This is a genomic window from Acidobacteriota bacterium, assembly GCA_003225175.1.
Taxonomy (GTDB): Bacteria; Acidobacteriota; Terriglobia; order Terriglobales; family Acidobacteriaceae; genus Gp1-AA112.
Genome location: QIBA01000065.1, coordinates 1 through 53,291 on the forward strand (window position 1 = coordinate 1; position 53,291 = coordinate 53,291).

General features: G+C 55.3%; 49 protein-coding genes and 2 pseudogenes. 31 read left to right on the forward strand and 20 right to left on the reverse strand.

Annotated elements, in window-relative coordinates; all coding sequences use genetic code 11:
- The 6 genes from DMG62_18980 to DMG62_19005 form a co-directional block, all read left to right on the forward strand.
- Positions 1–1,134: short-chain dehydrogenase (locus DMG62_18980; protein ID PYY21313.1), on the forward strand; the 1,134-nt coding region annotated here is incomplete at its 5' end.
- A 4-nt stretch (positions 1,135–1,138) separates the two neighbouring features.
- Positions 1,139–1,861 carry a short-chain dehydrogenase gene (locus tag DMG62_18985; protein ID PYY21314.1) on the forward strand — a complete coding sequence of 241 codons (723 nt, stop codon included), beginning with the start codon at positions 1,139–1,141 and terminating at the stop codon, positions 1,859–1,861.
- Entirely contained in the window at positions 1,858–2,400 is a 543-nt protein-coding gene (locus tag DMG62_18990; GenBank protein ID PYY21315.1) for a hypothetical protein, read from the forward strand. The genes DMG62_18985 and DMG62_18990 overlap by 4 nt, the downstream gene beginning before the upstream one ends.
- Positions 2,394–3,119, forward strand: a complete 726-nt coding sequence (locus DMG62_18995) for a haloacid dehalogenase (GenBank protein PYY21316.1) — start codon at positions 2,394–2,396, stop codon at positions 3,117–3,119. Before DMG62_18990 ends, DMG62_18995 begins: the two co-directional genes overlap by 7 nt.
- A gap of 506 nt (positions 3,120–3,625) precedes the next feature.
- The gene (locus DMG62_19000) at positions 3,626–5,548 is read left to right on the forward strand and encodes a DUF1800 domain-containing protein (GenBank protein ID PYY21358.1); all 1,923 of its coding nucleotides are present in this window, start codon (positions 3,626–3,628) and stop codon (positions 5,546–5,548) included.
- Between the two features lie 84 nt (positions 5,549–5,632).
- Complete coding sequence (locus DMG62_19005) at positions 5,633–6,889, forward strand: hypothetical protein (protein ID PYY21317.1); 1,257 nt, start codon at positions 5,633–5,635, stop codon at positions 6,887–6,889.
- A gap of 85 nt (positions 6,890–6,974) precedes the next feature.
- On the opposite strand, the gene DMG62_19010 is transcribed toward DMG62_19005, so the two are convergent.
- The 3 genes and pseudogenes from DMG62_19010 to DMG62_19020 all read right to left on the reverse strand — a co-directional run bounded on the left by DMG62_19010 (position 6,975) and on the right by DMG62_19020 (position 9,708).
- On the reverse strand, positions 6,975–8,231 hold the full coding sequence (locus DMG62_19010) for a hypothetical protein (GenBank protein ID PYY21318.1): 1,257 nt from the start codon (positions 8,229–8,231) through the stop codon (positions 6,975–6,977).
- 103 nt (positions 8,232–8,334) lie between these two features.
- Positions 8,335–8,847 carry a methyltransferase gene (locus DMG62_19015; GenBank protein PYY21359.1) on the reverse strand — a complete coding sequence of 171 codons (513 nt, stop codon included), beginning with the start codon at positions 8,845–8,847 and terminating at the stop codon, positions 8,335–8,337.
- A gap of 132 nt (positions 8,848–8,979) precedes the next feature.
- Positions 8,980–9,708: pseudogene (locus tag DMG62_19020) on the reverse strand (diacylglyceryl transferase).
- An 80-nt stretch (positions 9,709–9,788) separates the two neighbouring features.
- Here DMG62_19020 and DMG62_19025 point away from each other — a divergent pair.
- The 7 genes from DMG62_19025 (at position 9,789) to DMG62_19055 (ending at position 16,664) form a co-directional block, all read left to right on the forward strand.
- On the forward strand, positions 9,789–11,072 hold the full coding sequence (locus DMG62_19025) for a hypothetical protein (protein ID PYY21319.1): 1,284 nt from the start codon (positions 9,789–9,791) through the stop codon (positions 11,070–11,072).
- Entirely contained in the window at positions 11,069–12,427 is a 1,359-nt protein-coding gene (locus DMG62_19030) for a cytochrome P450 (protein ID PYY21320.1), read from the forward strand. The genes DMG62_19025 and DMG62_19030 overlap by 4 nt, the downstream gene beginning before the upstream one ends.
- Before the next feature lie 128 nt (positions 12,428–12,555).
- Positions 12,556–13,563, forward strand: a complete 1,008-nt coding sequence (locus tag DMG62_19035) for a radical SAM protein (GenBank protein PYY21321.1) — start codon at positions 12,556–12,558, stop codon at positions 13,561–13,563.
- Positions 13,564–13,852: 289 nt separating this feature from the next.
- A complete protein-coding gene (locus DMG62_19040) occupies positions 13,853–14,059 on the forward strand; it encodes a hypothetical protein (GenBank protein PYY21322.1) in 207 nt (68 codons plus the stop codon).
- A gap of 30 nt (positions 14,060–14,089) precedes the next feature.
- Positions 14,090–14,818 (forward strand): hypothetical protein, encoded by a 729-nt coding sequence (locus DMG62_19045; protein PYY21323.1) that lies wholly within the window; start codon positions 14,090–14,092, stop codon positions 14,816–14,818.
- A 2-nt stretch (positions 14,819–14,820) separates the two neighbouring features.
- The gene (locus tag DMG62_19050; GenBank protein PYY21324.1) at positions 14,821–15,906 is read left to right on the forward strand and encodes a sensor histidine kinase; all 1,086 of its coding nucleotides are present in this window, start codon (positions 14,821–14,823) and stop codon (positions 15,904–15,906) included.
- On the forward strand, positions 15,903–16,664 hold the full coding sequence (locus tag DMG62_19055) for a DNA-binding response regulator (GenBank protein ID PYY21325.1): 762 nt from the start codon (positions 15,903–15,905) through the stop codon (positions 16,662–16,664). The genes DMG62_19050 and DMG62_19055 overlap by 4 nt, the downstream gene beginning before the upstream one ends.
- Here the strand turns inward: DMG62_19055 and DMG62_19060 are convergent.
- Together DMG62_19060 and DMG62_19065 are read right to left on the reverse strand one after the other, a co-directional pair.
- On the reverse strand, positions 16,661–17,101 hold the full coding sequence (locus DMG62_19060) for a hypothetical protein (protein ID PYY21326.1): 441 nt from the start codon (positions 17,099–17,101) through the stop codon (positions 16,661–16,663). The two genes, DMG62_19055 and DMG62_19060, sit on opposite strands and share 4 nt — an antisense overlap.
- A 224-nt stretch (positions 17,102–17,325) precedes the next feature.
- The gene (locus DMG62_19065) at positions 17,326–17,751 is read right to left on the reverse strand and encodes a BrxA/BrxB family bacilliredoxin (GenBank protein ID PYY21327.1); all 426 of its coding nucleotides are present in this window, start codon (positions 17,749–17,751) and stop codon (positions 17,326–17,328) included.
- Positions 17,752–18,003: 252 nt separating this feature from the next.
- Here DMG62_19065 and DMG62_19070 point away from each other — a divergent pair, with 252 nt between their 5' ends.
- Genes DMG62_19070 through DMG62_19080 form a run of 3 tightly spaced genes read left to right on the forward strand, consistent with a single transcriptional unit; the run spans position 18,004 to position 20,702 of the window.
- Complete coding sequence (locus DMG62_19070; GenBank protein ID PYY21328.1) at positions 18,004–19,065, forward strand: UDP-N-acetylenolpyruvoylglucosamine reductase; 1,062 nt, start codon at positions 18,004–18,006, stop codon at positions 19,063–19,065.
- Positions 19,066–19,124: 59 nt separating this feature from the next.
- On the forward strand, positions 19,125–20,075 hold the full coding sequence (locus DMG62_19075; GenBank protein PYY21329.1) for a protein-methionine-sulfoxide reductase catalytic subunit MsrP: 951 nt from the start codon (positions 19,125–19,127) through the stop codon (positions 20,073–20,075).
- Positions 20,076–20,702: a sulfoxide reductase heme-binding subunit YedZ gene (locus DMG62_19080; GenBank protein ID PYY21330.1), complete on the forward strand. Its 627-nt coding sequence runs from the start codon at positions 20,076–20,078 to the stop codon at positions 20,700–20,702.
- 754 nt (positions 20,703–21,456) lie between these two features.
- Here DMG62_19080 and DMG62_19085 read toward each other — a convergent pair.
- Complete coding sequence (locus DMG62_19085; protein ID PYY21331.1) at positions 21,457–22,245, reverse strand: hypothetical protein; 789 nt, start codon at positions 22,243–22,245, stop codon at positions 21,457–21,459.
- A gap of 122 nt (positions 22,246–22,367) precedes the next feature.
- Between DMG62_19085 and DMG62_19090 the strand changes: the two genes are divergently transcribed.
- Positions 22,368–23,552 (forward strand): acetyl-CoA C-acyltransferase, encoded by a 1,185-nt coding sequence (locus DMG62_19090; protein PYY21332.1) that lies wholly within the window; start codon positions 22,368–22,370, stop codon positions 23,550–23,552.
- Between the two features lie 170 nt (positions 23,553–23,722).
- Here the strand turns inward: DMG62_19090 and glmS are convergent, their stop codons facing one another.
- Positions 23,723–24,862, reverse strand: a complete 1,140-nt coding sequence (gene glmS, locus DMG62_19095; protein PYY21333.1) for a glutamine--fructose-6-phosphate transaminase (isomerizing) — start codon at positions 24,860–24,862, stop codon at positions 23,723–23,725.
- 194 nt (positions 24,863–25,056) lie between these two features.
- Positions 25,057–26,217, reverse strand: coding sequence for an N-acetylglucosamine-6-phosphate deacetylase (gene nagA / locus DMG62_19100; protein ID PYY21334.1), 1,161 nt, complete (start codon positions 26,215–26,217; stop codon positions 25,057–25,059).
- Positions 26,218–26,278: 61 nt separating this feature from the next.
- On the opposite strand from nagA, the gene DMG62_19105 reads away from it, so the two are divergent.
- Complete coding sequence (locus tag DMG62_19105; GenBank protein PYY21335.1) at positions 26,279–27,826, forward strand: magnesium chelatase; 1,548 nt, start codon at positions 26,279–26,281, stop codon at positions 27,824–27,826.
- A complete protein-coding gene (locus DMG62_19110) occupies positions 27,823–29,139 on the forward strand; it encodes a hypothetical protein (GenBank protein PYY21336.1) in 1,317 nt (438 codons plus the stop codon). Before DMG62_19105 ends, DMG62_19110 begins: the two co-directional genes overlap by 4 nt.
- Before the next feature lie 173 nt (positions 29,140–29,312).
- Here DMG62_19110 and DMG62_19115 read toward each other — a convergent pair whose 3' ends face one another.
- The 4 genes from DMG62_19115 to DMG62_19130 all read right to left on the reverse strand — a co-directional run bounded on the left by DMG62_19115 (position 29,313) and on the right by DMG62_19130 (position 35,278).
- Entirely contained in the window at positions 29,313–31,265 is a 1,953-nt protein-coding gene (locus DMG62_19115) for a glutaryl-7-ACA acylase (protein ID PYY21337.1), read from the reverse strand.
- A gap of 250 nt (positions 31,266–31,515) precedes the next feature.
- Complete coding sequence (locus DMG62_19120) at positions 31,516–32,040, reverse strand: superoxide dismutase (GenBank protein ID PYY21338.1); 525 nt, start codon at positions 32,038–32,040, stop codon at positions 31,516–31,518.
- Positions 32,041–32,099: 59 nt separating this feature from the next.
- Positions 32,100–33,800, reverse strand: a complete 1,701-nt coding sequence (locus DMG62_19125) for an insulinase family protein (GenBank protein PYY21339.1) — start codon at positions 33,798–33,800, stop codon at positions 32,100–32,102.
- Entirely contained in the window at positions 33,797–35,278 is a 1,482-nt protein-coding gene (locus tag DMG62_19130) for a peptidase M16 (protein PYY21360.1), read from the reverse strand. Before DMG62_19130 ends, DMG62_19125 begins: the two co-directional genes overlap by 4 nt.
- Positions 35,279–35,592: 314 nt before the next feature.
- Here DMG62_19130 and DMG62_19135 point away from each other — a divergent pair, with 314 nt between their 5' ends.
- From DMG62_19135 to DMG62_19145, 3 genes are all read left to right on the forward strand, one after another.
- A complete protein-coding gene (locus DMG62_19135; protein ID PYY21340.1) occupies positions 35,593–36,951 on the forward strand; it encodes a hypothetical protein in 1,359 nt (452 codons plus the stop codon).
- A 274-nt stretch (positions 36,952–37,225) separates the two neighbouring features.
- Entirely contained in the window at positions 37,226–37,852 is a 627-nt protein-coding gene (locus tag DMG62_19140; GenBank protein PYY21341.1) for a hypothetical protein, read from the forward strand.
- A 34-nt stretch (positions 37,853–37,886) separates the two neighbouring features.
- The gene (locus DMG62_19145) at positions 37,887–38,507 is read left to right on the forward strand and encodes a hypothetical protein (GenBank protein PYY21342.1); all 621 of its coding nucleotides are present in this window, start codon (positions 37,887–37,889) and stop codon (positions 38,505–38,507) included.
- 41 nt (positions 38,508–38,548) lie between these two features.
- On the opposite strand, the gene DMG62_19150 is transcribed toward DMG62_19145, so the two are convergent.
- Entirely contained in the window at positions 38,549–39,256 is a 708-nt protein-coding gene (locus tag DMG62_19150; protein ID PYY21343.1) for a metallophosphoesterase, read from the reverse strand.
- Between the two features lie 48 nt (positions 39,257–39,304).
- Positions 39,305–40,132: a hypothetical protein gene (locus DMG62_19155; protein PYY21344.1), complete on the reverse strand. Its 828-nt coding sequence runs from the start codon at positions 40,130–40,132 to the stop codon at positions 39,305–39,307.
- Positions 40,133–40,329: 197 nt separating this feature from the next.
- Here DMG62_19155 and DMG62_19160 point away from each other — a divergent pair, with 197 nt between their 5' ends.
- Positions 40,330–41,457, forward strand: a complete 1,128-nt coding sequence (locus tag DMG62_19160; GenBank protein ID PYY21345.1) for an ATP-dependent DNA ligase — start codon at positions 40,330–40,332, stop codon at positions 41,455–41,457.
- Positions 41,458–41,461: 4 nt separating this feature from the next.
- Entirely contained in the window at positions 41,462–41,854 is a 393-nt protein-coding gene (locus tag DMG62_19165) for a hypothetical protein (GenBank protein PYY21346.1), read from the forward strand.
- A 30-nt stretch (positions 41,855–41,884) separates the two neighbouring features.
- On the opposite strand, the gene DMG62_19170 is transcribed toward DMG62_19165, so the two are convergent.
- From DMG62_19170 to DMG62_19180, 3 genes are all read right to left on the reverse strand, one after another.
- Positions 41,885–42,154: a DUF2277 domain-containing protein gene (locus DMG62_19170; GenBank protein PYY21361.1), complete on the reverse strand. Its 270-nt coding sequence runs from the start codon at positions 42,152–42,154 to the stop codon at positions 41,885–41,887.
- Between the two features lie 149 nt (positions 42,155–42,303).
- A complete protein-coding gene (locus tag DMG62_19175) occupies positions 42,304–42,822 on the reverse strand; it encodes a hypothetical protein (GenBank protein PYY21347.1) in 519 nt (172 codons plus the stop codon).
- 231 nt (positions 42,823–43,053) lie between these two features.
- The gene (locus tag DMG62_19180; protein ID PYY21348.1) at positions 43,054–43,398 is read right to left on the reverse strand and encodes a hypothetical protein; all 345 of its coding nucleotides are present in this window, start codon (positions 43,396–43,398) and stop codon (positions 43,054–43,056) included.
- Between the two features lie 218 nt (positions 43,399–43,616).
- On the opposite strand from DMG62_19180, the gene DMG62_19185 reads away from it, so the two are divergent.
- The 7 genes from DMG62_19185 (at position 43,617) to DMG62_19215 (ending at position 50,365) form a co-directional block, all read left to right on the forward strand.
- Positions 43,617–44,474 carry a hypothetical protein gene (locus DMG62_19185; GenBank protein ID PYY21349.1) on the forward strand — a complete coding sequence of 286 codons (858 nt, stop codon included), beginning with the start codon at positions 43,617–43,619 and terminating at the stop codon, positions 44,472–44,474.
- Between the two features lie 320 nt (positions 44,475–44,794).
- Positions 44,795–45,331: a hypothetical protein gene (locus DMG62_19190; protein ID PYY21350.1), complete on the forward strand. Its 537-nt coding sequence runs from the start codon at positions 44,795–44,797 to the stop codon at positions 45,329–45,331.
- A 56-nt stretch (positions 45,332–45,387) separates the two neighbouring features.
- On the forward strand, positions 45,388–46,347 hold the full coding sequence (locus DMG62_19195) for a hypothetical protein (GenBank protein ID PYY21351.1): 960 nt from the start codon (positions 45,388–45,390) through the stop codon (positions 46,345–46,347).
- Positions 46,348–46,441: 94 nt separating this feature from the next.
- Positions 46,442–46,975, forward strand: coding sequence for a hypothetical protein (locus tag DMG62_19200; protein ID PYY21352.1), 534 nt, complete (start codon positions 46,442–46,444; stop codon positions 46,973–46,975).
- Between the two features lie 236 nt (positions 46,976–47,211).
- Complete coding sequence (locus DMG62_19205; protein ID PYY21353.1) at positions 47,212–48,867, forward strand: hypothetical protein; 1,656 nt, start codon at positions 47,212–47,214, stop codon at positions 48,865–48,867.
- Between the two features lie 443 nt (positions 48,868–49,310).
- Entirely contained in the window at positions 49,311–49,856 is a 546-nt protein-coding gene (locus tag DMG62_19210; GenBank protein ID PYY21354.1) for a hypothetical protein, read from the forward strand.
- 86 nt (positions 49,857–49,942) lie between these two features.
- Positions 49,943–50,365, forward strand: a complete 423-nt coding sequence (locus DMG62_19215) for a hypothetical protein (protein PYY21355.1) — start codon at positions 49,943–49,945, stop codon at positions 50,363–50,365.
- 392 nt (positions 50,366–50,757) lie between these two features.
- Here DMG62_19215 and DMG62_19220 read toward each other — a convergent pair.
- The 3 genes and pseudogenes from DMG62_19220 to DMG62_19230 all read right to left on the reverse strand — a co-directional run.
- Positions 50,758–51,096, reverse strand: a pseudogene (locus tag DMG62_19220) (hypothetical protein).
- 299 nt (positions 51,097–51,395) lie between these two features.
- Positions 51,396–52,304, reverse strand: coding sequence for a hypothetical protein (locus tag DMG62_19225; protein PYY21356.1), 909 nt, complete (start codon positions 52,302–52,304; stop codon positions 51,396–51,398).
- 71 nt (positions 52,305–52,375) lie between these two features.
- Positions 52,376–53,291 (reverse strand): hypothetical protein (locus DMG62_19230; protein PYY21357.1); only part of this gene is annotated, 916 nt, incomplete at its 5' end.

Here is a 53,291-nt window from a genome sequence, read left to right on the forward strand (position 1 = left end):
GCCCAGCCTGCCCTTTGCCGGAGCGATCTTGTCTCCGGCAGCCCTCTTGTCTTTCGCCATTCTTGGCTGATCACCTCTGATGAATTTTTCTGGATTGCGCAAAACGAGTATGTTCTCGTATCGAACTCTGAATTGCAAACGGGAACAGCGAACACGAAGGGCACGGAGGCGAAAGCGACGGTCCCGAAGACGAATCACGATTGCAAGCTTCGTGACCTCTTCCTTTCCTTTGTGACCTTCGTGTTCGCTGTTGGCTTTATCGCTACAATCTCGCGCATGCCTCAAAACAAAGTTGCAGTTGTTACCGGCAGCTCCAGCGGATTCGGTTTGCTCACTGTTGTCGAACTCGCCAAAGCAGGGTTCCTCGTGGTCGCAACCATGCGCGATCCTCAACGCCGGACGCGGCTGGACGCAGCCCTGGCGGCCGCCGGAAACAATCTGGTCTCGCAAATCGACGTCCGCCAACTTGACATAACAAATTTCGAAAAGATTCCTTCTGCGATTTCCGAGATCGTGCGCGAACACGGCCGCATCGACGTTCTGGTGAACAACGCCGGCTTCGCCGTTGGCGGATTCGCCGAAGATGTTTTGTTGGAGGAACTGCGACTCCAGCTTGAGACTAACTTCTTTGGTCAAGTAGCGGTCACAAAAGCCGTCCTGCCGACGATGCGTGCACAGCGCTCTGGTCACGTCATCATGCTTTCATCGATCCTCGGCTTGATGGGGCAGCCCGTGATCTCGAGCTATTGCGCTTCAAAGCACGCGCTCGAAGGATGGTCCGAGGCTCTACGAATCGAATTGCGCTCGCTCGGAATCAAAGTGGTGCTGGTCGAGCCTGGCGCTTACAAGACCGATATTTGGACGCGTAACGTGCTGGTAAGCCGAGGCTCGACTGACGACAGTTCGCCAAACAAGGAACGGAGCCGTAGTTACGTTGCAGGAGTGAAAGAGTCGAAGCAGGAGATGGCGGACCCTGTGGAGGTCGCACATCTCATCACCCGGCTCGCGCAAGATCCTAACCCGCGGCTGCGCTATCGTGCGGGACGAGACGCCAAGATCGGCTACTTCATGCGCGCGCTGCTTCCCTGGAATATCTGGGAAGGTATGGTAGAGAAACGAACCAAAATCCGCTGAGGAGATGTTTGTGAGCAGTCCATTGGAAGGCAAGCTTGCTGTAGTGACCGGCGGAAGCCGCGGCATTGGGTTGGCGATAGCAGCGAAACTAGCGGAACTCGGATGCGAAGTGGTGATCACTGCGCGCAAACGTGATGAACTCGAAAAAGCTGCGCAAAGCATTCGTAAGGGCGGCGCGAAATGTGAGGGCATTCCCTGTGATGTGAGTTCACTCGCGGACGTTCAGCGACTCGCCGATAAGCTCAGCGATCGTAGGAAAAGGCTCAAGATCGTAATCAACAATGCCGGAGTCGGTGGATTCTCCGCCCCACTCCACGAAACTGATCCTGAAACATGGGACAAGATCATGAATACCAATCTGCGCGGCGTGTACCACATGATCCGTGCTTTTGCTCCGGCTCTGATCGCAAACGGCGGCGGCGACATCGTCAACATCTCTTCACTCGCAGGAAAGAATGCGCTCCCGAACGGTGCAACTTATTCGGCGTCGAAATGGGGATTGAATGGCCTGTCTTATTCCGTTGCGGAGGAGTTGCGTGGACATAACATTCGCGTAACCGTCGTCTGTCCAGGGTCCGTGAATACCGATCTCAGCCCGCACACCGGTAAGAACACGAGCAAGATGTTGCAGCCCGGAGATATTGCGCACGTGGTTGGAATGGTTGTGACACAGGCGTCGCAGTCGTTCGCTAGCGAGATACTCCTCCGACCTACACAAAAACCATGAAGTTCTCCGTACTCTTGCTTTCGGCAGGCATGCTGCTGGCCGGTCACTTGAAAAATACAAGCTTCTCATTCACTGGAACAGTCAGCCACGGTGAGTCGTTTTCACACAAATTGCCGAATGGCCTGTTGTTCGAACTACAGCCCACGGACTGTGGATGGATGGTCAGCATTCATCCGCCAGGCGTTTCGAATCAAGATTACTTGTGGCCGGAAAATCCTCCGGTGCGGCAGAAGAACGAACTCTTCCTGGACGATGAATACGATGGGGATTGGGAAGCGCCGCTGAAACACGTTCATACGATCTATTTCGCTCGGACGCGGCAGCAAGCCCAACGGAAGCTCGACTGGATTGATGCCTTCGAACATGGCGATTATCAAAGAGCCGATAAGTTAGATTTGCGGCAGTCGGCTTTGGGAGAAGCCAAGCTTTTCGTTGTTGGTTACAAGAAGACGGTCATGGAACAAAAGATCGTAGCCAACCCGAAAGACCACTGGTGCGCCGACGACTTGCGGTTCCGCGTTGTAGTATCACGATGGTGAAGCTCGCATCCGACCACAACTCAACTCCGCAGACGCTGCTGATCGATGCCGATGACACGCTCTGGGAGAACAACGTCTACTTCGAGCGGGCGATCGCCGATTTCATCTCGTTCCTGAATCATCACGAGTTCACTCCGCAGCAAGTACGCGAAAGGCTGAACGAAGTCGAGCGGGACTCAATCAAGACACACGGATACGGCGTTCACAGCTTCGCCAATGCACTGTGCAATACCTTCGAGTGCCTGAGTGTGGAGCGCCTGACGGAGGAGTTACGCGAGCGGATTCGCGCATTCGCTCTGCGCATTGCCGAGCATCCGGTGGAGATCATCGCCGGAGTTCCGGAGACGCTTCAGCACCTAGCCGGTCGTAGGCATCACTTGATCCTGATGACGAAAGGCAATCCAGCGGAGCAAACGTCGAAAGTCGAACGATCCGGACTGAACAACTATTTCGCGGCAATCGAAGTCGTTGCGGAGAAGAACGCGAATGCGTACCAGAGCGTCGCCGAAAAATATGCGCTGGACACGGACGTCACCTGGATGGTCGGCAACAGCCCGCGCTCAGACGTGAACCCCGCGCTGGAGGCCGGACTCCATGCCGTCTTCGTGCCGCATGACATGACTTGGGTGCTCGAGCACGAGGAACTCGCGGCGCCCATGAAGGCAGGACAACGCCTGCTAAAGCTGGACCGATTTGCAGACCTCACAGCCCATTTTTGAAGCACCGTCCATTGGGAAACGCTGCCGCAGTCTAGTCCTCCGCTTACGAAAAGGAACATCTCCTGGTATAGGCCCTGAATTCACTGCTAATTCACTGTTATTCACTGATAAATTCGGCGAACTTTTGTGCTACCCCAGTGTTTATGCGGTCTGCGCCGGTTTTTGCTCCCCGAGCTTTTCAAAATTCACTGTTTTTTTCGCTGTTAGCAGTGAATTGGCTACTTCAGCGACTCAAACGCGGATAGCTTGATAAACTGGGATTTCCACAGGTCCCGTAGGGACCCTGGGTTCCTTTCAAGGGTTGACTGAAGGCAACTTTCGTCCCCGCCTGGGTTTATTTCTCCTTGAGAACTGGTGTATTTTTCAGCCGGAGACAGTTTATGCGCTTGAATCAGAGACTCTGGATTTGGCTGCTGCTGGCTATGGTTCTGCTATCCGCCCTTGGCCTCGTCGCTGAAAAGAAGAAGAGAAAATCCAAAGATCAGGCGAACCCTTCGGCCATGCAGATGGACGAGCAGAAGCGTGCCGTCCATGTGCTGAACCGATTTACATTTGGTCCCCGCCCTGGCGATGTCCAACGAGTCGACGCGATCGGCATTGATAAATGGTTCGAACAGCAACTGTATCCAGAAAAAATCAATGACTCCGCACTGGAAGCCAGGCTGGCTCCTTTCCGCACACTCAGGATGAAGACCGATGAGCTGGTGAGGGACTTCCCGCCGCCGCAAGTAATCAAGGCAGTTGAGAATGGTCGGGCTTCAATCCCTCGCGATCCGCAGGAGAAGGCGATCTACCAGGCTGCGATGGATCGCCAGCGACAGAAACAAGAGGCCAAGCAGGAAGCCGCCGAGTCTCAGAACAATCCGGATGCGAATGCGAACGATCCCGGCAAGCCGCGACGCAACGGACGTGAGCTCGAAGACGGTATGTATGCCTCTCTGAGTGCCGACTCGCTCCTGAGCGAACCTCCTGATCAGCGCTTCAAAGACTTAATGAAGATGCCTCCCGATGACATGCGGGCAGTAGCCAGATCGCTGAATCAGCAGGAACGGGATCGCATGATGGATGGACTCACACCGCAGCAGAAAGAAACGCTACAGGCGCTGGTAAACCCGCAATCAGTTGTGCAGGGAGAGCTCACGCAGGCGAAGCTCCTGCGCGCTATCTACAGCGAACGCCAGCTCGACGAAGTGATGACCGACTTTTGGATGAATCACTTCAACGTCTTCATCAACAAAGGTCCTGATCGCTACATGCTCACGTCGTATGAACGCGACGTGATTCGCCCGCATGTCCTGGGCAAATTCAAGGATCTCCTGGTCGCGACGGCGAAAAGTCCGGCCATGCTCTTTTATCTCGATAATTGGCAAAGCATCGGTCCAAATTCTGACCAGGCGCGCTTTGGTGGCCAACGGCCCGGAAAAGGCCGCTTACGGCGCGGACCGTTTGGCATGATCGTGTACCAGCCGCCGAGACCAAGACGAGAACAGACGCCGCAACAAAAAACCAAACGTCCCAGCGGACTGAATGAAAACTACGCGCGCGAGATCATGGAGCTCCACACACTCGGCGTTGATGGCGGTTACACGCAAAAAGACGTCACAGAATTAGCCAAAATTCTCACCGGCTGGACAATCGAAAAGCCGCAGCAGGGCGGCGAGTTCAAGTTCGACGAACGCAGGCACGAGCCTGGCAAGAAGAAAGTACTAGGCAAAGAGTTTAAAGAGGGCGCTGAAGGCGAGGCCATGAAGGCGTTGGATATGCTCGCGCATCACCCTGCCACGGCGAAGTTCATTTCGAAGAAGCTGGCGATGCGTTTCGTTTCAGACGACCCGCCGGAATCCCTTGTCCAGCGCATGGCCAAGACATTCCACGACAAAGATGGAGACATTCGCGAAGTCCTGCGCACGATGTACAACTCGCCTGAGTTCTGGGCTCCGGAATCATATCGAGCCAAGGTGAAGACGCCGCTCGAATTCGTGGTTTCTGCAGTGCGCGCTTCGGGAGCGGATGTAGCTAACCCGCAACCGCTCGTGAACCAATTGCAGAAGCTGGGTATGCCGCTTTATGGCATGCAGCCGCCAACGGGGTATCCCATGAAGGCAGAAGCCTGGGTGAACTCGGCTGCGCTGCTGAACCGTATGAATTTTAGCCTGGCGCTCGCAAGCGGCAAGCTGCCGGGAATTCAGTGGAATCCGGCAGCGAGTGTCGATCAAAATCAGCTTCCCAGTGATCCTGCAGGAGCGCTGGCGAATTTTGAAACTGCATTCCTCGAGGGAGATGTCTCGAAGCAGACGCACGCGACGATACTTAACCAGCTGAACGATCCGCAGGCAGCGATGCGCAACAACATTCCGGGAGCACAAGGTACAAACTTCCGGTTGATCGGCGGGTTGTTGCTCGGGTCCCCGGAGTTCCAGCGTCGCTAGAGGTCCATACAGCGTTGTAGAGATGCAGTCGCCACGGCGGACGTCTCCACGATGCGTTAAATGAGTTCGAATGTAGGAGCAGTTATGGCGATCACAAGAAGAGCATTCATGAAGGGCGGCGCCGTTGCGTTAGTTGGCACCGCTGCTGTGCCGAGCTTCCTCACCCGGGCGGTGTATGGCTCAACAGCCCCCCTAGGCGGGAAGAAGCGTCTTGTTGTGCTCTTTCAACGCGGGGCTGCCGACGGTTTAAACATCGTCGTCCCACACGGAGCGCAGGCTTATTACGCCATGCGTCCGACGATCAACATTCCGCCTCCGTCGCGGTCACAGCTTTCGGCTATCGATCTGGATGGCTTTTTCGGACTGCATCCATCGATGGAAGCGTTCAAGCCATTATGGGACCAGGGACATCTTGCGATTATCCATGCCGCTGGCTCTCCCGATGAAACTCGTTCTCATTTCGACGCGCAGGACTTCATGGAATCTGGAACGCCGGGATTGAAGTCCACAGAAGACGGATGGCTGAATCGCGCCATGCACACCGGGGACCCGAAGCAGCATTCCCCTTTCGGGGCCGTCGCTCTGAGCACAGCGCTGCCGCGCACGCTTGCTGGCAAGTTCCCTGCCGTAGCCATCAGCAACATCAACGACTTCGGCGTGGGCGGACGAAATCCCAACGCAGCTCCGATCAGTAACACATTTGAAGCGATGTATGCGCAGTCCGTTGACAGCGTGCTTCACGGTACCGGCCAGGAAACATTCGAGGCTGTAAAGATGCTCAAGGCAGCAGACCCAGCGCGCTACACCCCCGCTCCGGGAGCAAATTATCCCCGCGGCCGCTTTGGCGACAGTCTGCGCCAGGTCGCGCAGTTGCTCAAAGCCGATCTTGGAGTAGAAGTAGCCTTCGCCGATATCGGCGGCTGGGATCACCACGTCAACGAAGGCAACACTCAAGGGCAACTTGCGAATCTTCTCCGCGAGTTTTCCCAGTCGATCGCGGCCTTTTGGAATGACGTTGGAGATCTTGGCGAGAGCACCGTGCTAGTCTCGATGTCGGAGTTCGGGCGCACGGCACGCCAAAATGGAACCGGCGGCACCGATCATGGACACGCCAACGTGATGTTCGTTGTTGGCGGGCCAGTACGCGGTGGCAGGGTGTATGGCCGCTGGCCAGGCCTCGAGCAATCCCAGCTTTACCAGGGAAGGGATCTGGCGCTCACTACTGACTTTCGACAGGTTCTCGGCGAGATGGTGTATCACCATCTTGGGAATCGCGATCTAACAGAAGTTTTTCCTGGGTTCCAGAACAGTCCAAACCGTTTCTTAAAGATCCTTGGATAAGCACTAAGCGGCCTTCATTTGAATCTCAAAGAACGGAGCGTCCGGGCGCTCCGGTGTGTTGCGTGAATTGTCTTCGAGTTTCCGATCACGCCACGCGTAAACGCTCGCAGCGCGCCACTCGCTCGATCGCAATCGCATACGCAGCAGTACGTAAACTGATCTGGTTTCGGCGGCTGCGCTCGCCCACTTGTTCGTAGGCTCGGAGCAGGCCTGTTTCAATCTCCTGTTGAATCTTTTCTGCTTTAGGCGACGATCGCTGAACCATGCTCGACCATTCTGCATTGGCGGCCAGAACTTCGGCGACGCTGCCAACCAGATCGGGAACAACCAATATCCCCTGCTTTGCCAAGTGATGATCGGCGTCGGGGGTGATCACCAACTCCGAGGTCTCGACTACAAGCTTCGCCTGTAACTGAGCGGCAACTGCACAATTCAGAGTTCCCTCAGGTGCGCCAAGCGCAAGCACGTCACAATCCAACGCGTGCACGTCGATGGTTTCGGCAGCGCCCTCGAAGCCAGTCAGCGAACCGGTGCGAGACAGGTGAGCGCCAAGCGAATGCAAATGGATGCCAGTCGAACAGCGCAAGCCGCCACCCGCCTCGGAAATTGCGACGATTACACAGCCGAGTCGGTCCAAGGCAGACGCGATATGGAACGCACTTCGATCCAGCGAAGCTACAGCGACTCGAAGGCCATTGAGAGACATGCCGCTATCCCGCGCAGCTCGGGCTATCAATGCCGCCGTGGCCGCTGCAAAGAGCTTTTCCCGCTCTGGTAAACCTCCATTTCGGAGAGGCTTTCCGAGAACGGGAACTAGAGAGTCCTTTTGCAGCGCAGAGTACTCATCTGCGATCCACGACATCGTTTCCGAGCCGGCGTTCACTCCGGGCGCACATACGTCGTGATAGATGCCAAGCATTTCCCGAAGTCGCGCTCCGTAGCGGCGTGCCAGGCGCTCGAATTCGCCATGGTTGAGTTGTGCCGGATCGCAGGCCACTCCGCCAGCAGCCCCGCCGAAGGGAATATTGGCAACGGCGCAGCGCCAGGTCATTGATTCCGCCGCTGCGCGAAGTGTCTCTAGTTCGAGACCACTTTGGAAGCGGAGTGCGCCGATTAAGGGTCCGCGTACGCCACTATGCTGTACGCGGTATCCACGGAAAAGTTGAAGTCGAGCGTCGTCGCGGCGCAAGGGCACTTCAATGGTCAATTCCCGCGATGGAACTGAAAGGAGCCAGCGCATTTCAGCGTGCAATCCGAGCCGGTCGGCAGCCATGTCGAAGTATCGGCGTATGTGCGAGGATCCGGATTCGCGCCTTCCAACTGCTGCCGTCCCCTGAGCCATCGATCACTCCTGAGAACCCTGAGACAGCTGCACTAATCGTGCAGCACCTCTTGACCAACCTTAGATGCAATCCAGAGTTGCTGGAGAGAGTTGCTGAAGCGGATTATTTTCGGCCGGAGCGTTTCTGAGCGATAACCATGCCCCGCGGCGTAGGCACCAGAACCACAGAGATCAGGCCCTCGTGCTCCATTTTCAACGCAGCTTCCCGCACTGTTTTAAGATGGGAGCTGGCATCGTGCATCAGGATGAGCCCGTTAGGATTCATTTGTGGCAGAAAGCGTCGCACTTCTTGTTCGCGTAGCGGAGGGTCGCTGTCGCTGAAAAGTAGGTCGATACTACCCTGAATCCTCGTTTCCAGGCTGGATTCATTGCGATAGTCGATCCACTTTGCAAATCCTGACTTGTCGATGCGCTCTTTGGCTTTGGCGAAAACCGACGAGTCGTATTCGCAGGTGATGACCTTGCCAAAACCATTAGCTTGAAGGCCCTCAGCGATCCAGAGAGTGCTAATGCCCATGAAAGTACCGGTTTCCACTACGGTTTGGGGCTTTAGAGTTCGCACCATGCAACGGAGGAACTCGAGTACCTCAACCTCCGCCGTCATCGAGTCATACATGCTCCAGCACTCGGGATTGGGACACTCCGGCGTGGCGCGGTGATATTCCGGTTGGAGAACATCGCCATGCTCTTCAAAATGATGAAGAATACGGTGCTCGCCTTTGTCATTGCGAAACTTCTTGTTCACGGTCACAAGTATCGCCAGTCCCGCCACGATCGAGGCGAGGCTCGCGGCTTGCGCATTGCTGAGTCCGAAGAATGAACGCGGATTAATGCGGATGAACTCCACCAGGAAGCGCTCAACTCCCATCCAGATCAGATAGAGCGCCGCGACCTCGCCCACAGGGCGCGGCCCTCGCAGGGCCTTCGCGCCTTGCCGCCACAAGTACCAGAAGATGACCGTGGCAGCGACAGCCTCGTAGATCGGCGTAGGATGAACTCGCTGCGTCGTCGGTACCAAACCATTGGGAAAGCTCATGCCCCATGGCAACGAGGTTGGGGTGCCGTAATCTCCGTCGCCAGAAGTGAGACATCCGATGCGTCCGACCGCATAACCCAACGCCGCAGCCGGCCCGCAAGCGTCGAGCATTTCCGGGTATGTGAGCTTGTAACGTCGCGAGAGCAGATACAGAGCCAGCAACACGCCGATCAGTCCACCGAACCACGCAAAACCTGAGCGGCTGAATATCTCCCCTAAGGGATTCGCCAACAGATCGCTCGGCGACTCGAAAACGTGATAAAGCTTCGCGCCAGCAATTCCCAGCAGAGCGCAGATAGTAACAATGTTCTGAGCGTCGTCTTTTAGCCCGCGTCGCCGAATATCGGCCCGCAAGACGAAGTAGGCGGCGACGAATGCGAGAAGCATCAGCAAGCCGAAACTGCCGATCGTCACTGGCCCAAGGTGGATGTAGGGAATCAATGTTCTCTAACCAACGAGTATAGCTGCGCAGCTTCGAAGCTTCGCGCTTACACAGCATAGGAATCATTTAATCTGAGTTCATGCGGGCAATCTTCCGGCAGCGCGGCCTGCGCCTCATCTTCATCGCCAATCTGATCTCGATGCTGGGCAGTGGGATGAACACTGCCGCTGTGGTCTGGTACATCCTGCAGGTGACGCATTCCGAGATGGCGCTGGGCGCTGTAGTGATCCTGCAGACGTTACCGGCCTTGCTGATGCTGCCTTTTACCGGCGTGATCATCGACCGCGAAGACCGCCGCCACGTGGTGATGTTCCTCGATGCCTCGCGCGGAATCGTGATTCTCGTCGTTGCCGCGCTTGCTCTCGCCGGCAGAGTGCGCCTGTGGGAGTTGTACTTGATGAACACCTTGGTGGCTGCTGGGTTCTGGATGTTTTGGCCATCGGTGACGGCACTCATTCAGGAGCTCACGCCGGAGTCCCAGTATGCGGAGTCGAGCAATTTCCTGATGGCAGGCGTGCAAGGCGGATGGCTGATCGCGGGCGGCATCGTGGGATTCGTCTACAACCACCTTCACCTCAGTGGAGTGCTATTGCTTGACTTCAGCACCTACGTGATCTCGATCGCCTGCTACTTATTCGTCCGTAAGGGACGCATAGTGGTCGCCAAACCGGAGTCTCTCGGTACAAACTTGGAGAATGCGCATCCCATCGATCGCTACTGGCAGGAACTGCGCGAGGGATTTGAATACCTGCGACATCGTCCTGCAGTGACGCTGGTCGGAATCAGCATGGCGCTCTTTATGGGCGCAATGCTCACCTCGGGAATCGTCGTCGCACCATTGGCCGATCGCATCCTCCACGCAGGTGCCGTTGGTTATGGATGGCTCAATAGCTCCTGGGGAACAGGTGCGTTTCTCAGTACTCTTTACACGCCGTGGGTAATCAGACGTCTGCACACGCGCGCGAGTATCCGGCTCAGCATGCTGGTACTCGGTAGTTGTGTCTTTCTGGCACCACACTCGCGCGTTCTCGCGGTGGCCGCCGCTCTGTTTTTTCTGATGGGATCGGCGCGTGGCTTGGGTGGCACTTCACTTAATACAAGTCTGATGGAATTGGTGCCGCATCACTTGATGGGGCGTACGCAAAACACTTTTTACTTCATGGGCACGCTGCTTCAGCTCGTTCTAGCATATGCCGTGGCGGCCTCGGCGCACCGCATCGGACTGTCGACTGCCTACGGCATCATAGCTGTCACGTATCTGTGCGCGTGTGCGTCCACGTTGCTGTCAGAAGATCAAATCACCTTCGCAAAGGCGGAAGCCGCGGCCAAGGAGTCCGCAGTTCAGGAGACACACGCATCATGAGCTCTGCTGCCCAGCTGACAAGAAAAAGCGCACCCGGACCGCGCGAGTTTTTGTCCTTGTCTCCACTCTTTGCCATGCGGCGCAATCCGCTTCTTTACATGGAGGAGCTGCATCGGCGTTATGGAGACTTGGTCAGCTATCGTCCGGCAGGACGTCAAGTCTTCATACTCTTCCATCCTGAAATGACGCAGGACATGCTGGTCACCCATGCGCGCAATCATCATCAAGGGCGCGTGATGCAGCGCTCCCGCTCCGTCCTCGGAAATGGCTTATTGACGAGCGAAGACAGCTTGCATTTGCGGCAGCGCCGACTGATGCAGCCGGCATTCCATCGGCAGCGAATCGCAGGCTACGGACGCGCCATGGTGGAATATGCCGAGCGTCACCAACAGAGATGGAAGAGTGGCGAGCTGATGGACGTTCATCAACACATGATGCGACTCACGCTGGCTATCGTTGGCAAAACTCTTTTCGATACCGACGTTGAGCGCGACTCCCAGGAGATCGGAAGCGCTCTCAACACGTTCATGGGCTTGTTCAAGTTCGCGGTTCTGCCATTCTCCGAAATCCTTGAGAAGCTGCCAATCCCACCGGTGCTGCGCATGAAAAAAGCACGTGCACAGATGGATCGAATTATTTATCCCTTCATCGAGGAGAGGAGGCGAAGCGGGGAAGACCGCGGAGATCTTCTGTCAATGCTGCTCGCTGCAGAAGACAAGGAATACGGCGGCGAACGCATGGATAACGATCAGGTTCGCGATGAATGCCTAACATTGATTCTTGCCGGACACGAGACCACGGCTAACGCGCTCAGCTGGACGTTTTATTTATTGGCGCAACATCCCCAGATTGCACAGCGACTCAAGCGCGAACTCGATCACGTCCTCGGCGACCGTCCACCGACTCCGGAGGACTATCCCAATCTGAAATATGCCGAGATGGTCCTGAGCGAGTCGATGCGGCTGTATCCGCCGGCCTGGGGCATAGCCCGCACCGTAGTCGAGCCTTACGACGCATTTGGGGTTACGTTTCCCAAAAACGCCCTGGTTCTCACCTCGCAGTGGATCACTCATCGCGACGAGCGCTGGTATCCGAATCCGCTGCATTTCGATCCTGAACGCTGGACGCCGCAAGCACGCACCAATCGCCCGAAGTTCTCCTATTTCCCATTTGGCGCCGGGCCACGCCAGTGCATCGGCGAATCATTCGCTTGGATGGAAGGCGTGCTCCTCCTGGCCAGCGTCGCCCGAAACTGGAAGTTCTCGGTGGTGAAAGAAACCCGCGTGGAACTACTCCCGGTAATCACGCTGAGGCCCAAATTTGGGATGAAGCTGCGAATCGAGAAAAGCAATTGAACACGGAGGACAGAGGGAAACAACTCGCTTTTTTTCCTCCGTGACCTCCCTGTCCTCCGTGGTCAAAGCGTCAAGCTTGTTCTGATATACTGGCCTAGGCGAATATAAAGCGAATAAACCAGAGCTGTATGGTTTCCCTACCTCTATATCCATCGCAGCCAGAGACCCATCTGATCGGCATCGCCAAGCTGGCTAGTGAGGCCGAGCACGTCGATGGCGGGCATGAGGTTGAATTCTTCTCGCTGCCGGTGCGCTCGATCCTCAACCGCTGCGACTCGCGTCGCAATCTTCCTTTCACGTGGACTATCAATCCCTATCGCGGTTGCGAGTTCGCCTGCAAGTACTGCTATGCGCGCTACACGCACGAGTTCATGGAGATCCGCGATCCCAATGAGTTCGAGCACAAAATATTCATCAAGGATGAGGCCGCGTGGCTCCTGCGCCGCGATCTGAAAAAAGTTCGGAAGGGCGAAGAGATTGCCATCGGGACTGCGACCGATCCATATCAGCCTGCCGAGCGGCGGCACTGCGTAACGCGCTCCATTTTGGAGGAACTGGCCCGCCATGCCACGCTGGAGATTGGCATTGTTACCAAGTCGAATCTGGTCCTGCGCGACGTCGATGTGCTGAAGCAAGTGGCGGAGCGAAATACGATCGGGGTCCACATAACGGTTACAACTGTAAACACCGAGCTTGCTCGGATCACCGAACCTCGGGCACCGCGGCCTGATCTGCGGCTCGAGGCGGTTCGCAAGCTGAATGAGGCTGGAATCCCAGCGGGTGTTATTTGTGCTCCAGTTCTGCCGGGTATTACTGACAAGCCTAAAGACTTGGAAGGTCTAGTGAAAGCCGCGGCGGAGGCAAACGCCACAAACATCTTCGCCAATCCACTGTTCTTGAAGCCATGCTCAAGAGCGATATTCCTTCCATTCATCAAAGAACGGTTTCCCGACCTTGTGCCGCAATATGAGCAAATGTATGGCGAGCGCGATTTCGGATCACAGGCTTACCGCAAGCATCTGACCGCGCTCATGAATAGATTCAAGAAGAAGTATGGAATTGGCGCTTCCGGGCCACGCGGAGCTATTCGTGAGTACCTTCCGCCAAGGGCGGTTGAGCAGCTGGCCTTGTTTTGAATCTCTGAGGACCAAGAAAGGAACGTTGAAGGACCGTCGCGCGTCCCGGCGCGGGTGTTTGCTTGCGACACCCAAATCTCTCGGGCCGGGTTTACTACAACCTCTTGTTTTGTTCTGCGTACCGAAAATCAGCGCGAGGACCCCCGCGGTCCGCTTCGATCAACTCTCCGATGTACCCCGTCATTCGCCGGTAAACGCCCGCCGTTCACCGAAAAGCTCGCGACTATCGCATTGGTCTCGACCTAAATTGAACCTCGTGAACAACAGTATCAATTGTGAGGAGATGTTTATGAACGACAACCGTCTACCCTCCTACCCCAGCGACACCCTCATCGGGATTGTCATTGCCACAATCGGCACCCTGGTGCTGCTCGCACGCCTGAATGTCTTCACAGTAAGCTTTAATCTTCCCGGAGACCTCGTAACATGGTGGCCGCTTCTGCTGATCTCCGCGGGCGTCGTCCTGCTATTCGTGCCCGAAAAGGCGAGGCGGTGACCCGTGAATACCCGACCGTGGGAGAACGAAATGACGGCTAATCGAAGAGCAGCAACCGGAACACTGGTTTCCGGACTCGTGGTTGCTGGCATCGGCGTTGTGCTGCTCCTCGATCGTTTCGGGATTGTTGAATCCGGCATTGTGTGGAGGTTCTGGCCGGCAATCTTCTGTGTCATCGGCCTCGTTCGCCTGATTGAAGCGAATAATACAGGTGAACAAATATGGGGTGGATTTTTCATTTCGTTGGGCACCCTGCTCATCCTGCACGAGTTCGGATATATCCGTTACGGCATCGGCCAGCTCTGGCCTCTAATCATGATCGTCGCCGGCTTGCTTCTCGCTTGGCAGGCCAAAGAGCTACGCGAAGGACGGCGAGGCTTTTGTATGTCTCGCCCGTTCGGACCACGTCCAGATGGTGGAGGACCGCTTAGCTCGGTGGCCATCTTTGGGGGTATAGAGCGTCGGCTTGAAGGAATGATCGGTGATGGTGGGAATTTGCTCGCGTTCTTCGGGGGATTCAAGATCGATCTCTCGCGTGCTGATATGGAAGGCGAACGCACGGTGATCGACGCGACTGCGATTTTCGGTGGCGGCGAGATCATCATCCCCGAATGGTGGAAGGTATCGGTGGAAGGACTTGGAATTTTCGGAGGTTATGTCGATAAAACGCGGCATGTTCCTCGGCCTGATCGTCCTGTAAAGACGGTTGTCGTCCGTGGCGCTGCTATCTTCGGTGGCATCGAGGTCAAGAGTTATTAGGCATGCATCCGATCCTCGGATATCCGCGCCGGCTTGGGCTGTACCTGTTCACTTGGCTGATAGTAAGCGAGCTTCTGTTCTATGTGGCCACTTACCACCACGGCGGCATTGATAAATTCCAGTCTGTACTGTTCTTCTTTCCGCTTTCTGTTGTATACGCATTCATGTGCCTCTCCGCTTGGTATTCCTGTCGCGGCATTCCCCTGGAGGACACGAGCTTTACTGGAATGCTTGTACCTCATCTGCTGGCGGCGCTTATCTGTGCATTCTTCTGGGCTTTAATGGCAAAAGCGCTTGCAAGTGGCCTCTCGCGCCTGCCTCAGTTGCAAGGATTCGACGAAAAAGTCGTCAGGAGCATCCCAATTTTTCTCGCAATGGGAATGCTCCTTTACCTGCTCGCCGTGGCGTTGTTCTATGTTTTGCTGGCCCAGGAGGCGTCACGTGAAGCCGAACAGCGCGAATCCCAAGCGCGTGTGCTGGCTCGCGATGCCGAGTTGCGTGCACTCAAAGCGCAGGTAAATCCACATTTCCTGTTCAACAGCCTGCACTCGATCAGCGCATTGACAAGCAGCGATCCTAAGCGTGCGCGCGAGATGTGTATTGCCCTTGCCGATTTTCTTCGCGCCACTTTGGGATTGGGTGAAAAAGCGCTGATCTCCCTTGAAGAAGAGTTATCGCTTATCCATTCATTCCTTGCTGTCGAGAAGATCCGTTTCGGCACGCGCTTGCGGATGGAGGAGCAAATCGATCCGGGGACGCTCGATTGCATGGTCCCACCCTTAATTCTTCAGCCATTGGTGGAGAACGCAGTGGTGCACGGGATCGCGAATCTCATAGAAGGTGGATGGATTCAGCTTCGGGTGGACGCCGTACGTGACGAGAACAACACCACTGTAAGCATCGAGGTGGAGAATCGTTTCGATCCCGAAGCGCCTGCTCGACGGAAGAGTGGCGTGGGGCTTGCGAACGTGCGTCAACGTCTCAACACCCGGTATGGAAACAATGCGACTTTTTCTGTGAACAAAAACGGCGAACGCTTTCACGTGGGTCTCACCCTTCCTGCTGAGAGAAAGGCAGTGCCCGCATGACGCAAACAGCCGAAAGAACTCGCGCCGTGATTGTCGATGACGAGGATCTCGCTCGCCAGGTAGTTCGGGAGCTGCTGCAGGCTCATCCCGAAATAGAAATTGTCGCTGAATGTGGTAACGGGTTTGAAGCCGTAAAGGCGGTCACCGAACTCAAGCCAGATTTACTCTTTCTCGATATCCAGATGCCGAAGCTGGATGGCTTTGAAGTGCTGGAGCTAATCGGAACCGAATTGGCGGTCATCTTTGCGACGGCCTATGATCAGCACGCGCTGCGTGCCTTCGAAGTGCATGCTGTCGATTACTTGCTCAAGCCCTTCGGAGCGGAGCGTTTTGAGCAAGCGCTCGCGCGCGCACGGAAGAGAGTGAGAGAAAAGCTGCCAGCAGCAAGCGATTTGAAGGCTTCAACACGAACTCCTGGAGAATTTGCAGAGCGCATCGTTGTCCGCGACGGCACACGCGTGCATATCATTCCCATTGCAAAGCTGGATTATGCCGAGGCGCAGGATGACTACATTGCTCTCGCTAGCGAAGGCAAAAAGCACCTCAAGCAACAAACCATTTCAAGCTTGGAAAGCTCGCTGGATCCAGCGCGATTTCTGCGAATCCATCGCTCTTACATCGTGAACCTAGAGCGAGTCACGAAGATCGAGCCGTACGGGAAAGACACACACCTGAGTACTCTCAGCGACGGGACGCGGCTTCCAGTGAGCCGATCGGGTTATGGTCGTCTCCGGGCAGTGCTTGACCAGAAGGCTTAAAGGCCAGCAGCTTTCAACTTCCTCCGGCGCTCCTGCCACTCCTCCGTAGAAAAGATTCGCGGACCCACTTCGATGAGCCGTGGCAGCATCTGGAAGACGGAGACCGGATTCCACTTGAGCCCGTGGCGGGTACGAAAACCCCGACGGTTGAGTTCATCCGCAATTCTTGAATAAGGGCCTTCCTGAACTGTCAGCTCCATCATAAGAAAAAGAGCTTCTCTTTCCGTCGGATTTACTTCAAGCTGGTCCGAATCCTTCGAGACCTGAAGGCCAAATGGAGGCTCTTCACCCGTCGGGGGCCGCTGCGCTGCCGCTTCGGCGACCTCGCGCTCCCACTCAATAGCAACGATCTTCCAGCCCTGCTCAGTTTGATTCCTCAATTCTTCCGCCCCAAATGGGGATGAAAGAATCTGTCGAACACGCTCAACCTTGGCCACAGTGCCTCCTCGTTCGAGGGAGTCTGAGATCGCGATGCAGAGTATCAGCGCAAGTTCGATGCCACAAGCCCGGAACTCACAGTGTTCGATATTACAGCGGGTTAGGGACGGCGCTGGGAGAAGGCCTTGGGGACCGAATGTCCGCTTGAAGTACAGCATGTGCGAAATCGGTCAGCGAATAGAGACGCAGCATGGGCTGCGACTGCGTCTCCACGACTGCGGCACTAGACAGCAGACTTAGAGCAATACTGATTGAAGGCCTGTGCCAGCTTGAGCGCGATCGTTTGTGGATCGCTGGTCTCAATATCGGAACGTTGCATCATGTACACGAGTTCCCCTTCGCGCAAGATTCCAATAGACGGCGATGAGGGCGGGTATCCGCTGAAGTAGGTGCGGGCGCGCTCGGTAGCTTCGCGATCCTGACCAGCAAAAACGGTGATCGCCTGATCCGGCCGCGTTGAATTTTGCAATGCCGCTCGTATAGCGGGGCGCATCTTGCCAGCTGCGCATCCGCAGATCGAGTTGACTATAACCATTGTTGTGCCCGCTTGCTTCAAGGCCTGATCTACTTCATCAGCCGTGCGCGTTTCTTTAATGCCGAGGCGGGTAAGCTCCTCGCGCATCGGCATGACCATAATCTCTGGATACATTCGTTAACCTCCAACAATCATTTTACATAGCGACTGGTTTTTGATTACCTGATTCGGCCGCCCTCGGCTGGTCCACTGTTGAAGCAACAAGAACCGCATGTACCCTGCAACGTTCTGCCGAAGATTGGCCAGCTTCTCGAGATAGGTTCTTACCTCAGACCACAGGAGCCTTCATCAGTGTATCGGCCGAGGGCAGCCGGACCATGTAATCAAAAACCAGCTCAGCTGGCCTGATGCGGTAATCTCGCTTCAGTGCAAATCCTTCGAGACATTCCTATTGCCCCTTACACAACCCTCAAAGTTGGCGGCCCTGCTCGTTATTTCGTAGAAGCTCACAGTGAGACTGAAATATTTGACGCCATCGCTTACGCCCGCGAGCACTCACTGGAATTGTTCGTGCTCGGTGGAGGAAGCAATCTTGTGGTCTCCGACGCTGGCTGGCCTGGCTTAATCCTGAAGGTTTCCATTTTAGGAATTGAAACTGCTCCTGCGGATGGAAACATCTTGTTCACTGCTGGAGCTGGAGAGGACTGGGACGGCTTGGTCGCCCAGTCCGTCGAGCAGAATTGCGCAGGTATTGAATGCATGAGCGGCATTCCTGGAACTGTGGGAGGCACGCCTGTACAAAATGTGGGTGCATACGGCCAGGAAGTAGCTGAGACGATCACAACAGTTCACACGATCGACACCAGCTCCGGTGAAATCCGGGAGCTGTCAAACGCCGAATGCGGCTTCCATTACCGCACAAGCATCTTCAATAGGTCGCAGAAAAGACGCTACATCGTTACGCGCGTCTCCTATGCCCTCTGGCCCGACAGTGCGCCTCGCGTTGAGTATGCCGACCTCAAACGGTACTTTGCTTCGTCTTCGTCGAGCCTGACGCTCTTGCAGGTACGGAATGCAGTGCGCGAAATCCGCGCAAGCAAGGCCATGCTAATTACTCCCAATGAAGAAAATAGCCGTAGCGCCGGATCCTTTTTCAAGAATCCAATCATTTCGCCGGCGGAATACGATCGCATCGTCTCCCTTACTCAGTGTGCGGATCAAAAACCACCTAGGTACTCTGCTCCCGAAGGACAAGTGAAGATTTCAGCAGCTTGGTTAGTGGAAAAGGCCGGCTTTCACAAAGGCTTTGCCAATGGCCGAGTGGGAATCTCTACTAAACACAGCTTGGCAATCGTGAACCGTGGAGGTGCCACCGCGGCCGAGATTGTCGAATTGAAGAACAGGGTTCAGGAAGGCGTATTCAAGACATTTGGAGTGAAACTTCATCCCGAGCCAGTATTTGTGGGCTTCGATTGGGCAGGCTCATAATCTATGCAGCTGTCACAAGCGTACTTCTAGAGAATCTTAGTTATTGGGACACAACAGCCATGCTGATTAAGAAGTCATCAGACATACCCTCGTCGGAAATCACTCCAAAGTCGCTCTACATGGATCGCCGCAAGTTCGTGACAGAAGCCACGCTTTTCGGAGCGGCGTTGGCAACCGCAGGATGTGAGATGGTTCGACCATCCACTGTGAGCGCAAACACGAAGCTCCCAACGCAGAAAAGCCCGCTGAGCACCACTGAAACTCCGACCCCATTCAAAGACATCACCAACTACAACAACTTCTACGAGTTCAGCACCGATAAGTACGGACCGGCGAAACTCTCTCAGAACTTCCGTACCCATCCCTGGATGGTGAAAGTTAGCGGCGCAATCAAAGAGAAGAAAACCTACGACGTGGATTCACTCACGAAGCTGGCGACACTCCAAGATCGAATTTATCGACTTCGTTGCGTCGAAGGCTGGTCCATGGTGATCCCCTGGGTCGGCTACTCGCTCAGCAATCTGATCAATGAGCTACAGCCGACATCGAAAGCAAAATACATAATGTTCACGACGCTAATGGACTTAAGTCAATTCCCGGGGCAGCGCTCCGGAGTTCTGGATTGGCCGTACACCGAAGGTCTACGCATGGACGAAGCCATGCATCCGCTGACGCTGCTGACGTTCGGCCTATATGGAGAGACTCTCCCGAATCAGGATGGAGCCCCGGTCCGCATTATCGTGCCCTGGAAGTACGGATTCAAAAGCATCAAATCCATCGTCAAAATCGACTTTGTTGACTATGAGCCGCCTACCGCATGGAACAAGGCGGCGCCGAACGAGTACGGCTTTTTCTCGAACGTAAATCCGAATGTCGATCATCCGAGATGGAGCCAGGCAACGGAGCGCCGTATTGGCGAGTTCCGCAAACGTCCAACGCTGATGTTCAACGGATACGGCGATCAGGTCGCGAGCCTCTACAACGGCATGGACCTGAAGAAGCACTACTGAATGCCGCGGCGCTGGATTGTCCTGCTCAAACTGGTCGTATGGGGGCTCTGCCTATCACCAGTGGGCCTCCTTGCCTGGAAGGCGACTCATGACGGGCTTGGAGCGAATCCGCTGAGTGAAATCACGCTCTCTACGGGCCACTGGACGCTTTACCTTCTGCTTACCACCCTCTCGATATCACCGCTGCGAAAGCTCACAGGCATTAATTGGTTAATTCGATTTCGGCGCCTGGTCGGTCTGTTCGCGTTTTTCTACGGCTGCCTTCATCTCATGACATACCTATGGTTCGACAAGTTTTTCGATGTGCAGGAGATTGTGAAGGACATTTACAAGCGTCCGTTCATTACGGCGGGAATGACAGCGTGGACGCTCATGCTTCCTTTAGCTCTGACCTCCACCGCGGCATCGATTCGCTGGCTCGGAGGAAGGCGCTGGCAGACGCTGCACCAGCTGATATATGCAAGCGGGATCGCCGGTGTGGTGCACTTCTGGTGGCTTGTCAAACGCGATCTCACTCGCCCCGAGATCATGGCTGTGATCCTCTCGCTGCTACTCGGTTTTCGAGTTCTCGACCGTCTGCTGTCAAATCGGACAGTAGCATCGGAAACTGTTTCTCAAGAGCGCTAAGTGCCGGCACGATTCATCCGGCACACGTTGGCGCTTCCACGCATTCGTGAATGAGATTATCTTCGGAACCTCAGCACGACCGAGAAAAGGAAGTTGCATCGAATCAGAAATCCTGGGAGTGCGTCAATGGTTGCGAAGTGCGCCAACCCTGCGTGCAATGGAAGATTCACCTACTTCGGCACTGGAGAATTGCTGGTAAGAACCAGTCCGATAAGCGGGCACCAGGAGCTGTTCTGGCTCTGTGAACGATGTGCCGGGGAATGGCAAGCCCCCGAAGACATGACTCCACTGAGACCTGCAATGGTATCCGCGAACAAACGAAAGAGAGCGGCGGCCTAGCTAAGGATCCTCGCCTTTAGGGATTTCTCGCTTTGCTTCGGAATGACAAAGAGTAGAGAGTCCGGGGTAAGAAGAACTATGCGTTCCTAAAAACTTTAGGGGACGCTCTGCGCGTCCCCTGTTTTGTACTTTGCCGTGTCAGCTCTTATTTTTTCTTCTTTGCTGACTTCTTCGCGGCTTTCTTCTTGGTTGCCATTTTTCTATTCTCCCTTTCGATTGTTCAATCGAGTTCGCAACGATCTTTTGTTGCAATTGTTGAATGTATAGAGTCATTGAAAAACTATGTCAAGCAAAAAATGGTTGACGGAAGTTGCTCTTTGAGTTCTACGTCGCGAAAAAAAGTGCGAGATGAAGGTCGTCATGAACGATTCGCGATGCATTTGAGCGAGCACACGCAAGCCAAACAATTTTTCCATCACTTGATTACCCCGCTTTTTATCAGCTTTTGCGCGATCATCAGGAAAATTCCTTGAAGGCTGTCGTGCCATGCATGAGCCATCATTCCGGCACGGAGACTCTTGCGCAGGATGGCCAACGTTCCGAACATTGCGCCATAAATAAAAATTAGCAACATGCGTCGTCTGCCCTCATATCCGTGCGAAAGCCCGAAGACTGCGGCCGATAGCAACATGCCTAGCCAAACGTTGCGTAACAAACTAGAGAACTGTCGTTGGAAGTACCCGCGGAACACGATCTCTTCAACGAAGCCGGCGGTTGTGCTCATACAGATCCAGAGAATCAGTTCGAGCGCGTTGCGCGGAGCCAGCAATTCGATCGTCTTCTTCCCTTCATCAATCGCACCAGGACTCGCCATATGGAGGGCATAACCCAATCCGATAAGGACAGCATAGGCGAGAATCCAAAAACCAAATGCGACGGCAACATCGAGGAAAAAATCTTCTGCTGTCTGCCAACTTCCGCCGATCACTTCGCGCAGCTTCATTCGCGCAAAACGCATTCCCAAATACGTCAACCCAAGAAGCACCAGCTCTGTAGCAATGGTTATACCGTAGAAGACAATGTGGCCGTATCGCTTTGCGAACTCACCCTGTTTGTCAGCGCCGCTGTACGACATGAACAACATCAGTCCAGCCAGCGCAATCGTGTAGCCGTATTGCCACAGCGGAGGTCGCTGAGACTCAGTTTCCAATGGCTGGCCGAGCGTTCCAGTCAGAGCTGAAGGGGAAGTCGTGAACTCGCTCAATGAAGCTCCTCGTGATCAACTTGCGTGTGCAGGCCATCTTATAATGGCAGGTTTGGCTTCCCACCAATCCAGTTCCATACTCACTAATCTGTTGTGAACTGCACATCGCTTTCGAGGCCATTATGGACGAAATAGTCATCGTTTCTGCGCTAAGAACTCCCATTGGAAAGTTCCAAGGCTCTCTTTCGGACTTGACCGCGCCACAGCTTGGTGCATTGGTTGTGAGAGAAACTGTGAGCCGCGCGCATCTCGAGCCCAAACAAGTAGACGAATGCATCATGGGCAACGTGATTTCGGCAGGGTTGGGGCAAAACCCCGCGCGACAGGCCGCGCTGAACGGCGGACTACCTCCCGAAGTCGCCGCACTGACCATCAACAAGGTCTGTGGATCAGGACTGAAGGCGATCGGCCTCGCAGCCCAAGGTATTCAAACTGGGAATTCGGAAATCGTAGTAGCGGGCGGAATGGAGTCGATGACGAACGCTCCTTATCTGCTCCCACAAGCGCGCAAAGGATATCGTCTGGGCAATTCGCAAATCGTCGATTCCATGGTGAACGATGGTCTATGGGACTTTTACAACAACTACCACATGGGAATAACCGGCGAGAACGTCGCGGAAAAGTACGGCATCACGCGCGAACAGCAGGATGAGTTTGCAATGAACTCGCATCGCAAGGCGGTTCAGGCATGGAAAGAGTGTCGCTTCAAGTCGCAAGTAATGGCCGTGGACCTCCCAGCTCGCAAGAAAGGCGATCCGCCGGTCACTTTCGACAAGGATGAAGGTCCGCGCGAGGACGCAACTTCCGAAACGCTCAGATCGTTGAAGCCCGCTTTCAAGAAGGACGGCACGGTAACAGCAGGCAATGCCTCAACCATCAACGACGGAGCAGCCGCAGTTGTGGTGATGTCAGCGCGAAAGGCGAAAGAACTCGGATTGCAGCCAATGGCGCGTATTATTGCGCAATCAACCAGCGGAGTCGATCCGAAGTGGGTGATGATGGCGCCTGTCGACGGAGTTCGCAAGCTGTGGCAAAAAACAGGATGGAAACCGGACGACGTGGATCTCTATGAATTAAATGAGGCATTTTCGGTACAGTCAATCGCACTCGTGCGCGAGCTTGGCATCGACATGAATAAAGTGAATGTCAATGGCGGAGCGGTTGCCCTCGGACACCCCATCGGTGCAAGCGGTGCGCGTGTGCTGGTGACGTTGCTTTACGAACTCATTCGCCGCAACGCGCACAAAGGGATCGCAGCGCTGTGCCTTGGCGGCGGGAATTCGGTTGCAATGGCGATTGAGCGGTAGCTTTATCTCTTTTTGTCAGTCCGACTTCCGGCGCAGTCTGCCGGAGGAGGAATCCCTATAGTGGTCATTCTGCATGGTGTACTGATCTCGCTTTCACGAAAACTCATGAGCGCAGTAGGGATTTCTCAATGCCAAACCACGGGGGTTCGGAATGACAACACTCGAAACCTTCACTCCACAACTACCGACTTCGACAAATGCCGCGGCTCATCCACGTCTCTGCCCTTCAGCACCGCGACGTGATACGCAAAGAGCTGCAAAGGCACAACTTCCACAATCGGCTGCAGCAACACCGGGACATCGGGCACTTCGATCACATGGGGCGTCGCCTTCGGAGTCTCGCGATCGCCTTCGCTGATCACTGCCAGTACCGGCGTACCACGCTCAACGATTTCACGGATATTTGAGATCGTCTTCTCATACCGCACACGTGAAGCCGGATCGGACTTGTCGCGCGTCGCGAGCACAACGAGAGGCAGGCTCTCGTCGATCATTGCGCTCGGGCCGTGCTTCATCTCACCTGTCGGATATCCCTCAGCATGAATGTATGAGACCTCTTTCAGCTTGAGGGCACCTTCGAGGGCAATGGGATAATCGATATCTCGTCCCAAAAAGAGAAACGATTCGTACTGCGCAAAGACGCGGGCAAGCGCTAGGCACTGTTGATCCTGTTTCAACACACTCTGAATTTCATCAGGTAGTTTCCGCGCCTTGCGCAATGCCGCATCAACTGCGGCATCGGAGCTCCCGCGTACTCGCGCAATGTGGGCTGCCAGTAAAAATAGCGCGGTCAGCTGTGTCGTGAAACTCTTGGTGGCGGCGATTGAAGTCTCAATGCCGGCATACGTGAGCAGCATCGCATCGGCATCGCGGGTGAGTGGCGTGTCGGCAACGTTGCAGATGGCCAGCGTCTTCGCGCTTTTTTTCTTCGCGACCTGCAAAGCGGCAACCGTATCAACCGTGGTGCCCGATTGTGAAATAAACACTGCCAGCTCATGAGGTTCAACGATGGGATCTCGATAGCAATATTGGCTGGCAAAATCCACTTCCACAGGAATGCCCGTCATGCGCTCGATCATGAACTCGCCGGCGAGCCCTGCATGTCGACTGGTTCCACTGGCAGCAATGTCAATCTTACGCAGCTTCTTCACTTCCGCGTTGGTAATATGCGATCCGGGCACCGCGATGTGGCCGGCACTGTTGACGCACGCCTCGATGGTTTCGCGCACCGCCTCGGGCTGCTCGTAGATCTCCTTGAGCATGTAATGCGGAAAACCATTCTTGTCCGGCTTGGATTTCTGATTGTTCATGAATTCTCGATTCTACCGAACGCGCATGCGACCCAAGCGGCGACTTGGCCGTCCTCGGCCGGTAAAATGCAAGAAATGGATTGGAAAACGATAGCCTTGTGACCAAAGAATCGCTCGGATAGCGACTTTCTCTTCCATAGAACAACATTTAGATCTTCAGCAGTTACCGGCCGAGTACGGCCACGTTAGAACCGCTAATCCTTTACCAACTGCCCGCCTACCATCGTATGCACGACTTCACCTTTCGCCGAGAGCAAAACGAGATCGGCGTCACTTCCAACCGCAAGCTCACCCTTCGTATCAGCTCCAATCAACTGCGCCGGGTTCCGCGTACCCAGAATCACGCTCTGTTGCAAACTCCATTTTGCGAAGCTCATCACATTTCGCACGGCACGATCTAATGTAAGAACGCTGCCCGCTAACTTTCCCTCGAATTCAGCCCGATCTCCACGAACCTGCACTGGGAAGGGACCGAGCTGGTATGTCCCATCCGGCATACCAGTCGCGCTGATTGCGTCTGTGACCAGCACGGCCCTATCGATTCCCTTTGCTTTGAGAAATACCTGCACAACAGCAGGAGCGACATGCACGCCATCAGCGATGATGTCGGCCATGATTCGCTCATCGCTCAGGACTGCACCCAGAATCCCGGGCTCGCGATGATCCAGCGCGCGCATTGCATTAAATGTATGTGTGGCGCTTACTGCGCCAGCGGCGATGCCCTTCGCTGCCTCCTCAAATGTCGCATTGGAATGACCGATGCTTGTGAAGACGCCTCGTTCCCGGGCATGACGAATCACCTCGTTAGCTCCGGGAACTTCAGGAGCGATGGTCATCATCCTTAACGTGCCGCCGCTCGCGTCGAGGATCCGTTCGAAGAGATCGACAGTCGGCGAGACCAGGTACTCCGCGGGATGTACTCCACATTTCGCCGCGCTGATGAATGGACCTTCGAGGTGAATGCCGAGCGGGCGAGCACCGGCTTGGCTGACATCTTCGGCGCAGATGATATTGCCCAATCGGTCCACTGCTCCCAGAATGCGTTCCATCGACGCGGTAACAGTGGTGGGCAAATAGCTGGTGACTCCATGCTTCGCCAATGCCTTCTCAAAGGCAATTCGGCCGGACGGGTCGTCCCGCATGACATCGTGCCCCGCTCCGCCATGCACGTGAATATCGATGAATCCCGGTGCGACAACCAAATCGGGAAAATCAAGGTGTTGAGCGTATGCCGGGACCTCCAGGTCACTACGCGTGCCGAGATCCTGGATCGTCCCGCTGTCGATCAGAACTACCGGGTTAGCGATGACGTCGGTTGGCGTAAACAGCCGCGCGGCAGTAACGCAAGTCTTCATGTAAGTTTGTCATTGTAAAGAATCGCGTCGAATTGGACTCTGGTTTATACTCCCTGCGCCGATGCTCTTTCGCACTCTCAGCGCCGCTGTCTATGGAATCGATGCCAACCTGATCGACGTCGAGGTCGATGTTGGCGAACACCGTAGCGAGAAAGAGAATTTCATGACGGTTGGACTGCCCGATGCGGCAGTGCGCGAAAGCAAACAACGGATCCAGGCAGCCCTGAAAAATTGCGGTCGTGAAATGCCGCAGACGAAGGTGACCATCAATCTCGCTCCCGCCGATCTCAAGAAAGAAGGCTCTGGATTCGACCTGCCGATGGCTTTGGGGATCCTCGGCGCCTACAACGGACTACTCAAGCCCGACCTGCCGGACTACGTCTTTGTCGGCGAATTAATGCTTGACGGTAGCGTACGCGGCATCCGCGGAGCTCTGCCGATTGCCATCGCTGCCCGAGCCCGCAAGATTCCCAATCTAGTAGTGCCCGAAACTAATGCTCGCGAAGCCGCCGTCGTGAGCGGGATTAATGTCTATCCTGTGCGCTCACTCCTTCAGGTCATTCAACTCATCAATAACGGTAACGGCGTTACTCCCATGCAAGTGAATACCGCTGAGCTGCTCGACCGTGCACAGCAGTTTACAGTGGATTTTAAAGATGTTCGCGGGCAGCAGTCAGCGAAGCGCGCTCTCGAGGTTGCCAGCGCGGGCGGACACAATATCCTGATGATCGGACCTCCCGGATCGGGAAAGACAATGCTGGCCAAACGTCTGCCAACTATCCTTCCGCCGCTTACTTTCGAGGAGGCGCTCGACACAACCAAAATCCACAGCGTCGCGGGAGTGCTCGATCCCGGAGCAGGACTCGTCGGTGTACGTCCCTTCCGAGCGCCCCATCACACCATTTCTGACGCTGGTCTCATCGGCGGCGGCATGATCCCCCGCCCCGGCGAAGTTTCTCTCGCCCACAATGGTGTTCTGTTCCTCGATGAACTTCCAGAGTTCCCGCGCAATGTTCTCGAAGTGATGCGGCAACCTTTAGAGGATGGACAAGTCTCGATCGCACGCGCGGCGATGTCATTAACTTTCCCAGCCCGCTTCATGCTTGTGGCCGCTATGAACCCTTGTCCTTGTGGCTATTTCAACGATGCGAGTCGGGATTGCAAATGCAGCATTGAGATGATTCAGCGCTATGTCTCAAAGATCTCTGGCCCTCTCATGGATCGCATTGATATCCATATTGACGTCCCCGCGGTGAACTACCGAGAGCTGCGCGGCAACAGCACCCCTGAAGATTCCGCGTCAATTCGCGAGCGCGTACTGCGTGCCCGTGAAACACAACTGAACCGCTTTGCCGCCGCCGGAGAACGCATCTACTCGAACGCGCAAATGGGGCCACGCCAGATTCGCACGTATGGCGAACTTTCCAGCGACTGCGAACGCCTGCTCGAGCGCGCCATGCAGCAACAAGGGCTGAGCGCACGCGGGCACGATCGAATATTGAAAGTAGCCCGAACCATAGCTGATCTGGATGGGACTGCCGAGATTCAGTCGAAACACATCGCCGAGGCGATTCAATACCGTACTTTGGACCGTAGTTATTGGACATGATAGCGTCGCATGCTGATGGACCAAGACGTAGCCGATTACTCACGAAAATGAGTCAGTTCACATCGATTCCGTTCCAAGACAAATTCGGCGGAGAAGTTCCCAAAATTGGAATTCCCGCTGCAAGTCATTTGGAGCTAAGTCGGCTTGCAGAACAATTGATGTGTGCAGTTCCCGCCGACGGAGTAGCCATTGCCCTTCAATCTGCTAGAGATCACTCCATGATGGTATGCATTGCCCGCTGTGGCGATGCGGCACCGCCTCTCAGAGCTGTGCTGGATGTCAATTCAGGAATCTCAGGCCTAGCAGTACGAGAAAACCACATTCTATACAGCTCTGATACGGGAACGGATCCGCGGGTCGACACAGAAGTATGCGAGCGGCTGAGGATACGCTCTGTTGTGGCGGTCCCTATCTCCCGCGACTCACGGTGCATCGGTGTCCTTGAGGTGTTGTCGAGCGATCCTGGAGCATTTGATAGAGCTGCGCTGAGACGGATCAAGGCTGAGGCTGTTCGCGCGTTAGGTTTGGTCGATCAACGGCGAGCAGAACTGAATTTGCCAGATCCCGAAGATTGGGAAGGAAACAACACCGCTTTTAAGCTCAATAGCGATGGCCGCCTATCGCCCCTTACAATGCCGTCCTTCCAGCAATATGACGGAAGCCATGCAGTTCTCTCGCAGCTTAGGAATTTTGGGATCCAATCTCTGAAGCAGTGGTGGCGATGGATTGCGCTCGCATCGGTGGCTGCGTCCCTGGCGTTCTCTGCTCCTCGATTGATTCGCCGCGCGAATGCCCCATCTCAGATCTCGGCAACGCGGTCGACTGCTGCAAACCACGTCAACATGCCATTTGTCACCGTCAGTCCTGAATCCACGTCTGAACTGATAAGCGATGCCACTCCGGCCGTGCGAGCCTTAATGGCCATGGCTATCGGCGGAAACCATGCGGCGCAAGCCTCGCTCGCAGACCACTACGCATCAGGTACCGGCGTAATGCGAGATCCCGTCAAGGCGGCGGTATGGGCCGTGATAGCAAGCACGAAGAGCAAGGGAAGATCGGCTGCCAACGTTACCAGTAATCTGCAGCCCTATGAATTAGGGCAGGTTGAGTTCAACTTGGGAATCATGTTCAGGGACGGTATTGGTACATCCCCAGAGTTCGTGGCTGCATACTCATGGTTCTCCCTTTCCGAAGCGACCGGCGATGTGCGCGCAAGCGCAGCCTTGCTCAACCTGCAACAACTGATGTCGCCTGACCAGATCTTCGAGGCGCAACACCGCGCACCAGAATTGCTCCATCAGATCAAAAAGTAAATTCCAAAAATCCAACGGATCGCCGCTCGCTCTGGCGTGGGCGTCTCTCTTCGGATTGCCCAGACGTAAGTTACCCAGGTATTCGGGAATTTGATCTATTCAGGTTGTCGATTCAGCGACCCAACAACCTTCTCTCGAGGGCGCGCGGCGGCCCCTCTATCCTCTCGTTGCTTTTATCTTCCTGTCACGACCGGCAACTCCACAAAGCTCGCTTGTCCCGCAGCGTGATATATGCGCTGGGTCGCTTTGCGATACTCTCCCGGCTTGGCCCAAAAAATATTGGACACAAACGTTTGCGGGTTGCGATCATACAGCGGGAACCAGCTTGACTGCACCTGCACCATGATCCGGTGTCCAGGCCTGAAAACATGATTTGCTGTAGGCAATGAAAATTTGTACAGCAGAGGCTTGTCAGGCGTGATGGCTTTCGGATTCTCCGGACTCTCACGATATCTGCCCCGGAAGATGTCTGCCGAAACCATCAACTGATAGCCGCCCATCGCTGGTTGCTCGGCGACTTCATCGGGATAGACATCAATCACCTTCACCACCCAATCCGAGTCGGTGCCGCTGGTAGAAGCGACTAGATTCACCATCGGCTGACCGCTGATTTTCACCGGCTCGATCAATACATCGGTCACAAACGACACAACGTCAAGCCGTCCCGAGGGTTCGCGCTGATCGTCGACTAACCACTGCGACCATGTCGATCCGGGAAAATATACCGGGACATTCGGACGAGAGCGATACGGCACAGGCTTCGCGGGATCGGAGACATATTCCTCAAACTGAGCGTCGCCAGGTTTCGGAGCGTTGAAGCTCAGCTTACGATCAGCATTGAAGTAGAGAGGCTTGGCTTGAACTTTGCAACCATTCTCACAGCCGGCAGGCCACGCCGGCAGACGTCTCCACGCGTTTGTTCCAGTTTCGAAGGCCGAGACTGTAGGAACGTCCGCCTTCGGCGCATCGTCTTTCAAATATTGCGCAAGGAACGGACCAAGTATGTGCTGCCGAAAAAATAGCGCCGTGTCACTGCCAAACTTAATATCCCCCAGCGCGCTGCCTTCGTGTATCTCTTGGCCGTGGCTCCACGGTCCCATCACGAGAAAGACCTTGTCATTATTCGTGTCTTTGGGCTTGAGCGCTCTGTAGACCGCGGGTGCGCCGTAGATGTCTTCCTGGTCCCACAGGCTATCGACCAGCATCATGGGAATCTTGAGCGGCTGCGCGGCGAGAATCTTATCCATCGCCTGCTCACGCCAGAAGCTGTCGTAGCTGGGATGCTCGAGGATCTTGCGCCAGAATCCCACCTGCTCGAGCCCATGCTGACGTCCGAGTTCGCCTGCCGATCCTGCCTGCATGAATTCGTCGTAGTCGTCGTAGTGGCTTCTCCACCACTTGAAGTCGTTCTTCCGCGATGCTTCCTGCTCGTAGATATAAGGCATGTTCTGTTCGCGGAAAGCCCCATTATGGAACCAGTCGTCGCCCATCCAGCCGTCGACCATCGGATTCATCGGCACGCTTACTTTTAGGGCTGGATGAGGATTCACTAGGGCCATCAATGGAAGAAATCCGTCGTAGGAGATTCCCAGAATGCCAACTTTTCCATTTGTCTCAGGAATGTTCTTCACCAACCAGTCGATGGTGTCGTACGTGTCGGTAGAATGATCGACGGGCGTCGGGTTCAGGGGACCATGGAGTGGGCGCGTCATGACGTAATCGCCTTCCGAATCGTGCTTGCCGCGAATGTCCTGCACCACTCGGATATAGCCGCCCTCCATGATTACATCGACGGCATTGTCGTAGCCGTTCAGGATCGGTCCGAGATGCGCGCTGTAAGCATGATTCGTAAGCGCATTGGCTTCGTAAGGGGTCCGCGTCAGCAGGATCGGCGCGTGCTTGGCCCCTTTTGGGATCAAAATCACGGTGTGAAGCCGCACTCCGTCGCGCATCGGAATCATTAGTTCGCGACGCGTGTAATCCCAGGTTGAAGTTGCGGGCTCAAAGTTGGTTGGGGTTTCACTGGGAAAATTTGGATAAGCAGGCGCGTTCTGCGCCGGGAGCGCAAGCACTCCAAACATTGGAGCACTCAGCGCAAGAGTGCGGACGACTTGAATTAATTTCATGGGCGAAGGAGGTATTGAACATGCGCGAGCCATGTGAGGTCAAGACGAGATGAAGCGATGTTAGGATAGGAAGTCCGGCCGCCCTCGGCCGGTACAAGACTGACAATTTAATGTACTTGGTTTAGACGAGTAGCTGCCTGACTCACATTTGCTGCGAAGAGATATTGGTCTTACGAAATGCATTCCTGGGTTCCTCGACCGTGTTCCGGCCGAGGGCAGCCGGAACGACGCAAGCAAGACCAACTCATCCCTACTTTGTAATCACTCCACAAGCGATCCGGTCACCGGCATTGCCCGAAGGATCTGTCTTCATATCATCAGCCTTCGCGTGAATCACCAGTGCAGTACCGCCATTGCTGAACACTGAATGGCTGTCGCTGCCCAGTGTGAGGTCAGGATCGTTGACTGTCGTTTTCGCAGTGCCATTCTCGCTCACCGTAAAGTTCTTCATATCGCCGGCATGGTGACCGTCCGGATTTCCCAAACCATGCTTCTTGTTATCGGGATTAAAATGCGCACCTGCAGACTTGAAATCCGGTCCATCGCATTTAGCACTCTGATGGATATGAATGGCGTGCTCGTCTGGCGGCAAATTCTTCGCATCGAGCTTTATGTTCGCGCCCTTTTTCCCGGCGGATGAGATTGTTGCCGTACCCACATCCTCGCCTTGGCCGTTCTTTAACTGAACCGTTGTTCCCTTAGTCTTAGCCTGAGCCGAAACAGCAAAGATGAGTACTCCGCAAAGACAAGCGGCGAACCTTCGACGAGCATTCATTGGTCTCTCCTTGTGCGAACGGATTCTACTCTCCTGGATCGCGTTCTCTGGGCCTATGTTTAGTCCTGTCCAGCCGCTGACGCGGACTTCGCTCCAGGCGGCGCGGTGGGAATACTGATGTCCAGTTTCGTCACTTGACCAAACTCAGCCAGCGACTTATCGAACTCTTTGGGATTTCCGACTACAAGTACAGCCAGCTTCCGTTTATCGATGTACTTTCGAGCGACGCGGTGAACGTCGGCACTGGTCACCTTCTCGACCGCGCCGCGAAAACGTTCGAGAAAATCCTTCGGATATCCGTACAACTCATACGTAAGCTGTTCGCTAAGAACTTTGTCCGGCGAATCGTACGCAAAGATAAAACCGTTGAGAATCGAATCCCGTGCCTGTTTGAGTTCCTCTTCGGTCGGAGGATTATTGAGCAGATCATCGATCTGCTCATAGAGAGCTGCCACCGCCTTCGCGGTCGAAGCGCTCTTTGTCCCCATGCTGATATCGATCAGCCCGGGATGGTTGTAGCCGGCACCGATTCCTCCGCCGACTGAATACGCGAGTGCCTGTTTGGAGCGCAGGTTCTTGAACAGGCGTGATGAGAATCCGCCCCCGAATATCTCATTCATGACGCGCACAGCAAAATAATCGGGATTATCGCGGCGAATTCCAACGCCGAGCATCGCGATCTCACTTTGATTCACATCCGTCTTCTCGGCCAGATATACACCTGACTTGGGTCCCGGAACGGGAATCTGAGGTAGATTATAAGGCGTTCCTTTCGCTTCGGAGCCGAAGGCTGCGCGCAGACGGCTCTCCATCTGCTTGGAATCGAAGTCGCCGACGATACCGAAAATGACGTTGTTGGGAGAGAGGTGACGCTTGTGCCAGTCGAGCAGGTCCTGACGGGTAACTGCAGCAACAGTCCAGTACTCCGCCTCGCGGCCATAAGGGCTATCTTTCCCGTAACCGAGCTTGGCCGCCTCGCGGCCGGCAATGCTGTCAATTTCGTCGTTCCGGCGAGAGATCGCAGTGGCAAGACGGCGCTTTGCCAGAGCGATCTTGTCCTCACGGAACACGGGATGCTCGAGCACATCGAGGAAGTCGGCAAATACCTGGTCGAAGTTTTCCTTGAGACAATTGAAGCTTGCGGATGTTGTATCCACGCCTCCGCCGGTTTCAACCTTTGCGCCGATTGCCTCGAGTTCATCGTCGAGCTGGTCCCCGGTCTTCTTCTCCGTCCCGCTGGTGCGCCAACTGGCGGTGTAGATGGACATCATGCCTGTCTTGGCCGCAGGCTCAGAACTCGACCCGCCTTTGATCAACGCTGTCCCGCTGATCAACGGCAATTCGTGGTCTTCCTGAAGAAAAATCACCATGCCGTTGGGCAGTTGAATGCGGTTTGGTTCCTGGGGTGTGAACTTGGCTAGGGGTGGAATTGGGACTTGCTGCCAAGATTGCTGCGCTAAGGCGAGAGAACCAATGGAAAGGACAGTGCAAAGCAGCAAGAAACACCCCGCTGCAAGCTCCGCAGGTTTCCTTTTGGGAATTGCTATCCTGAGCCTTGCCTTTGGGCGCAGGATCTCCGGGAATGTCGAAGATTTAATGGCTCTTTCCCGGCACTTAGGCCAGTACTTTTTGATTTCTGGCCGAAGCGCCGCACCGGCCGCATTTACATCTGATGCATCGCGGGAGATCCTTCGCCAAAAGGCAGGGCTCAGAATGATAGATTTTAAGAGCTTCCTTTGAAGAAGGGACATTCCGGTCATCGTCCACCTCCCGGTCCATTCGGACTAGCTGGCGCCGGCGGGGCGACGGTTTCGACCACAGCCACCGTCCGATTGGTCGCCGTGAATGTCTTATTCGCCACGCGACGAATATCCTCTTTCGTGACCTTCTGCAAACGATCGATGTTGTAGAACAACTCGCGCCAATCTCCGTACCGAGCCTGGGCCAATGCGAGCTGAGCCGCCAGACCGCTATTCTCGCCAAGACCTCGTATCAAGTTAGCCTTTGCTCGCGTCTTCACCATCTGTAATTCGGCGTCACTTACGTCCTGCGTCTTCATTCGTTCCATCTCTTCACGACAAGCAGTCTGAAGTTCCGCAGGCTTGTGCCCCTGAATGGGAACTGCATAAAAACCGAACAGACTCGGATATTTCACTCCCGGAAAGTCAGTAAATCCTACTGCGGCGGCAGCAATCTTCTTGTCGCGAACGAGCGAGCGGTACAAACGCGAGGTCCTGCCTTCGGAAAGTAAGTCGGCGATGGCGTCATACACCGCATCATCTGGATCACGAAAGTCAGGACGGTGATAGCCCTCGAGGTAGATCGGCTGCGACGGCTCGGGAATGGTGATACTGCGCTCATCCACCTGTTCGGGCTCTGCAGTGTGGAGGTCCTCCGGTCTGGGCTTAGCGGGCAGGCGGCCAAAGTATTTCTCGGTAAGCGCGAAAACCTCGTCCGGCTTCACGTCTCCCACAACCGCAATCGTCATGTTCGACGCGACATAATAGGTGTCAAAGAACCTCTGCGCGTCCGTTCGCGTCAGGCTGGCGAGGTCTGAGGGCCATCCCACATTGGGATTGCGATACGGATGTGCCGAGTAAGCGGTAGCCAGGAATTGCTCGATCATGCGCCCGATCGGACTTGAATCTGTGCGCATGCGGCGCTCCTCAAATACGACATCGCGCTCCTGGTAAAACTCGCGCAGCACTGGGTGGAGGAAGCGCTCAGACTCAAGATAGGCCCACAGCTCCAGCCGGTTCGCAGGCATAGAGTAAAAGTAGGAAGTCTCGTCTTCCCCCGTGGCCGCATTCAGGTCCTGCCCGCCCTGTGCTTCGATGATTTCGCTAAATTCATTCTTCTTTACATATTTGTCAGCCTCTTCTTGCGCCTGAAGAAACTCTTTCTCCAGCTGCTCTAGCTTCTTTGGATCGTTGCCGACGCGCTTTAAGCGCTCATGCTGCAGCGCAAGATATGCCTCCTCCTCCTTTTGCATTGCCGGCTTTTCGGCAGCGTAGTTCGCGGTGCCTATGGTTGGCGTGCCTTTGAAGGCCATGTGTTCGAACATATGTGCCATGCCCGTCTCGCCCTTCGGATCCTGAGCGGAGCCGGCATCAACATGCGCATAAAACGAGAAGACTGGTGCTTCATGCCGCTCAGAGACGACAAGGGTCAGTCCATTAGCCAGTGTCTTAACCTGAGTCTTCTTCTCAAACGACGCAACATCCTGGGCGGCAACCAACGTGGAAAGAACGGCGGTAAGCAGAGACAAATAAAGACGAACAGCTCGGGACATGGTGTCTCCTTCCGAACTACCTGCGAAGCTAAATGCTCGCTAAAAGCCCTGTCAAACGAGGCAGGTAATCGGCAGTCGGCATTCAACCACTATGCCCGTTGGTGAATTACCCACCTAGATCGACTGGCCGAATGCCCACAGCCGAATGCCGATTGCCTCCTCGTTCTTTCCCTTTCGTGCTGGCAACTCTACTCCCAGACAAGGCATAATTGCCCGAGCGCTGCCGTCCTGAACGAAAAACTCCCAAGGAGCAGATTTCCATGCTCGAAGCGACCCAAACAGCGAGCGGCGACATTGTGTTTGAACAAAGCAAGCGGTGGGAAGGAAAGGTCGTAGACGGTAAGTACCCTCTGCGCCAATACATCGGCGGCTCCGATCACAGCGCCGTGTTCCTCACAGAAATTCCCGGAGAGATTCCAAAGCAAGCAGCGATTAAGCTGATCGCAGCAGACGAAGGCAGCGCCGACGTTCAGCTCGGGCGCCTCCAGCTCGCGGCCAAGCTTTCGCATCCTCACCTGCTTCAGACCTTCGATATAGGAAGGTGGCAACTCGAGCACCATCAACTGCTATTTGTAGCAATGGAGTACGCGGACGAGACGCTCTCGCAGATACTTCCGCAGCGTCCCTTGACGCGAGAAGAAACGCATGCCCTGCTCACGCCCACTCTGGAAGGGCTAACATTCATTCACAACAATGGATTCGCTCACGGACATCTGCAGCCCGCAAACATTCTGGTTGCCGGTGAACAGATAAAACTCTCAAGCGACCGACTCTGCCGATCTGGCAATCCTGTTCCTGGCAAGCGCACAGCTTACGATGCACCAGAAACTTCAAATGAAGGATTCACTCCCGCAGGTGACGTCTGGTCACTGGGAATGACTTTGTCCGAGGCTCTCACGCAGCGTCTACCAACCTGGACTGATCGGCTGCAAGGCGAACCTATGCTCCCGACCAGAATGCCGGAACCTTTTGCTGAGATCGCCAGGCAATGTGTCGTACGCGATCCCCGCAGCCGATGGAAGATAACGGAGATCGTGGCACGACTCAACGCTCCGGGAAGGTCTGCCGCCGTCAGGGAGTCTTCCCTGGAGATAAACGAGCAATCTAAGGTTAAGCCTGTGGCTGAGCCTTGGAAACAGCAACAAGCCATCAGCAATAAGTGGCTCTATGCGATCCCGATCGCGGCGATGATCGGGATCATCTTGCTCCTTGCGGCCTTACCACACCGTGGCCCGAGCCAACAGCGTAAGTCTGCAGCGAACACGGCATCGCCTCAAGCATTGCCACGCACCTCCGCCCGTCCACAAGCATCGACCGCGACACCGGAAACGGACGCTAGCAATCAAGTGGTCCGTCAGGTAGTTCCCGATGTCCCGCAGAAAGCTCTCAGAACCATTCGGGGAAAGCTGAAAGTATCGGTACGCGCGCACGTCGATGGACGCGGCAATGTTGAAAGGGCAGAATTCACATCTACCGGACCAAGCCGCTACTTTGCGAATCTCGCAATGCAATCCGCCCAGGAGTGGACGTTCGCCTCTACACAGACTCCCAAGACATGGCTGTTGCAATTCACCTTTACTCGAAATGGCGTGACAGTCCAGCCGAGACAGATCGGCTGAACTGCCGCAGTTTTTCATAACGGAGGCGCCGGGCGCCCGCGCCCGGCATAGGAGAATCCCGCAAACTGGCGCAATTCTTATAGTTGAAACCTCACAGTCACCGGGCGAGAGCGCCCGGCCGGTCAATTCCATTTAGCTCGGCAGTGCATTGGACCTAACGAGTAACCCCCGCAAGTTCCCTTGCTTCCAATGATCTCGCGCGTTGTTACCAAAGGCCCTATCCCAGACGCATCTAGGGCGCACACCATAGATTTAGGTACTCTTGCGCGCAGCTATGTCCTGGCTTGGCGACCACAGCGGTTTAGTAACAACCCTGATCAACTACGTGCCGATAGTTGCCACTATCATCACGTGTATTTTCAGTTTGGTGCTCGCGCGCGCAACGCTTCGCCAGGTAGAAGCCACCGATAAGGGACTTGCCCTCGCACGCGAAGAGTTCGAGCGCGAATGGGCGCCCGAGCTGCACATTAAGTTGCGCCGCCTGTCCGCCACGGAGTTGGAAATTTACGTCACCAACCTCGCCAAAGCTTCGGTCCTGCTCGAAGTGTTGCAATTCCGTAATCTCACTGGTGCCAGGCCATTCGAGAAATGCACTCTAAACGATCCACTGATCGGAGGCATGACCTGGACCGAGAGCATTGGCGAGCGCCTTACTGGGATGACAGGCAAGGACTTTGATGGCATTGTCGACATCTCAATCACCTTCTTCGCCGCAGGCCGCATGTTCCGGACTGATTGGTTCCGATTCCATGTACTCATTCATAACGGTCACTTCATGCGCGCCGATGCGATTACGCTGCCTGCACGTCGTGTAAAGGTTGCTCACGTGCATGAGCAGCCGGCAGAACTCGAACTAGTGAAAGATGTCGTCTCAGCCGAGAACAAGCTCGACGAGGAATAGCACTTGATCGGTATTGGAAGTGGAGAACTGCCCGATGGTCCATAAGAACAAAATGATCACCTGCACATGCGGGAACACCGATCTGGAAAAGATTAGCGTGCGTCTGCAATCGACCGAGGATGGAAAGACGCTTTCGCTGTTCGCGCTGATATGCCGTGGCGACGGTTGCGGACGAGTGACGTTTCGCCCGCAGGAGACCTCGAAGTCGGAAAGTGCCCAAGCGAGCAAACCGGTGAACGGCAACTTCACGGAGTCAGCCAAAGTGATTGAAGGCGCCAGATTACTGGAGAGCACGAGGTTAGTAGATGGGGCCAAGATAGAGGAGGGAGTACGGCTGATTGAGAGCCCCAGGGTGGTCGAAGGCGCAAGGCTCATGGAGATTCCGCAGAAAACAGACGTGGCGCGAGAAAACGGCAGAAATGGCGGATCAAAGAGCGTAGCTGAACTGTTCGAACGCGTATACACCGAGCGCCTAGTGTATAAGGCGATTGCGGAACGCGATCCCAACTGTCCTGACTTGTTCGAGGCTTTAAGAAAGAATGAGCAAATCTGCTCTGGGATTAGCGCGGCGTTTGGCCAGGTAAATAAACGCCTCGACGCAAACGAGGATTTGCTGACCGCGCTTCAGTCCCTACCCTCATTGTCGGCGCGATAGGCACGGTTGCCTCTCACCCTCGAGCGTTGACAGGGTGATGCCTAAAGATCAAACAGCCGATAAGGGGCCGCGGGCGTTCTCGCCATTAACAACGGCAGAGCCACGTTATAGACGGGAACTCCGCCCGTCGTCTTTCCTTCGAGTGCTCCATGATGTGCGTGGCCATGTATGGCCAGAACAGCCTGATGACGATCGATCACCTCTGCCAACCGACTGCTGCCCAAATAAGGAAATATCTGCTCAGGCTCACCTCTCACGGTATCGACAACCGGTGAATAGTGCGTTACCACAATGCGCTTTTCTGTGCGCAGCATCGACAATGCTCGCTCGAGCTTAAGAGTCTCGTTGATTGCACTCTGGACAAAGGCTTTCACTTCGGGCTCTCCAAAAGCGGTCAGGACGCCACGCCCAAAGCCGCCAATAAACCCTTTAGTTCCGGCAAAACCGACGCCATCGCGCTCATACCCGCTGCCGTCGAGAACCTTCACGCCTTCGGCGGCCATCATTTTGGCCAGTTCCTCGTGTCTGCCGCACTCGAAGTCGTGATTCCCGAGCACCGCCACAATCGGGACGCGCAGCCGCATAAACGTCGCCAGCATCGACTCCATCTCTTCAGGCTTTCCCAGATTGGTAATATCTCCAGCAAGAATCAGCAGATCAGCTTCGTCCCGAAGCCGGTTCATGGCTTCGCGAATGCGGTCATAGCTCTGGGGTGAGAAGTGCAGGTCACCTAGCGCGGCGATACGCATGATTCTTACTCTTGCTTGGGCCATTCCACTGCGGCATGGGAAAGCGTTTCATGCCGCCGGCTCCGCCACTTCATTGATCTTCGGCTCCTCGATTTTTGGCTCAGCTTGCGCTCGATACTTCTCGATCAGATTTTCCAGATTCCATTCGGAGACATCAATGGCAAACATTCTTTCATCGATCAGGCTGCCACGGAATTGTGCCTTAGGTTCAGAGCCTCCCAGTTCCCGGATGAACTTACCCAGCAATTCGCTCCAAACCCATTTTGGCACTGCATCTGAGCTCGCATAAACGTAGTGAAACAAGACCAGAGACCACAGCAGCACACCCCAATGTTCCCCAGCCAGATGTAGAAGGCGTTGCCAATCCATCCTCTTGCCGGCGGCATATAAGACATGCGCAATATCCGAGCCATCGAATCGCTCGCGGAACGCAACAAAGAGCTTGGAAGCGACTAACTCCTCAGGTGCAAGCACCTTTACCGGAATTCCGAATGCTTCCGATCGGCTCGCACGATCAATCCACGACTGGTCCACTCGAATTACCCCGTTGCTCATCCCGGAGATGAGATCGACGAAATACCCTGCCTGCCGCGCTTTGCACAACCATACCGGATCGCAAATCTCCGTTTCTAACCCGAGCTCGTTAAGTGCTTGCATGATTAGCGAGACCTGGTCCGCCGCTAGAAACACATCGAGGTCCTTGGTATCGCGCCAGATGCCAGTATGTTCATGTAGCGCAAATGCTCCTGAGATCGCGTAGGGGAGGCGGTTCGCGTTCAGAAGCTTGAGCACCTCGCGAAATAGATGCTCCTGTTCTGGCGCGAATTGCGGGGGTCGCGAAGAGCTCACCGGCAATGGCTTTTGAGTGTCTGGCACGGCTTAGGCTTAGATGGCAATTCATAAGCCCTATGTTGCGGTCTTGTATGGGAAAATCGTGAGGCAGCAGCTTAGGATTTCTGGACTTTCGTCCGTGGAAACCAAACAGCACGGCTGGAATTGAAACTACCGCTCCACTTCGTATTAGCTTGTGTATTAACTTTTATGGGAAATCACGAGGTGGCGCTGTTCCCGGCATGGAATGGTACATTGCTCCACCTGCATCGAACCATGCACAGCACATAGAAAGGAATCGGATCGTGGCGAAGAAGGAAACGGTCATTCAGATCGAGGGAAAGACCCTGAAGCTATCGAATCTCGAAAAAGTTCTCTACCCGGCGGTCGGATTCACGAAAGGACAGGTAATCGACTATTTTGTACGCATCGCTCCGGTACTGCTCCCACATCTCAAGGACCGCCCTCTCACCCTGAAGCGGTATCCCGAAGGCGTGAATGGCATGTTTTTTTACGAAAAGAACTGTCCCAAGCATCGGCCGGACTGGGTGCAGACCGCGTCCATTTACAGCCATGGACGCAACGACTATATGCAGTACTGCCTGGCGCAGGATCTCCCCACATTGGTCTGGGCGGCAAACCTCGCAGATCTCGAGCTGCACACCTCACTTTCGTACGGTAACAAGATCGAGCAGCCCACGATGATGGTTTTCGACCTTGATCCTGGTCCTCCAGCCGACATTGTCCTCTGTTGCCAAGTGGCTTTCTGGCTGAAGGCTATTTTTGATCGTTTCGGTCTGCACTCCTTCCCCAAGACATCAGGTTCAAAAGGGCTACAAATGTACGTTCCTCTAAATACCCCAATCACCTATAACGAGACGAAAGGTTTCTCCCATGCGCTTGCTCGCCTGCTGGAGCAGGAACACCCAGATTTGATTGTTTCCGATATGAAGAAAGCGTTGCGGACGGGCAAAGTGTTTGTCGACTGGAGTCAAAATGACGAACACAAGACCACCATCAACGTCTACTCACTCCGTGCCAAGGAGCGGCCCACGGTATCGACTCCGGTAACCTGGGAAGAAGTTGAGAAATGCCTGAGGAAAAAAAACGCCAATCTGCTTGTCTTCGATTCCAAGCAAGTGTTGGCTCGAGTTGAGAAGATGGGTGACATCTTCTCAACTGTACTCACGCTCAAACAGCACCTGCCCAAGGTAGGAGAGTTGGCAGCTGGGGCAGATGCGAAGCCGCAATCGGCTCGCGGCGTTCGGACCAGCCGGCAGTCGACGACCAAATCGGGACAAAGTAAGAAACAAGCAGGGAAAGAGGCGCGGTCGTCGGCTCGCTCGAAAAAAGCGAAGCTTGTTGGGTAGCCGAGTGAGAGTAGAGACTCAGCTGGGCTGCGCCTCTATCGTAATCAGATCAGAATCGTATCTTCGCAGCGAACTGGAAGATTCTCGGGTCTGGGAGATCTCTGCTAACGAACACCTGAGCGCCGCCCTCGATCGCATCACATGCGCGTTGTTCGCATGCGTCCTGCTGAAGTATCACGACGTAATGGACGGATACGGTGCAGCCGTCAAGCAACACCAGCAGATTCTGGATGCACTGGCCACGAAGAATCCCGCTGAAGCCAGCCGCACATTTCAAGAAGTTACCGTCGGCTACTGGCGCAACTACTGCCACCTGCGAGTCGAAGCGGCGAATTCTGGCCAAGCGAACGGCGCAGGTTCGCGTGCTTCCAAAAGACGAGCTGTCCGCGTCCGATAATTTGTGGCTGGATTGCTAGCGCCTTCTAATTCATGCTCCGAATCGCTCGACAGCACGAGCCTTGGCCTTGGCAGCCTCTTCCTCGCGATTCTTCGGCGGAGCTGTCGTCTCAAGTGAGCGCAAGAAACGCGCAGAGACAGCCGCGACTTCATCGACAGCTTTGTGAAATGCAGCCTCGTTGCCCCTTGAGGGCTTGTTGAATCCGCTGATCTTCCGCACAAACTGCAACGAAGCTGCTCGCACTTCATCGTTAGTGACTGGCGGATCAAAATTGAAAAGAGTCTTAATATTTCTGCACATGGAAAGCGACCTGAAGAATCCTAAGAACAGTCCTGAAAGGAAATTATTCTCGAACAAGATTATCTAACACTTACCAATCGGGGTCGATCCTGCGCCTTCCCGGCGCCTTGGTTTTCTGGTCACCTTCGCACGTCGAATCTCGTTCCGTCTCAGCGAGCTGAGTCTCTCATTTCGCAATCGGCGCCAAGTTCGCCTTGGTAGAGAGTCCAAGTGACGGTTTCGCTCCACCATGAGAAGTGAACAAGCGAGCCCCGAAGGCGCATCTCTCCCGGCCGGTCTACGGTCAATCGGCCTTCATATTCTTTGCCGTTTTCGGCGTCGTAGAGCCTCCCAGCCCAGTTGGACCGTTGGTCATTCCACTGCAGATTCCTAAAGACCATACTGCCGCAAACTGGCCGATTGCGCGCTTCGGGATCGGAACTGTATCCATCCCGCCACGGCACCCCATTCCCGTCCCGATTGCGCCGGAGACCGACCACCCGACCGCATAGTGTGCCGCCACACTCATAAATCTCCACTACGCCCTGTTTGCTCGACGTGAGCCATCTCCCAACAAAGGCACCAATGTGCACGCTCCCGTCCTGCCCGAACAGATCAGTCGATGCAAACAACAGCAGCCCTGAAACTACAATCGATGGATTCAAAAATCTGCGAATCGATAAAAACATAGTTGAATTCAGCGGAAGTTCAGATCAAGGGCAACGCGCCGGAAGGGAGCGACCGCGCGGCGCCCGTCATACTCAAAGCATTGATTTTCCATAGCCGCAGCCAGGGCTCAAATGGCAATTTGTCGTACTGGAACTCTTAAGTAACTTGAATAATTTGACAACCCGCGGGAACGAAATTGGCAAGGCACGGTTCAGACGTCGCTCTGTAGACATGTCCGGTGGCTTCCCGCGCTATTTTTCCACGCGTACGAACTGATTCGTAGTCGCGTCTACCACGACGTCGAGGTCAGGAGAGCTGGTACTTCGGCCGTAGAGAACATGCCACACCAGCATGGATTTTCGTGCCTCCCATCCCAAGGTGTAGTTCACAGGAAGGTCCGCTTCTTTCTTGAGTAGGGCGGCTCCTCCGTGCTTTCGCGCGGTTTCGAAGGCCTGATCGCTGTCGAATTTCAGGTACACGAGTTGGAATGGCTGCGTAGAGGTATTGGTCGCGCTCCAAGCATCTTCGGTTCCGGGAGTAATGCCAGGATTGGGCGCGTCTGGACCAGTCAGGCCCGACCACATGTAGGTCTTCATCGAACGACGTGAGGCTGAGGCGAAGAGTCCGCGCCAGATTGCTGATTTACCGTCATGTCCAAGCGGCGCATCTGGATTGCCGCCGGCATGCTTGTAGTTCTGTGACTGCAGGCTGACCGGCTGCGTGTCGCCGGCCCAACCGCGTGAAGTGGTGTAGAGCCGCTGAAAGACAACGCGACCGCTCTCCGACTCGCTCGGCTTTGGCGGAGCGGGTTTTGATGGGGCAGAGGCCGCTTCTCCCCCAGTCGGAGATGAAGAGCAAGCGATCATCGCGAACGCCACGCACAGCGCTAGAAACACCTTCCAAATCGTCGTCATCGGAGGTAATAATACAGTCAGTTGTAGTCACATACGTGATTGCTGTGCTTGGGAATCAAGCTGACAACGTCGAAAGGAGCGTCGCGATGTGGCGCAGATTTCCACGCAAAGAAAGTTCAACCCTTTTCGTTCCAGTGGCATCGATAGCAAAGATTCCGCTACTGATTGCAACCGACAGGGTTTATAGAAACGAAAGTCTTAACACTCTCGGAGTAAGGGACGTGCATCCGACCACCAAGCAGATTCGAGACGCAGTGGCCAACTCAACCGACGGCCTCTCTGAACAACAGTTCCGGCTGCATCCCGACGGCAAATGGGATTCCGCGGCCATCCTCGAGCACCTGGCTCTCACCTTCGGCACGACCGCGAGCCTCTTTCAGAAAATGTTGAGAGAAGGACGTCCGCTCGCCACTTCGCCAACTCTGAGGCATCGCGCCGCACAACTCTGCGTCCTGACATTCGGCTACATCCCGTATGGCAGGAAATCTCCTAAGCGGGTTGAACCAACAGGAATTACGGGCCGCGAGGCCAGGGAATTGATCTTCGCGAATCTGGAAAAAATGGATCTGGCGTTTGCGGAATGCGAAAAGCGTTTTGGGGAAAAAATGAAGGTCGCCGATCATCCTGTTTTGGGACCAATTCGCCTAAGCGGATGGCGCAAATTTCATCTGCTGCACACCCGCCATCACATGAAGCAGATCGACGCGCTGGCGGCTAGCTATGCGGCCGTGAATCGCGACGTCGCCGCTGCCAGCTAAAGCTCCTTGACCTCCTACTGGCACACCGTCTGGGTGCGCCTCTCAACTCCGTGATTCGAACCAGCGGGATGGGTGCGTTCTGGCTGAATGGCCTTTCAAGTGATATGCGCCACCATGTCGCGATTCCCAGATGTGTCTCCCTAAACGAACGAATGAATAGGACCTCCGGCCCTGTCCATCAGCTCCCGCGTCACATTAACAGCGGTTTACATAGGTCTGCCAGACCATCGTTGATGCAACCGTAAGTAATCTTGCTCTTCATTTCCATTTAGGGCATGGTTGCCGTAGCTTTTTCGAATTATTGCCTGAGGATTGTGCCGATGCTCCGCAGATGTTTTTTCTCTGCCACCATTCTTGCAATCGTGACATTCTCACTGGCAAGCCATGCGCAATCGCTGGGCGCCCTCGCCCGCCAGCAAAAAGAGAGCAAAAGTCAGAAATCCGAATCACAACCCTCTTCGACAACCAAGAAGGTTTACACCGACGAAAATATCCGTAAGTCCGAATCAACGGATGACAGGAAAGCTGCCGTCACGGCCAAACGCCCAGGCTTCGCGCCCGACAAAGAGAAGGCTCAACCAGCTAGCCCAGCCGATCAATTGCGGGCAAAGATTCAGAAGCAGAAGGACCTGATCGCCGCTCTTCAGGAACGGATCGACAAGCTTCAGGCCTCCGTAAACTACGTTCAAAACAACCGCAACATCTACACCAACGCTCCCGAGTACAACCAGCGCCAGCATCAAAAAGAGCTGTTGGCAGAGCGGTTGAAAGCAGAGTTGGAGCAGCAGAAAGCCGAACTCAACGATCTTCAGGACACAGCCCGTCAGCAGGGCTTCGGTAATTCGGTCTATCAGTAAGGCTAAAGTATTGCTTTTTTCAGCTAATCGAACTTCCTATCCCTTAGTCTCGTATCATGAGCATGCGTCTCCTGCGCCGGATTTTGATTGCGACGGCCACCGCGTATCTGTTCTTCTCCATCGCGGGAGGCATCACGCTCGCCGAACTCCAGCTTCATCCCTGGAGACGTGCGATCCCGCAAAATGAACAGGCGGCGACAGCCGCTTTCGTCTATGCCCGTTATGGCACCGAACTTCAGAATGTAGAGATTACCGCGCAAGACGGCATCATTCTGAGGGCCTGGTACGCACGTCCTCGCCTAGCGAATGGACGCGATGTCCTCATGCTGCACGGCGTCGCCGACAATCGCGAAGGTATTGCCGATTTCGCAGCCATGTTTCTGAACCGTGGATACGGCGTGTTGCTCCCCGACTCCCGCGCTCACGGCGAGAGCGGAGGCGCACTCGCAACCTACGGACTACGCGAGAGTGATGATATCCATCGCTGGGTCGACTGGCTCTACACTGGCCGGCAATCAAAGTGCGTCTACGGATTCGGCGAGTCCATGGGCGCCGCAATCGTCCTCGACAGCCTCACCGCCGAAGATCGTTTTTGCGCCATAGTCGCCGAGTCGCCATTCTCGACATTCCGGTCCGTTGCGTATGAACGCGCTGCATTCTACGTGAGAGCTCCGACCTGGATCGGACGCACGCTGCTGCGACTGCCGGTCGAAGTGGGAATCGACTACGCCAAGCTCCGCTACGGCCTCGACTTCGACCGGGATAGCCCCGTAGAAGCTGTTGGCCACTCCTCAACTCCCATTCTGTTAATCCACGGCTCCGACGACATCAACATTCTCCCTCACCATTCTGAGCTGATCGCCGCAAAACATCCTGCGTATGTATCGCTCTGGAAGGTCCCAGGAGCCGCGCACTGCGGCGCATCCGCCATTCAACCCGAGATCTTCTGGAACAAAGTCCTAACCTGGTTCAGCACCTATCCGCAAAGGCCATCGAATAAAGCGACAACGGCCTGACACGCCGGTTGATTACACACAAGACAGTTCCCTTTCGATACTTTCCCCAGTCTGAAGACCGCCGTAGACTGCGGCGAAACTTCAGGAGACTCTGATGGCGAAGTGCGACTACTGTGGTTCGACGATCATCTTTGGCGGCAAACGGGATGCCAATGGACGCTTCTGTAATCAGAAGTGCCAAGGTCGCGGAGGGCTACTGGCGTTCTCTCGTCAAATTCCCGAAGGGACCGTCACGGAGCAGGTGTGGAAATTCCATCAGGGACCGTGCCCAAAATGCAACGGCTCCGGACCCGTGGACGTCCACGTCAATCACAAAGTATGGTCCGCCATAGCTCTTACGCAATGCAGCAGCACACCGCAAATCTCATGCCGTAGTTGCGGAGTGAAAAGCCAATTGGGAGGAACAGCCTTCAGCCTGTTTCTCGGGTGGTGGGGATTTCCATGGGGACTGCTGCTAACGCCAATTCAGATAGGACGCAACCTGATCGCGATGGCCAGTCCACCGGAGCCCTCCAAACCCTCGCCACAGCTTGAAAAAGCAGTGCGTATGACTATCGCAAGCCGGGCCGTGCAACAGCAACAGGCGGCGCGACAACAATCCGCGCAGACAGTGCCCGCCAAAGCCTAAGAGTCCACCAATACTTGCAAGAGTGCGGACATATCGCAGGTGTCCGCAGCCAGAGACACAACGCTCTCTGACCAGCCGGGGTGTGCCCTTTCAACCATTCCCAACATCCTCGAATTCCCGAATCCTGTGCTGTGAAATAGCTCCACAGCATGTTTTCACTTATTACTGCTACTATTCCCCGGCACAAACATCAAATCGGCGGGATCTGAGTGGATTAAGGACGACGGAAATATTTCATGGAATTTGGGCCTGACAAGGTATTCGTAGTCGAAGTTGACGCCACCGCGCGCGAGCACGTCACCAAAATTCTGACTGACGCGGGCTATCAGGTCGCCGGTCAGATCGCTGCTACCCTAAAGATGGTACTGGCGTCCATGCCGGACGTGATTGTTATGGGCGCGAGTCCTCCCGATCTGGACTGCTGTGATCTCCTGGCTGAGGTTAAGCGATCGGAACAGGCGCGGCATATTCGCGTCATCATGATGGCCGACGGCGGACCTGCAGAAAGAATTCGAGGCCTCGACCTCGGTGCCGACGAGGTGCTTTCTGTTCCCTTCGACGATCGCGAGTTATTGGCTCGAGTGCGCGCTCAACTTCGCGAGAAGCGTCCTGAGGATGAGCTGCGCGCCACCGTACGCGATGGCAGGAATTCGCGTCGGGAAGCTCGCCGCGTTCTGCGTGCACTCAATCAAGGCAAACGAACACTGCGTCTTGGAGTCGCGCTGCTGATCGTGGTTGCGGCGCTCGTCACTGGAGGTCTTGGCTTCCTCTACTGGGGTTCGCAACGGCAAAACGTTCGCGTGTACACCGCGCTGGCGAAGTTGCAAACTGGTATCGCAAGCGAACGCGAACTGCTCGAGCTGGCGCGCAAGGCCAGAGCCCAGGCGGAACAGAACGCGATCGATTCGACGGAAGCACAGCGCCAGGACCTCAAGCGCCAGAACAAAGAACTGCGCGACAAGATCGCCGGCGCCGATCCATCCCAAGTGGCAGAACTTGAGCGTCAGCTTCGCACTTCGAACGAACGCCTGCAGAAGCTCGAAACCGAACGCACGGTTGCGCAGGACGTAATCCGCTCGTACTCGTCGAGTGTGTGCTTACTGCATGTTGTGGTTGGTTTTCGCGACAAAGGCTCTGGTCTGATTCTCCGCTACTCCACAATGACTCCCAACGGCTCGCCGCTCGCGGATGCAAATGGGCAAACACAGGTACAACTCGGTGGAATAGGTCCCGAAGTGCATATGGACGCCTTCGGAACCGGATTCCTCGTTTCAGCCGATGGCCGTATCGTAACAAATCATCATGTGGTCGAGCCCTGGTGGAAGAACGACGACATCGCGGAACTACTGAAGCAGGCCGTCGACTTAGAGCCGAGAATTGTCGAGACCACCGCATACTTTCCCGGCCTCTCCAATGGCATTCCCGTAAGCCTGCAGAAAATTTCTTCCGACGCTGACCTGGCGGTGGTCGCAGGCAACATCTCCGGACTGAAGCTCAAGCTGCTGTCGATGGATGACAGTCCGAAAGCCGCCGTGAGCGGACAGCCAGTTGTCCTGATCGGCTATCCCACGGGTGTAGATGCAATCCTCGCACGAACCAGCGAAGATGCTGTGCGCGCCATCGCCCAGAATACGAATGGCGACGCAAAGAGCCTGGTGAACGAACTCGCGCATCGCAACCTCATCCGGCCAACCAATACGCAAGGACACATCGGCGATGTCCTGGCAGACAAGATCATCTATGACGCGCAAACCACCTCCGGCGGATCAGGCGGCCCACTATTCAATGCCGAAGGAAGAGTGATCGCCGTAAACGTAGCCATGCTCCGCGACTTCGGCGGCTCGAACTTCGCGATTCCCGTGCGCTACGCCAAGCCATTGCTATCGCGGTAATCTCCTGCGAGGAGTAGGTCGGCAGTGCGCTTATTGCACGCGCGGCTGTGATGAAGGTTCCGGCCGCTCTCGGCCGGTACCAGGCATGCGACACCATACTGCTGAGTGTTCCACGAAGTACACAGCTATAAAGACCACCATCCTTTTCTCCACATTCACCTCCCCACCTTTTCAAGCTTCCTGCCGTTCGGCTGAGCTGTTAAAGGAAGCGAGTAACTAGCACGTAACCGGCACCCAGTGAAAAAGGATGGAAATTGATCCATCTTTCCATCGCTCCTGCGGATGAAGATTCATCCGCAGCACGTGTGTCAGAACTGAAGACTATCCAGACACTTCTTACAAAACCAAACTGGGAAACGTCTGCGTTCTTCGATTGACGTCAGCTGACGGCAAGTGTATGGTTGTCGGCACATCCGCCTTCCCAGTCCCAAAAGGAGCCTTTTATGAAGCGAATGTTCTGGGGCCCCTTCTGTTTGTTGCTGTTCGTTGCCGTTGTCTTTCCGGGAATGTGTATTGCTCAGGCGTCCGGCTATCTCGTCATGTTGACTCCGCCGACGCCACCTACCATTTCCGCTCCGGCCGGAGGCACGTCTCTGGCGATTATCATCGTCATCCCACTGAATGGCTTTACCGGCCGCGTAACTTTTACTTGTGCTGTTTCGGGAGGAACACCACCACCGCCAACCTGTTCCACGCCTACACCCGTGACGGTCACCAGTAACCCAACTGCCGAAAGTTTGAAGACGGTCGCCACACTTACGAGCGACCGCACTACCGGCAGCGCTACCTTCAACTTCAGCGTGACCGCAACCAGTGATCGCGGCACAGCGCCGGTTAATGGACCGCAGACAATGCCCATAACGGTCGAGCACAGGTATGGTATTGGGAACGAAGGAGGAGGAGGGTCCGTGGCCCTCTTGACGCTCGCCGCGTTGGTGGCTTTTTGGAGCCTGACACGCGTTCGCCGCAAGAAAGCTGCTTTACAGTGACTGGAACGCCACTAGCGAAGATTGCCGTCGGCCCGTCAGCCGTCCCACTCCCGCGTTTAAATCGCGACTTTTTGTGTCGCCTAGCGATGGTGGCAATCTTCGTACTGGTTGCTCATCAGTTTGCGTGGAATTGGCTGTGTTTTCTGACCTCTGAAGCGCTCCTTCGTATTTCTGCATTCTTGGGACTGGCGGTAGCGAGAGTCTCATTCGATACGCTCAGCGTGAACGGCCAACTCGTGCAATACGTAACCTCTTGCACATTCATCGATGTCTATCTTGGATCCGTGCCTCTTCTCTGGAATCTCAGGAACACGTCACTCCAGAATTTTTCCTTTCTCTCGGCGACTGCCATAATTTTCGCCGCTCTTAACATTGTGCGGCTCGAAACCGCCCTCGTGATGTTCGCCGACGGCATTTCATGGACCGTCGCAGATGGCCTCCTCGGAGGTTTAGCGTACTTTGCCATTTGGCGATTCATTTGGCGGCAGCGAAGCTGGCGGTTGATGTAGCAGACAGGCTGCCCATCTCTTCTCATTCAATTTTGAGCGGGTGAAGCTTCTTATTCCTGATACAAGTGCTCGCGTCAGCTTCCGGCAGTGCGGTTCATTTTTCCAACCAGCACGACCTCCGGATCGCTCACAGTCATGACTTTTACTCCGGCCTCTTCGGTGAAACGAATGCGGACCGCCGGCGCGCCGCCAGGGTAGAACACCTGCTCGCCTAAGTGGAATAGAACCCGACCGATAGTGCCCCTGCGCGTCCAAGTGAGTTTTCCTTTTTCAACGGACACATCGACTTGTTGGGTGAGACCTTGTCCAAAGACGTAGGTTCCGAGAATGGCGGAGAGGTCATGGTCTGGGAGCGGGGCTTCGGGGGAGCCGCCTGCATCTCCGAGTGACTGCAGAAATTCAAAAACCGGGCGCGCTGCTTCGCCGCCGGCTTTGGCGTGCGCGAGCAGGCTGATGCTGTGCGGACCTGAAGTTCGCTGGATGCCTGGGTGGGCCGCGACGAATGCCTTCACCACATCCAGTTGCCCGAGCATGCTTGCAGAGAAAATGGAAGGATGCGCACCATTCGCCAGCAGAAGCTCGGCGATCGGGCGATTCCCCATATGGGATGCGGCTCCGAGCGCGCTCTCCCAGTCACCAAACCCCCAATCCCAGGTAGCCTTTGCCAAGGACGGACGCGCGGCTACCAACTCTTTCACGCGCGCCAAGCTGAAATGGGAAACCAGCACCATCTCCCGCGCCAGTTCCGGTGGCTCTGCCGGGTAGAGATCCCCCGGGGCAGGTACGCTCGACCAACTCTTCGCGCTCGCTGTCGAGTCAGATTTCGGCGGTGAAAACTGCGAATGCAAGTCCATCGTCCACAGCGGCATCGTTAACGTGGTAACCGTCAGGAATCGCCTTCGCGATAACCTCTCAGACATGGGCTCCTCCACTTATTACTTCCGCAGATTTGGCCCGTACTAGCGCGAATTGCAAGCGATTTCCCCACGAAAGAGCACCAGAAAAATGTGAGGAGAGAAATCTCTCGGTTTCAGAGACTTGCGCGCGGACGTGAGGCGAATGGAATGAAGGTGGGGCGTATCTTTGGGGAAAACTGGTTGGCGACGGTTTGCGCCACCTGCGACTCGAGCGTCAACTCGTCGTCGCGAACGCGATCGATGCGCGTGACCCACACGTGAGTCTGATCGGGCACATGAATCAGGTGGGCGAGAATCCGGGTTTCGTCCCCGCTACGCTGCACCTGTCCCAGAACGGCGTACGAGGCGCCTAGAGAGGAAGCCACGGCATTGAGATCGCGCTGGTCGCGTGCGACTCGCAGCACACGAGCGTTACCGATTACGCGATAATGACCGTCGCTTCTGGCTGTGAGTTCGACTACCAACATGTCGGTTACAGCGTCGCTGAAGCGCGTCATGTTGGGATCGCCGGTCTCGTTGTCAAAACGCAGTACAGCGACAATCGGAGTCTTGTCCCCTGCAGACCGCGTCTTCGCCCAATGACCTGCTGCGAATGAAGCCGCGATTAGCAAGCACGCGCCGATGAGGCTTGCCGCCGTTTGCACTCGCAGCCGCTTCCTATTTGTGGCGGTGCGTGGGGGCGGTAGATCACCAGGAGCCGCTTTGCTAACTGGAGCGATGAACTGATATCCGCGTTTGGGAATCGTGCGGATGAAACGCGGCTCGATGGCACTATCGTTCAGAGCAGCCCGGATTTGCGCAATACAGAAATTCAGGCCACGTTCGAAATCGACAAACGTGTCGTCGTGCCATACGGCCTGTCGCAGTTCTTCCCTCGACACAACCTGTCCCGCGGCTTCAAGCAGGCAATCCAGCACCTGAGCCGGCTGCGACTGCAGACGAACCAGCACTCGGTCCCGGCGTAGCTCGCGCGAGGCTCGGTCAAATTCAAAGATGCCGAAGCGAAATTGATCCAATGCCATGTGCCGCGATGATTCTCGCATATCGGCTTTGGGAAAGAACGAACGTTGTGGCCCAATAGCCTAGGGGTCACTTAATCCAGCGGCCTGGGATTAGCTTTCATCCAGCGTGCAAGAATGTCTTGCACATCCACGCCCGCGGATTGTGAAAGCAATCTTCCAAGCTCCTGGGTTTCGAACGCCCGTTGATTCCTCTCGGTCCAGTCAAGCAGGAAGCGCAGACTGTCACGCAGCGAGCGCTTTCCGGATGTGCGTGAACGGATGCGATCGTCCATTTCTGCGGCCATAAGCCCGCCCCGCGAATAAATATTCTTGCCCATGCGAAAGTCGAGTGCATACATGAACGAGGCCTCACGTGAGAGCTCCAGCAGTGGCATCTCGCGGATGAAGGTTGGGGCTTCATCGAGAACGTGGCGGAGACGCTGCAGCTGTCGTTCGCGAAATTCTGTTCCCTGCGCTGCCGGCATCGCCTCGGCAAGAGCCGCAATGGCCGCATATCGAGCGAAACCCTCGTTAAACCATATCGTGTCTATCAGCGGCGGCATCTCCCATGTGAACGGCAGGTAGCCTGTGCCGTACGAACGTTTGGGAATCCAGCAATGGGCCATGTGGTGGGCATAATTGAGGAGCGTGACTTGCTTGTCTTCGACACTGGATCGATTAGTAATCGCCTCCGCCGTGGGGAGAGTGAATGTGCCGCTGTTTATGTGTTCCTGGCTGAAGCCATATTTGTGACCTGCCAGAGGACGCAGCAGTTCGAGCTGTACGGTGTAGACTGGAAAGGGCGCATTCCCGAAATAGGCTTGGACATTGTCCAATGCCTCGCGAGCGAGTTGGCCTTGGGCCGATAAGTCCGCCTCTCCTTCGCTATAGACCGCCATTACGATTGAAATTTTTCCTTTAAGCAATTCGAAGTGAAGCTTCGGACCCATGAGGATCTGTGAATCCGCCAGCGTATAGTAATCGCGAGTCTCGGCGGACGCATTGCCA

Bases quoted from the DNA above. Each gene is read 5' to 3' on its own strand.
- DMG62_19040 (PYY21322.1), top strand. From the start codon at position 13,853: ATGAACGACAACCGTCTACCCTCCTACCCCAGCGACACCCTCATCGGG.
- DMG62_19105 (PYY21335.1), top strand. From the start codon at position 26,279: ATGCTCTTTCGCACTCTCAGCGCCGCTGTCTATGGAATCGATGCCAAC.
- DMG62_19110 (PYY21336.1), top strand. From the start codon at position 27,823: ATGATAGCGTCGCATGCTGATGGACCAAGACGTAGCCGATTACTCACG.
- DMG62_19175 (PYY21347.1), bottom strand. From the start codon at position 42,822: ATGTTTTTATCGATTCGCAGATTTTTGAATCCATCGATTGTAGTTTCA.
- DMG62_19160 (PYY21345.1), top strand. From the start codon at position 40,330: ATGGAATGGTACATTGCTCCACCTGCATCGAACCATGCACAGCACATA.
- DMG62_18995 (PYY21316.1), top strand. From the start codon at position 2,394: ATGGTGAAGCTCGCATCCGACCACAACTCAACTCCGCAGACGCTGCTG.
- DMG62_19185 (PYY21349.1), top strand. From the start codon at position 43,617: ATGGGGCAGAGGCCGCTTCTCCCCCAGTCGGAGATGAAGAGCAAGCGA.
- DMG62_19125 (PYY21339.1), bottom strand. From the start codon at position 33,800: ATGACCGGAATGTCCCTTCTTCAAAGGAAGCTCTTAAAATCTATCATT.
- DMG62_19035 (PYY21321.1), top strand. From the start codon at position 12,556: ATGGTTTCCCTACCTCTATATCCATCGCAGCCAGAGACCCATCTGATC.
- DMG62_19140 (PYY21341.1), top strand. From the start codon at position 37,226: ATGTCCTGGCTTGGCGACCACAGCGGTTTAGTAACAACCCTGATCAAC.
- DMG62_19170 (PYY21361.1), bottom strand. From the start codon at position 42,154: ATGTGCAGAAATATTAAGACTCTTTTCAATTTTGATCCGCCAGTCACT.
- DMG62_19190 (PYY21350.1), top strand. From the start codon at position 44,795: ATGCTCCGCAGATGTTTTTTCTCTGCCACCATTCTTGCAATCGTGACA.
- DMG62_19025 (PYY21319.1), top strand. From the start codon at position 9,789: ATGCGGGCAATCTTCCGGCAGCGCGGCCTGCGCCTCATCTTCATCGCC.
- DMG62_19145 (PYY21342.1), top strand. From the start codon at position 37,887: ATGGTCCATAAGAACAAAATGATCACCTGCACATGCGGGAACACCGAT.
- DMG62_19015 (PYY21359.1), bottom strand. From the start codon at position 8,847: ATGTATGACTCGATGACGGCGGAGGTTGAGGTACTCGAGTTCCTCCGT.
- DMG62_19115 (PYY21337.1), bottom strand. From the start codon at position 31,265: ATGAAATTAATTCAAGTCGTCCGCACTCTTGCGCTGAGTGCTCCAATG.
- DMG62_19215 (PYY21355.1), top strand. From the start codon at position 49,943: ATGGTGGCAATCTTCGTACTGGTTGCTCATCAGTTTGCGTGGAATTGG.
- DMG62_19200 (PYY21352.1), top strand. From the start codon at position 46,442: ATGGCGAAGTGCGACTACTGTGGTTCGACGATCATCTTTGGCGGCAAA.
- DMG62_19045 (PYY21323.1), top strand. From the start codon at position 14,090: ATGACGGCTAATCGAAGAGCAGCAACCGGAACACTGGTTTCCGGACTC.
- DMG62_19030 (PYY21320.1), top strand. From the start codon at position 11,069: ATGAGCTCTGCTGCCCAGCTGACAAGAAAAAGCGCACCCGGACCGCGC.
- DMG62_19120 (PYY21338.1), bottom strand. From the start codon at position 32,040: ATGAATGCTCGTCGAAGGTTCGCCGCTTGTCTTTGCGGAGTACTCATC.
- DMG62_19010 (PYY21318.1), bottom strand. From the start codon at position 8,231: ATGGCTCAGGGGACGGCAGCAGTTGGAAGGCGCGAATCCGGATCCTCG.
- DMG62_19195 (PYY21351.1), top strand. From the start codon at position 45,388: ATGAGCATGCGTCTCCTGCGCCGGATTTTGATTGCGACGGCCACCGCG.
- DMG62_19150 (PYY21343.1), bottom strand. From the start codon at position 39,256: ATGCGTATCGCCGCGCTAGGTGACCTGCACTTCTCACCCCAGAGCTAT.
- DMG62_19050 (PYY21324.1), top strand. From the start codon at position 14,821: ATGCATCCGATCCTCGGATATCCGCGCCGGCTTGGGCTGTACCTGTTC.
- DMG62_19005 (PYY21317.1), top strand. From the start codon at position 5,633: ATGGCGATCACAAGAAGAGCATTCATGAAGGGCGGCGCCGTTGCGTTA.
- DMG62_19180 (PYY21348.1), bottom strand. From the start codon at position 43,398: ATGAAGACCTACATGTGGTCGGGCCTGACTGGTCCAGACGCGCCCAAT.
- DMG62_18985 (PYY21314.1), top strand. From the start codon at position 1,139: ATGTTTGTGAGCAGTCCATTGGAAGGCAAGCTTGCTGTAGTGACCGGC.
- DMG62_19225 (PYY21356.1), bottom strand. From the start codon at position 52,304: ATGGCATTGGATCAATTTCGCTTCGGCATCTTTGAATTTGACCGAGCC.
- DMG62_19210 (PYY21354.1), top strand. From the start codon at position 49,311: ATGAAGCGAATGTTCTGGGGCCCCTTCTGTTTGTTGCTGTTCGTTGCC.
- DMG62_19000 (PYY21358.1), top strand. From the start codon at position 3,626: ATGGACGAGCAGAAGCGTGCCGTCCATGTGCTGAACCGATTTACATTT.
- DMG62_19205 (PYY21353.1), top strand. From the start codon at position 47,212: ATGGAATTTGGGCCTGACAAGGTATTCGTAGTCGAAGTTGACGCCACC.
- DMG62_19055 (PYY21325.1), top strand. From the start codon at position 15,903: ATGACGCAAACAGCCGAAAGAACTCGCGCCGTGATTGTCGATGACGAG.
- DMG62_19080 (PYY21330.1), top strand. From the start codon at position 20,076: ATGCCGCGGCGCTGGATTGTCCTGCTCAAACTGGTCGTATGGGGGCTC.
- DMG62_19135 (PYY21340.1), top strand. From the start codon at position 35,593: ATGCTCGAAGCGACCCAAACAGCGAGCGGCGACATTGTGTTTGAACAA.
- DMG62_19065 (PYY21327.1), bottom strand. From the start codon at position 17,751: ATGTATCCAGAGATTATGGTCATGCCGATGCGCGAGGAGCTTACCCGC.
- DMG62_18990 (PYY21315.1), top strand. From the start codon at position 1,858: ATGAAGTTCTCCGTACTCTTGCTTTCGGCAGGCATGCTGCTGGCCGGT.
- DMG62_19075 (PYY21329.1), top strand. From the start codon at position 19,125: ATGCTGATTAAGAAGTCATCAGACATACCCTCGTCGGAAATCACTCCA.
- DMG62_19090 (PYY21332.1), top strand. From the start codon at position 22,368: ATGGACGAAATAGTCATCGTTTCTGCGCTAAGAACTCCCATTGGAAAG.
- glmS (PYY21333.1), bottom strand. From the start codon at position 24,862: ATGAACAATCAGAAATCCAAGCCGGACAAGAATGGTTTTCCGCATTAC.
- nagA (PYY21334.1), bottom strand. From the start codon at position 26,217: ATGAAGACTTGCGTTACTGCCGCGCGGCTGTTTACGCCAACCGACGTC.